Source organism: Acinetobacter sp. AM, assembly GCF_003105055.1.
Taxonomy (GTDB): Bacteria; Pseudomonadota; Gammaproteobacteria; order Pseudomonadales; family Moraxellaceae; genus Acinetobacter; species Acinetobacter tibetensis.
The window spans coordinates 1-57,671 of record NZ_QETG01000001.1 but is presented as its reverse complement, the minus strand read 5'-3'; the positions used below and the strand labels follow the sequence as shown (position 1 = coordinate 57,671).

Annotated in this window: 48 protein-coding genes (1 of these 48 running past the window's edge); 22 read left to right on the top strand and 26 right to left on the bottom strand. The window is 40.9% G+C overall.

Annotated elements, in window-relative coordinates; translation table 11 throughout:
* A protein-coding gene (locus DCO44_RS00240) for a CHAP domain-containing protein (protein ID WP_116758636.1) crosses the window boundary here: on the top strand, positions 1-455 show its 3' portion. 55 nt of this gene lie to the left of the window's left edge; 455 of the gene's 510 nt are visible here — the last part of the coding sequence; the start codon falls outside the window, past its left edge; its stop codon occupies positions 453-455.
* A gap of 97 nt (positions 456-552) precedes the next feature.
* On the opposite strand, the gene DCO44_RS00235 is transcribed toward DCO44_RS00240, so the two are convergent.
* From DCO44_RS00235 to lgt, 3 genes are all read right to left on the bottom strand, one after another.
* Positions 553-924, bottom strand: coding sequence for a hypothetical protein (locus DCO44_RS00235; protein ID WP_116758635.1), 372 nt, complete (start codon positions 922-924; stop codon positions 553-555).
* Between the two features lie 8 nt (positions 925-932).
* Positions 933-1,307, bottom strand: coding sequence for a hypothetical protein (locus DCO44_RS00230; RefSeq protein WP_116758634.1), 375 nt, complete (start codon positions 1,305-1,307; stop codon positions 933-935).
* Positions 1,308-1,400: 93 nt separating this feature from the next.
* Positions 1,401-2,213, bottom strand: a complete 813-nt coding sequence (gene lgt, locus DCO44_RS00225) for a prolipoprotein diacylglyceryl transferase (RefSeq protein ID WP_116758633.1) — start codon at positions 2,211-2,213, stop codon at positions 1,401-1,403.
* 93 nt (positions 2,214-2,306) lie between these two features.
* Here lgt and DCO44_RS00220 point away from each other — a divergent pair, with 93 nt between their 5' ends.
* Entirely contained in the window at positions 2,307-3,101 is a 795-nt protein-coding gene (locus DCO44_RS00220; protein ID WP_116758632.1) for an NRDE family protein, read from the top strand.
* A gap of 40 nt (positions 3,102-3,141) precedes the next feature.
* Here the strand turns inward: DCO44_RS00220 and DCO44_RS00215 are convergent, their stop codons facing one another.
* The 4 genes from DCO44_RS00215 to tatA all read right to left on the bottom strand — a co-directional run bounded on the left by DCO44_RS00215 (position 3,142) and on the right by tatA (position 6,953).
* A complete protein-coding gene (locus tag DCO44_RS00215; RefSeq protein WP_116758631.1) occupies positions 3,142-5,316 on the bottom strand; it encodes a PhoX family protein in 2,175 nt (724 codons plus the stop codon).
* 156 nt (positions 5,317-5,472) lie between these two features.
* Positions 5,473-6,249, bottom strand: a complete 777-nt coding sequence (gene tatC / locus DCO44_RS00210) for a twin-arginine translocase subunit TatC (RefSeq protein WP_116758819.1) — start codon at positions 6,247-6,249, stop codon at positions 5,473-5,475.
* Positions 6,250-6,251: 2 nt separating this feature from the next.
* Positions 6,252-6,716, bottom strand: coding sequence for a Sec-independent protein translocase protein TatB (gene tatB, locus DCO44_RS16970; RefSeq protein ID WP_116758630.1), 465 nt, complete (start codon positions 6,714-6,716; stop codon positions 6,252-6,254).
* 18 nt (positions 6,717-6,734) lie between these two features.
* Positions 6,735-6,953 (bottom strand): Sec-independent protein translocase subunit TatA, encoded by a 219-nt coding sequence (gene tatA, locus DCO44_RS00200; RefSeq protein ID WP_116758629.1) that lies wholly within the window; start codon positions 6,951-6,953, stop codon positions 6,735-6,737.
* 150 nt (positions 6,954-7,103) lie between these two features.
* Here tatA and DCO44_RS00195 point away from each other — a divergent pair, with 150 nt between their 5' ends.
* A complete protein-coding gene (locus DCO44_RS00195; RefSeq protein WP_116758628.1) occupies positions 7,104-7,982 on the top strand; it encodes a permease in 879 nt (292 codons plus the stop codon).
* Positions 7,983-8,026: 44 nt separating this feature from the next.
* On the opposite strand, the gene rdgB is transcribed toward DCO44_RS00195, so the two are convergent.
* On the bottom strand, positions 8,027-8,653 hold the full coding sequence (rdgB, locus tag DCO44_RS00190) for an RdgB/HAM1 family non-canonical purine NTP pyrophosphatase (RefSeq protein WP_116758627.1): 627 nt from the start codon (positions 8,651-8,653) through the stop codon (positions 8,027-8,029).
* Positions 8,654-8,775: 122 nt separating this feature from the next.
* On the opposite strand from rdgB, the gene DCO44_RS00185 reads away from it, so the two are divergent.
* Positions 8,776-9,216, top strand: a complete 441-nt coding sequence (locus DCO44_RS00185) for a GNAT family N-acetyltransferase (RefSeq protein ID WP_322873975.1) — start codon at positions 8,776-8,778, stop codon at positions 9,214-9,216.
* 43 nt (positions 9,217-9,259) lie between these two features.
* On the opposite strand, the gene DCO44_RS00180 is transcribed toward DCO44_RS00185, so the two are convergent.
* From DCO44_RS00180 to DCO44_RS00150, 7 genes are all read right to left on the bottom strand, one after another.
* On the bottom strand, positions 9,260-9,847 hold the full coding sequence (locus DCO44_RS00180; protein WP_116758626.1) for a tetratricopeptide repeat protein: 588 nt from the start codon (positions 9,845-9,847) through the stop codon (positions 9,260-9,262).
* Positions 9,844-10,437, bottom strand: coding sequence for a methionine biosynthesis protein MetW (gene metW, locus DCO44_RS00175; RefSeq protein ID WP_116758625.1), 594 nt, complete (start codon positions 10,435-10,437; stop codon positions 9,844-9,846). Before metW ends, DCO44_RS00180 begins: the two co-directional genes overlap by 4 nt.
* Positions 10,437-11,597 (bottom strand): homoserine O-succinyltransferase MetX, encoded by a 1,161-nt coding sequence (metX, locus tag DCO44_RS00170; RefSeq protein WP_116758624.1) that lies wholly within the window; start codon positions 11,595-11,597, stop codon positions 10,437-10,439. The genes metW and metX overlap by 1 nt, the downstream gene beginning before the upstream one ends.
* 101 nt (positions 11,598-11,698) lie before the next feature.
* Positions 11,699-13,396, bottom strand: coding sequence for a 2-isopropylmalate synthase (gene leuA / locus DCO44_RS00165; RefSeq protein WP_116758623.1), 1,698 nt, complete (start codon positions 13,394-13,396; stop codon positions 11,699-11,701).
* Between the two features lie 439 nt (positions 13,397-13,835).
* A complete protein-coding gene (locus DCO44_RS00160; RefSeq protein ID WP_016168233.1) occupies positions 13,836-14,519 on the bottom strand; it encodes a Fe2+-dependent dioxygenase in 684 nt (227 codons plus the stop codon).
* Positions 14,520-14,622: 103 nt separating this feature from the next.
* The gene (locus DCO44_RS00155) at positions 14,623-16,923 is read right to left on the bottom strand and encodes a TonB-dependent receptor (RefSeq protein WP_116758622.1); all 2,301 of its coding nucleotides are present in this window, start codon (positions 16,921-16,923) and stop codon (positions 14,623-14,625) included.
* A 215-nt stretch (positions 16,924-17,138) separates the two neighbouring features.
* Entirely contained in the window at positions 17,139-19,286 is a 2,148-nt protein-coding gene (locus DCO44_RS00150) for a TonB-dependent receptor domain-containing protein (RefSeq protein WP_116758621.1), read from the bottom strand.
* Positions 19,287-19,553: 267 nt separating this feature from the next.
* Between DCO44_RS00150 and tig the strand changes: the two genes are divergently transcribed.
* The 4 genes from tig to DCO44_RS00130 all read left to right on the top strand — a co-directional run bounded on the left by tig (position 19,554) and on the right by DCO44_RS00130 (position 23,902).
* A complete protein-coding gene (gene tig / locus DCO44_RS00145; protein WP_116758620.1) occupies positions 19,554-20,885 on the top strand; it encodes a trigger factor in 1,332 nt (443 codons plus the stop codon).
* Positions 20,886-21,075: 190 nt separating this feature from the next.
* Complete coding sequence (gene clpP / locus DCO44_RS00140; RefSeq protein ID WP_016168229.1) at positions 21,076-21,681, top strand: ATP-dependent Clp endopeptidase proteolytic subunit ClpP; 606 nt, start codon at positions 21,076-21,078, stop codon at positions 21,679-21,681.
* Between the two features lie 28 nt (positions 21,682-21,709).
* A complete protein-coding gene (gene clpX / locus DCO44_RS00135; RefSeq protein WP_116758619.1) occupies positions 21,710-23,020 on the top strand; it encodes an ATP-dependent protease ATP-binding subunit ClpX in 1,311 nt (436 codons plus the stop codon).
* Between the two features lie 168 nt (positions 23,021-23,188).
* A complete protein-coding gene (locus tag DCO44_RS00130; protein ID WP_116758618.1) occupies positions 23,189-23,902 on the top strand; it encodes a DUF2846 domain-containing protein in 714 nt (237 codons plus the stop codon).
* Positions 23,903-23,907: 5 nt separating this feature from the next.
* Here DCO44_RS00130 and DCO44_RS00125 read toward each other — a convergent pair whose 3' ends face one another.
* From DCO44_RS00125 to DCO44_RS00115, 3 genes are all read right to left on the bottom strand, one after another.
* A complete protein-coding gene (locus DCO44_RS00125; protein WP_116758617.1) occupies positions 23,908-24,456 on the bottom strand; it encodes a DUF2059 domain-containing protein in 549 nt (182 codons plus the stop codon).
* Between the two features lie 107 nt (positions 24,457-24,563).
* Positions 24,564-26,090, bottom strand: a complete 1,527-nt coding sequence (locus DCO44_RS00120) for a fumarate hydratase (protein ID WP_116758616.1) — start codon at positions 26,088-26,090, stop codon at positions 24,564-24,566.
* 533 nt (positions 26,091-26,623) lie between these two features.
* Positions 26,624-27,529: a helix-turn-helix transcriptional regulator gene (locus DCO44_RS00115; protein ID WP_116758615.1), complete on the bottom strand. Its 906-nt coding sequence runs from the start codon at positions 27,527-27,529 to the stop codon at positions 26,624-26,626.
* A gap of 183 nt (positions 27,530-27,712) precedes the next feature.
* Between DCO44_RS00115 and DCO44_RS00110 the strand changes: the two genes are divergently transcribed.
* Together DCO44_RS00110 and DCO44_RS00105 are read left to right on the top strand one after the other, a co-directional pair.
* Complete coding sequence (locus tag DCO44_RS00110; protein ID WP_116758614.1) at positions 27,713-28,618, top strand: DMT family transporter; 906 nt, start codon at positions 27,713-27,715, stop codon at positions 28,616-28,618.
* Between the two features lie 57 nt (positions 28,619-28,675).
* A complete protein-coding gene (locus DCO44_RS00105) occupies positions 28,676-29,284 on the top strand; it encodes a class I SAM-dependent DNA methyltransferase (RefSeq protein ID WP_116758613.1) in 609 nt (202 codons plus the stop codon).
* Between the two features lie 99 nt (positions 29,285-29,383).
* Here DCO44_RS00105 and pta read toward each other — a convergent pair whose 3' ends face one another.
* From pta to DCO44_RS00085, 4 genes are all read right to left on the bottom strand, one after another.
* Positions 29,384-31,543, bottom strand: coding sequence for a phosphate acetyltransferase (gene pta, locus DCO44_RS00100; protein ID WP_116758612.1), 2,160 nt, complete (start codon positions 31,541-31,543; stop codon positions 29,384-29,386).
* 50 nt (positions 31,544-31,593) lie between these two features.
* Positions 31,594-32,817 carry an acetate/propionate family kinase gene (locus DCO44_RS00095; protein ID WP_016168219.1) on the bottom strand — a complete coding sequence of 408 codons (1,224 nt, stop codon included), beginning with the start codon at positions 32,815-32,817 and terminating at the stop codon, positions 31,594-31,596.
* A gap of 303 nt (positions 32,818-33,120) precedes the next feature.
* Positions 33,121-33,522 (bottom strand): hypothetical protein, encoded by a 402-nt coding sequence (locus DCO44_RS00090; RefSeq protein WP_016168218.1) that lies wholly within the window; start codon positions 33,520-33,522, stop codon positions 33,121-33,123.
* Between the two features lie 128 nt (positions 33,523-33,650).
* The gene (locus DCO44_RS00085) at positions 33,651-34,916 is read right to left on the bottom strand and encodes a glutamate-5-semialdehyde dehydrogenase (RefSeq protein WP_116758611.1); all 1,266 of its coding nucleotides are present in this window, start codon (positions 34,914-34,916) and stop codon (positions 33,651-33,653) included.
* Between the two features lie 307 nt (positions 34,917-35,223).
* Here DCO44_RS00085 and DCO44_RS00080 point away from each other — a divergent pair, with 307 nt between their 5' ends.
* The gene (locus DCO44_RS00080; protein WP_116758610.1) at positions 35,224-36,549 is read left to right on the top strand and encodes an alpha/beta fold hydrolase; all 1,326 of its coding nucleotides are present in this window, start codon (positions 35,224-35,226) and stop codon (positions 36,547-36,549) included.
* A gap of 71 nt (positions 36,550-36,620) precedes the next feature.
* Here DCO44_RS00080 and DCO44_RS00075 read toward each other — a convergent pair whose 3' ends face one another.
* Together DCO44_RS00075 and nagZ are read right to left on the bottom strand one after the other, a co-directional pair.
* Positions 36,621-37,493: a class I SAM-dependent methyltransferase gene (locus tag DCO44_RS00075; RefSeq protein WP_116758609.1), complete on the bottom strand. Its 873-nt coding sequence runs from the start codon at positions 37,491-37,493 to the stop codon at positions 36,621-36,623.
* A gap of 109 nt (positions 37,494-37,602) precedes the next feature.
* The gene (nagZ, locus tag DCO44_RS00070; RefSeq protein ID WP_116758608.1) at positions 37,603-38,622 is read right to left on the bottom strand and encodes a beta-N-acetylhexosaminidase; all 1,020 of its coding nucleotides are present in this window, start codon (positions 38,620-38,622) and stop codon (positions 37,603-37,605) included.
* 225 nt (positions 38,623-38,847) lie between these two features.
* Between nagZ and DCO44_RS00065 the strand changes: the two genes are divergently transcribed.
* Positions 38,848-41,037, top strand: a complete 2,190-nt coding sequence (locus tag DCO44_RS00065) for a carboxy terminal-processing peptidase (RefSeq protein WP_116758607.1) — start codon at positions 38,848-38,850, stop codon at positions 41,035-41,037.
* A 274-nt stretch (positions 41,038-41,311) separates the two neighbouring features.
* A complete protein-coding gene (locus DCO44_RS00060) occupies positions 41,312-43,372 on the top strand; it encodes a putative bifunctional diguanylate cyclase/phosphodiesterase (RefSeq protein WP_116758606.1) in 2,061 nt (686 codons plus the stop codon).
* A gap of 84 nt (positions 43,373-43,456) precedes the next feature.
* Here the strand turns inward: DCO44_RS00060 and DCO44_RS00055 are convergent, their stop codons facing one another.
* Entirely contained in the window at positions 43,457-45,031 is a 1,575-nt protein-coding gene (locus tag DCO44_RS00055) for a sensor domain-containing diguanylate cyclase (protein ID WP_116758605.1), read from the bottom strand.
* A gap of 323 nt (positions 45,032-45,354) precedes the next feature.
* Here DCO44_RS00055 and DCO44_RS00050 point away from each other — a divergent pair, with 323 nt between their 5' ends.
* The 8 genes from DCO44_RS00050 (at position 45,355) to DCO44_RS00015 (ending at position 55,215) form a co-directional block, all read left to right on the top strand.
* The gene (locus tag DCO44_RS00050; protein WP_116758604.1) at positions 45,355-46,617 is read left to right on the top strand and encodes a sensor histidine kinase; all 1,263 of its coding nucleotides are present in this window, start codon (positions 45,355-45,357) and stop codon (positions 46,615-46,617) included.
* A 315-nt stretch (positions 46,618-46,932) separates the two neighbouring features.
* Positions 46,933-49,692: a bifunctional [glutamate--ammonia ligase]-adenylyl-L-tyrosine phosphorylase/[glutamate--ammonia-ligase] adenylyltransferase gene (glnE, locus tag DCO44_RS00045; protein ID WP_116758603.1), complete on the top strand. Its 2,760-nt coding sequence runs from the start codon at positions 46,933-46,935 to the stop codon at positions 49,690-49,692.
* Positions 49,693-49,710: 18 nt separating this feature from the next.
* Positions 49,711-50,637: a branched-chain amino acid transaminase gene (locus DCO44_RS00040; RefSeq protein ID WP_116758602.1), complete on the top strand. Its 927-nt coding sequence runs from the start codon at positions 49,711-49,713 to the stop codon at positions 50,635-50,637.
* 75 nt (positions 50,638-50,712) lie between these two features.
* A complete protein-coding gene (locus DCO44_RS00035) occupies positions 50,713-51,606 on the top strand; it encodes a mitochondrial fission ELM1 family protein (RefSeq protein ID WP_116758601.1) in 894 nt (297 codons plus the stop codon).
* Between the two features lie 22 nt (positions 51,607-51,628).
* Positions 51,629-52,657, top strand: coding sequence for a glycosyltransferase (locus DCO44_RS00030; RefSeq protein ID WP_116758600.1), 1,029 nt, complete (start codon positions 51,629-51,631; stop codon positions 52,655-52,657).
* On the top strand, positions 52,654-53,409 hold the full coding sequence (locus DCO44_RS00025; protein ID WP_116758599.1) for a polysaccharide deacetylase family protein: 756 nt from the start codon (positions 52,654-52,656) through the stop codon (positions 53,407-53,409). Before DCO44_RS00030 ends, DCO44_RS00025 begins: the two co-directional genes overlap by 4 nt.
* Positions 53,406-54,173: a glycosyltransferase family 2 protein gene (locus tag DCO44_RS00020; protein ID WP_116758598.1), complete on the top strand. Its 768-nt coding sequence runs from the start codon at positions 53,406-53,408 to the stop codon at positions 54,171-54,173. The genes DCO44_RS00025 and DCO44_RS00020 overlap by 4 nt, the downstream gene beginning before the upstream one ends.
* A gap of 7 nt (positions 54,174-54,180) precedes the next feature.
* On the top strand, positions 54,181-55,215 hold the full coding sequence (locus DCO44_RS00015; protein WP_116758597.1) for a glycosyltransferase: 1,035 nt from the start codon (positions 54,181-54,183) through the stop codon (positions 55,213-55,215).
* On the opposite strand, the gene DCO44_RS00010 is transcribed toward DCO44_RS00015, so the two are convergent.
* A complete protein-coding gene (locus tag DCO44_RS00010; protein ID WP_116758817.1) occupies positions 55,212-56,099 on the bottom strand; it encodes a hypothetical protein in 888 nt (295 codons plus the stop codon). The two genes, DCO44_RS00015 and DCO44_RS00010, sit on opposite strands and share 4 nt — an antisense overlap.
* A 206-nt stretch (positions 56,100-56,305) precedes the next feature.
* Between DCO44_RS00010 and DCO44_RS00005 the strand changes: the two genes are divergently transcribed.
* The gene (locus tag DCO44_RS00005) at positions 56,306-57,304 is read left to right on the top strand and encodes a glycosyltransferase (protein WP_116758596.1); all 999 of its coding nucleotides are present in this window, start codon (positions 56,306-56,308) and stop codon (positions 57,302-57,304) included.
* The last annotated feature ends 367 nt before the right edge of the window (positions 57,305-57,671 follow it).

Sequence of the window (57,671 nt, the reverse complement as noted above, 5' to 3'; positions counted from 1 at the left end):
AGATCATTATTCGTTCCAATGCGCAACAAAGACCTGATAACAAACGCAAGAACACAGAGCGTAGTCGTAATTATACTTCGAACAATGCACAGCGTATTGATATTGATAAATTTACCCAGAAACTCAGTGGTATTACGCGTCGTACCAGTACCCAGAAATGTGCTAAAAGCATTCGTCTTGCGCTGCAGTCTGCTGGTGCAAATGTACAAAGCCATCCAGTTGCTGCCGCAGATTGGGGCAATACGCTAGAACGACTCGGGTACCGTCGTATTAGTCCATCCTTTGACCAGCCTAAAAAAGGTGATATCTATATTATTGACCGTACTAAAGGTCATACTTATGGGCATATTGCAGGTTATTCAGGTTCAGGTTGGGTCTCTGATTTTAAACAAACGGGTTATGCCGTTTATAAAAATGCCAATGTGCAATATAGTTATTACCGCTTAGATCATTAAACCAAACTGTAATGAGCAGATAAAAAGACCGTTTATTTAATACAGATAAACGGTCTTTTTATGTAAAGGATATGCGATCCAATATTCGTGAGTAACGCTAAGTATGGCGTTTGGCACGCTTGGTATAAATTGAAACCAAAAACAATCCAAGCGCATGAAAGCCAACACATTGTAACCACAGCACCCATTTATGCTGTTCTGGTAATACGTAGCCCAAGCTTAACAGTGCAAACAGTTGGAAAATATAAATTCCATTGCGAAGCGTGATTCGATAAGGATGGGAAGTTGCTAATTTGAGATACTGTGTAAACAGGACATGAATCAGTATTCCCGACAATAGACTTAATCCTACCCAGAGTGGTGCAAGTTCAGCAATGCTGGAGCAGAAATAAATGGCACTACACACCACAATGCTGCTGAGCAATTTGATTTCACGGCTACAGCGTTCTGAATACCAAAATTCGAGCATCAGTGGGTTTAATCCTGCTGATGTTGATTGAGCAGGGATAGCGGCGAAAACAGACAGATGGACAATGCCATAAAGCCAATACCTTGCGCGCCAGGAATGAGAATGTCCCCTGATTTAAGATGCATAAAGATCAGTGCTAAAAGCAGTGCCAATGGAATCCAAGTGAATAAACGATACAGGAGCCCAGTAGGATGAGCACTAGCGAAGTGGATTTTGCAATAACGACAGATCAGAAACACAATCCCTGTTCCCATGAACATTAAAATTGCGTCGAGTGTTAAGGGTTGCATCCAATATAGCCCCGCGGTTACTAAGCCAATCAGAACAAATAGTGCCAGTTTTTTGAATACAGCGATTTTGGGATCAAACCAGAATTCGAGCATAGATTTTAAGAAGGAGGTAGCAAGAGAATTTAAACTTTAGCACATGCTAGAGCACGACGCACGGATCGTACTCTAGGGTAAAGAAGTACAGAATTAATTATTTTTAAGGGGGCCCCAATCGTAGACTTTTTTCTGGTAAGCATACCAGAGCATCCAGATACCAATCAGAATCATCGGAATAGTTAAGAATTGCCCTTTACTCATCCATGCAATAAACAATTGACCATTGTCAGGTTCGCGGAAGAACTCGACCACAAAGCGCGCAATCCCATAACCAATCAGGAACAGTGCAGATATTGCCATACGAGGGCGTGGTTTAGAGCTGAACCACCACAGGACAATAAACAGAATCAGCCCTTCACATAGTGCTTGGTAAAGCTGAGAGGGATGGCGAACCAGTTGCAAAGGGTCAGTCGGAAAAATCATTCCCAAAGCAAAGTTAGGGTCAGAGACAGGGCGACCATACAGTTCACCGCCAATGAAGTTACCAATACGACCAAACATCAAGCCTGTTGGGACACACGGTGCAATAAAGTCTAAGGTCTGGAACCATGTCATTTGGTACTTTTTACACCAAAGTAACATGGCAATCATTACCCCAAGAAAACCACCGTGGAAACTCATTCCGCCAGTCCAGACTTGGAATAACCACAATGGATTGGCAAGAAATTGTTCAAAGCCATAAAAGAACACATAACCAACACGACCACCAATCACTACCCCAAGCGCGCCGTAAAAAATCAGATCGGAGACCATGTCTGAAGTCCAGCCCGTTCTGAGTTTGGCACGATACGTGGCGAGTCCCCATGCAAAAAGGAAAGCCAATAAGTACATCAGTCCATACCAATGGACTTGTAAGGGGCCCAATGAGATCGCAATCGGGTCAATATTTGGATAGGTGAGCATTCCTGTTCCTAGTCATTATGTTTTGTAGAGATTTTAGCGGAATACAATGAAAAATGTTGTACATTCAATGTGTAAAGATATAGAGCAAAAGTTATGTGTATTGTGGCACTCGCATGGCATATTTTAGAGCAAACGCCGTTATGCCTAATTTCAAACCGAGATGAGTTCTATCATCGTCCTACACAAGCCTTGTTTCAATGGTCAGATCGTCCCGTCATCGCAGGCAAAGATCTGCAATCGGGTGGGACTTGGATGGGCGTAACACCAACAGGTCGTTGGGCCATTGTGACCAATTTTCGTGACGGCCGAGATCAGCAGAGTTATCCAACTTCACGTGGGCATTTGGTACAAGCATTTTTAGAATCAGATTTGGCACCGATTCGTTTCGCAAAACAGCTAGAACAGCAACAACGCAAATATGCAGGTTTTAATTTGTTTTTGGGAGATCGGGAGCAAGCGATTTATATGAGTAATCGTGGTGAAGCACCGCAAGTGCTCGCCAAAGGCGTGTATGTGGTGTCGAACGGCTTGATGACAGAGCATTGGGAAAAAACTCGGCATTTGCGTAAACGCTTTACCCAAGAATTATTGCCGATGCTACAACGTGGACAAAGTTCTGAAGCGGAGCTGCAATATGCCGTATGGGATATTCTGGAAGATGAACGTAAAATTATTCCTGAGCTTTTACCAGATACGGGTATTAGCCCTGAGATGGAGGCACTCTTGTCTTCCACCTTTATTCAGAGCCCTGCCTATGGTACCCGTTGCTCTAATTTCTTAAGAATGAGTAGTGACAGTTGGAACTGGCTGGAAAAGTCACAACAAGGCGAAGTGCAAGGGCAGATTGTGCAAGTGCAAGAGACTTTGGTTGTAAGTAATCAAACATAAAAAATGCCGACATGGAGTCGGCATTTTTTATTATTCTGGATTATGCACCTACGATGACACCGCCATCTTTACGGGTAATGACAACTGTTGCAGAGCGTGGACGTGCCGTGCTGTTGCTTGGGTTAGTTTGCGTTGCTGGCCAATGGCTGGTTGCCGCATTATAACTGTCCGAATCTTCACCTGGGTGCTGTACATTAATGAACATGGCCTTGTAATCCGGTGTCATGGCAATCCCTGTAATCTCACACTCTTTTGGTCCCACCAAGAAACGACGTAAGGTTTTATCTGTGACTTGAGCACCTGCAATGGTCGCTTGCCCATTCAGCACTGTCGTTGCTGCGCCATCTCCAATTTGTCCCGGCAGCGCTGCCAACATCATACAGTTGGTGACATCTGTGTAGGCACCATCATCGGTTTGAATCCACAGTACACCACGTGGGTCAAACCACATACCATCAGGTGAAGACAAATCATTATTATCCGTCAAGCCTGATAAGTTGATGTTGGCTGCCATAGCGGCTTCCGAACCAAACAGGTAGATGTCCCACGTGAAGGCTGTCGCTGTGGTTTTATTATCGGTTTCTTTAAAACGAATAATGTGACCATTGACGTTCCCTTTACCACCTTCTGGGTCGCTATAGTTACGTGGATTGGCTGCATCTGTTGGATAGTCAAGTCCACGCTTCGAGTTGTTGGTTAGGGTAACGTAAACTTCGCCATTTACAGGGTTGACCGTTGCCCACTCAGGGCGGTCCATTTTGGTTGCACCCACCGCATCGGCTGCAAGGCGCGCAAAAGTCACGACATCGGCTTGTGAACTAAATGGATAGATGCTGTTTGAGGTATCTAAACCATTCTTACCATAACTCAGTTCTAACCATTGACCAGAACCATCACTGTTGAATTTGGCGACATATAAAGTGCCGTTATTCATGTATTTGTCACCAGCGGTATAACCCCCGTTAACATCCTTGCTATCCCAGTTGGCAGCGGAAACAAATTTATAGATGTATTCGCCGCGTGAGTCGTCGCCCATATAGAAGGCTAAAGGTTCACCTTGTACAGCACGGCAAGCACTGTCTTCATGAGCAAAACGACCTAGAGAAGTACGCTTTACAGGGTTTTGACCACGGTCAAAAGGATCAATTTCGACCATCCAACCAAAAGTGTTCGGTCCATTACGATAGTCTGCTGTCGCCTGATCTGCCACGGCACTGGCATTCCAACGGTCATATAGATCTTGCGATTCAAGTTGTCCGAGTACAGTTTCCCAGCCATAACGTGAGCTTGAACCTGCTTTTAGACCATAACGTTTCAGTGCCACAATTTCGGCTGCACTACGGCTTGCATCATCCGTTGCACTGCGCGCAAAATAACCGATGAAGTTTTCTTCTGTGGTGAGGTAGGTGCCCCAAGGAGTATAGCCATTACCACAGTTGTTGTGCGTACCGCGGGTTTGCTTGCCCGTAGGGGAGAACTTGGTTTTGACCAAATCTGAATTTGCTGCGGTACCCGCAAAATCCATCACCGTTGATGCCGTAATACGACGGTTAAAGAGTGAGTTTTTCACAATCTCTACTTTTTGCGTAGCGCTATCTTTTTTAATATGCACAATGGATACGCCATGCGCATTGGTTTCCCGAATGACTTCGTCTTCTGGGCGGCGACCGTCGACTTTAGTGGCACCTGTAGGATGCAGGAAAGTTTGGTTGATATATTCGTGGTTCATCACCAGCAAACCTTCAGTCGACACCGTGTCATCAAATTTGCTGCTACTGTTTAAACCAAAATAGTGCATACCATCATGGCAGTCTCCAGAACGGAACTGGAAGCTTGGGCCTGAAGGAATATTGTTGTCATCCCAATCGGCATAGCTTGGATTAATCGAGTCACCAAGTGCATACAGTACAGTGGCTTGATAGCCTTCTGGTACAGTCACAATATCATCTAAGTTTTTATTCACCACAGAGAAGGTGAGTTCTGTTGGTTTTTTATTGGGATCAACAGGTTTACTTGGCGGTGTCGCATTATCGTTATCATCGTCACTACACGCAGTCAATGAGGATGCCAATGCGAGTGCGACAGCACCACTTGCAGTTTTACCAATAAGGCTGCGGCGTGTCATACGCTGTTCTAAAATGTCACTGAAGTGAGCATTATCAGAGGTATTATTATCTAGTTCCTGATCTTCATGATATGGCATCAAATCGGTCATGATTTTTCCTAATTCATCAATAAGTTATAAAGTTGTCATTAACTTAGGGAATTAATGTGACAAGATTTTTACCAAATAGTGAAAATCTGGTGAAAAAATGAAGTCATTTTGATGAAAAAAAGCAGACCGAAGTCTGCTGAGTTAAAGCGATTGCCTTTATGCAATACTTCTTTTCTTTTCAATGAGTTTGCCAAAAAACAAACCCAGCTCGAACAGGATCCACATGGGAACTGCCAGCATAATCATGGATAAGGCATCGGGTGGTGTGACGAACATGGAAACAAAGAAGCATCCAACCACAATAAAACGCCGTTTTTCCACCAATTGCTGTGTGGATACCAAGCCAATCAAAATCAGCAATAAAGTAATCACTGGAATTTCAAAGGTTAGACCAAAGACCAGAAACAGTTTTAGGCAAAAGGTGAGATAGCTATTAATGTCGGTCATGGGTGCAACCGTTTCAGGTGTCACACTCATAAAGAAATGCAAGATTGAGGGCAAAGCCACATAGTAGGCAAACGCAATCCCTGCATAGAATAAACCAATGCTACCGACCAATAAGGGCAGTGCGAGCGTTTTTTCTTTTTCATACAGCGCAGGTTTAATAAAGGCCCAGATTTGATAAAAAATAAACGGCATGGCCAGCATCAGCGCCACAAAAAAGTTCAGCTTAAAAGGTGCCATAAAGGTTGCTGTGACATCTGTCGCAATCATGGACGATGAAATGGGTAACTGCGCGCGCAATGGCTCGGACATAAGCTGATAGGTATGATTAGCAAAAGGCAGTAGGCAAAAAAATAGCACAAGCAATAAACCGACAACTTTGAACAAATGCTGTCTTAATGCAACCAGATGTTTGGTGATCGGCATTTCTTCTAGTGGTGCTTGTTCTTGCTGTAATGAACTTGGCAAGTGACTGGATTCTATAGGCATATTCATACCGCCACCTTTAATTCGGATAATTGTTCGAGACAATCCACTACAGAAGCCCCCATTTTATTCGTATAAGGCATGACCGAAGGCAATGGATGTCGATACAGCATTGAATATTTTTGCTGTGTGAGTGGAATATAAGTCAAAAATAAATTTTTATTTTCAGTAACGCTGTTTTGCTGTTGTTGTTCGATCGCGCTATGACTTTGTTGTTGTAATTCCTGCATCTGAGCCTGCATTTTAAGCTCAAGTTCTTGAATTCGTTTCATCTCATTTTGCATTTGTTCACGTAACTCAGACATGCGTAATTCGCGGTCTATGTCATTTTGAACATTGCTGATCATGCGTTTGAACTTGCCGTACCATTTACCTGCAAAACGTGCTGCTTCAGGCAGTTTGTCTGGCCCCAACACCAATAATGCAATGATGCCGAAGGTCAACAGTTCAGTCATTCCAATATTGAGCATTTGGTAAATACCTGTGGCTTATGATCGTGTCGACGTTTTAACTTCCGCGGTACTTTGATGTTCTAAAGTACGTGGTTCATTGAGTGTGGAGGTTGCCTCATCTTCTTTAACTGACTTTTTAAAGTCTTTGATGGCACCGCCGACATCTTTACCTAAGTTTTTCAGTTTAGATGTACCAAATAGTAAGATCACGACAATTGCAAAAATCAGCACATGCCAAATCGATAAACCTGCCATTTTGTTTTCCTCTTTTATATTTAGCCATATCTCAACAGTTCAACATGACAGGCGTGTGACGATAGGATTGCAATTTCAAGACAGTGGATTTTCTGGAAAAAAATCCGATGGGTGTTATGATATTTGGGTGAAATTTCAAGGAATATCGATGTGGCTTTGCTGTTGCCATTATTGGCATTTTTAACAGGTTTGCTTCTTGCCACAACACCAGTTGCTACGCAATTAAAAACAGTACTATCTAGTTTATTGGCGCGGTGTTTTATTCCTATTGTGATTATTTACAACATGGTGTTTTATCAGGCAGGTAGCCTTAGCTTGATGCTATTTAGCTTTGGCGTCGCTGTTCTATTGTTTTATTTTTTCCTCTATTTTTCAAAGAATAAATTGAATGCCTTGTGTTTTAGTTATGTCAATATGGCATGGTTAGGCTTTCCTTTTGCCATTGCGCTATTCGGCACAGAAATCAGCCCTGCCATGGTGGCGTTGTATGTCGGTGGTTCGATTTTTGGCAACCTCTGGGCAGTCACTGCCGTGAGTGATACACCTCAGCCATTCAGTACTATTCTGAAAAAAGTCGTGTATTCACCCCCAATCGTTGCTTTAAGTTTGGCTGTATTGTTTTGGTTGTTGGGTATACAGCACTGGCTACAACAGCACGGCATTGACTGGATGTATGCTGCTGCAAAGTTGGGCATGAGCTTTTCAGGCATGTGTGTGTTGGGCATGTGGCTCAGGCACACCAAAGTCCATGCAGAGGATTTATGGCAAAGTACGCAAACCGCAGCCTTGAAATTACTTTGTGGTTTAGTGTTATGTGGGTTGGCGTATCGCTTTTTGCCTATACCACATATTGAACAATCGATTGGGGTCATGTTCTTATTTTTTTGTTTACCGCCTGCGGCAAATATAGTGGCTTTAGAAACGCATTATCAGGGGACAGGAACCTCGGCAAAATATATCGCTTCGGGGACAATTGTCAGTTGTGTTGTGGTCAGTTTGTATGGCGTATTATTGCATTTTTTTATGTGAAAAGGCTCTAGCTCTCTCCCTAAAGAGAGAGCAGAAAGTCTCAGTTACTTTTCTAAACTGTGTTTAAAGCGCTGCATGGCTTGACCACGATGGCTGATTTTATTTTTTTCTTCTTTGCTCATTTCAGCACTAGAAATGCCCAGTTCAGGTAACCAGAATAATGGGTCGTACCCAAAACCATTTTCACCACGTGCTGCTTCCAACACTTCACCTTTCCAGATGCCTTGGAAAATTTGTGGAAGTGGATCTTCGGCATGCTGTACCAGTGCCAATACGCAAACGAACATGCCTTCAATGGTTTCACCATCTTTACGCAGTGGTTTTAATTTCTCTAACAGCTTTTGGTTATTGGCAGCATCATCGCCATGTTCACCCGCAAATCGTGCTGAATAAATGCCAGGTGCGCCATCTAAAACAGGGACACAAATACCTGAGTCATCGGCAATCGCGGGTTTTCCTGAAATACGACTGGCATGACGGGCTTTAATGATGGCATTTTCAACAAAGCTTAATCCGTCTTCCACGGCGTCTTCAATATTCAGTTGACCTTGCGGCACAACGTTGACTGGGAGTTGAAGTTCGGCAAAAAGTTTCTCAAATTCAGCAATTTTACCTTTGTTATTGCTGGCAAGGACTAATGTGCCTTGAGATAACCATGCATTTGCAGACATTGTATTGGTGCTCATAAATTGAAAATAAAGGTCTATATTTTAGCTGAATTAGATTGTATAAAAGCAGCATAATCCATGAAGATTAAAACCAACAGCTAACTTTGAATAAGAACAAGAGATAAATGAATATGATCCGCCCAGCCACCCATGCAGATTTAGAACAAATTGAGAGATTAATTCAACCTTATATTGCCGACTTTGCCATAAGCCGTGAAGGTGAAGAAAAATTTTCTTCAGCCACCATTTTAAAATTATTAAACACCCAACAAGTTCATTATTATGTCTATGAACAGAATGAATCAATTTTAGGCATGATTGCTTATAAAGAACCCGCCCATCTCGTACATTTTTTTGTAGATATTGCTGTACAGAAGCAGGGGATTGGTCGAAAGCTGTGGAATTATGTTATCGCTGAACTACAGGAAAATATCACCGTAATAAGCGTAAATTCAAGTTGTTATGCGCAGCCTATTTATCAAAAATTTGGCTTTGAGGCTATATCTGAGGTGATTGAAGCGCATGGTTTAAGGTTTGTGATGATGCAAAAAAACACAACTGCCTAAAATAAAAAAGCACCCGAAGGTGCTATTTAGAATCCGTGCAATCTTATTGCGCTTGAATCCATTTGTCTGCACGGTCACGTGCCAAACGAATCTGGTCTTGGGTCAGGTTTGCTGCCAAAGCGGTCTTTTTACCTTCAGACATGGTAATGACTTTATTGTCGAGCATGCCATCACGCGTTGAAAGTTCATACCACTGGTAAGCACCAATGTAGTTTTTCTTTTGCTCTTCCATCATGGCAAGATTGAAGCTGGCACGGTTGTCGCCATGGCTGGCTGCCTTTTCAAAGTATTGACGAGCCAAAGTTTCACTCTTGGCAACCCCAACACCATCGGCATACATGCGACCCACATTTAACTGCGCAGGCGATAAGCCCTGATCAGCCGCAGCTTTAAACCAAGCAAAAGCTTGACGGTCATCTTGCTTGACGTCTTTACCTGTTTGGTATTTGGCACCTAAGTAAAACTGTGCGGCAGGTTGTCCTGCTTTTGCAGCTTTGATTAAGTTACCAATATCCATGGTTGAATATTGGGCAGCTTGACTAGAAATGGGAGCAGATGGCGAAACATATTCAGCATGAGACTGAATGCTAAAAAGTCCAAAAACTAGTGTGCTTAATAATAATTTTTTCATAGCGCGCTCACTCGATAAATTGCGACTTCACCAAACAGATTTGGGATATGTTTGCTCAGTAAACTACCTTGCTGGTCCCCATTCACGGCGAGTCGATTAATTATTCGGATGTTATTTTCTGCACAAAGTGCTTCAAAATCTCGAAAAGTACATAAGTGGATATTTGGAGTATTATACCACATATACGGTAATGCTTCTGAAACTGGCATCATTCCTTTCAAAGCCAAGAAAGAACGGGTCTTCCAATGTGCAAAGTTTGGAAAAGTAATAATCGCCTGTTTCCCCACACGCACCATATCACGTAATAATACGTCAGGCGCATCTACAGCTTGCAAAGCTTGTGCCATGACCACATAGTCAAAAGACTGGTCGGCAAAGCGACTTAAACCTAAATTTAAGTCCTGCTGAATAATATTTAACCCTCGGCTGATCGCAATTGCAATCTTTTCCTGATCAATTTCTAAGCCATATGCACGAATATTGTGCTGTTTGCTCATGTGAGCTAACAATTCACCATCACCACAGCCCAAATCGAGGACTTTGGAGTTGGGGTTAATCCATGCTTCAGCGAGTTGATGATCGATACGCATTACACAGCCTCCTTAGCGTTAGATTTAAGCTGTTCTTCACCACCTAAAAATGCACGTAATGATTTTACATAAAGCGGAATTGGGAATAAGAACGAATCATGGCCTTGTTCAGCATCAATATCCAGATAGCTCACAGGTTTATGATTACTAATGAGTGCATCCACAATTTCTTGTGAGCGTTCAGGGGTAAAGCGCCAGTCCGTGGTAAACGACACCACCAAGAATTGACATTGGGTCTGAGACATCGCTTGGGTCAATGAATGTTCATATTCGCGCGACGGATCAAAATAGTCCAGTGCCTTGGTCATAATTAAATAGGTATTGGCATCAAAGTTTCGGCTGAACTGTTCACCTTGATAACGCAAATAACTTTCGACTTGGAACTCGACATCAAAGCCATACATAAATTTGCCTGACTTTAAGTCACGACCAAATTTTTGTTTCATGGCTTCTTCAGACAGGTAGGTAATATGACCAACCATACGGGCTAAAATTAAACCACGTTTCGGATAGCTGTCATGTTCTAAATAACGACCTTGATGAAAGTCGGGGTCAGACAAAATCGACTGACGTGCTACTTCGTTAAAGGCAATATTCTGTGCAGATAGCTTTGGTGCGCTGGCAATGATCACACATTTCTGTAAACGCTCAGGATAATCAACCGACCACTGTAAAGCCTGCATGCCTCCCAAAGAACCGCCGATTACCGCATACCAAGTCTGAATGCCTAAGCGATCAGACAGCATCGCTTGCGTTTTTACCCAGTCACGTACTGTCACTAAAGGAAAGTCTGGCCCGTAAGGACGATTGTCATTTTCAGGATTTGGTGAGGTTGGACCCGTCGAGCCACTACAGCCGCCAATGTTATTTAGGGCAACGACAAAGAACTTAGAGGTATCAATTGCTTTTCCAGGGCCAATACATGCATCCCACCAACCTGCTTTTTTATCATCTTCATGATGATAACCAGCAGCATGATGATGTCCCGATAAAGCGTGACAAATGAGAATGGCATTCGAGTGATCTGCGTTGAGCGTGCCGTAGGTTTCAACCATCATTTCGAAACGTGGTAAAACACGACCACATTCTAGTTCTAACGGCTCTTCGAATTGGAACTTTTGTGGGGTTACGAGACCCACTGAGTCAGCTGGAAAAGACACAGAAATACTTCGCCTTATATTTTTTAGAACAATAAACAAAAGGATACCACTTGAGGGTATCCTTCTAAAGTCATTTTAGTGCTAATTCTTATTGCTAATACTTATACCGCAGCAGCAATAACTTGTTCAGTGCTAAGTACACCTTGTTCAATTAAGCGGTTGGTACATGCAAGGATTGCTTCGATAGAGGCGGTCACAATATTGTCATGAACACCCGCACCAAAGGCAGATTTACCCGTACCTTTCACTTGAATTTCAATTAATGCCAAGGCTTTGGCATGTGCGCCTGAGCTAATGCTGCGCTCTTCATAGTTCAAGACATCAATAGGTAATTGAAGCGCATTTAACATCGCAGAAATTGGACCGTTGCCCTCACCGCGTAAATGCTGGATTTCACCATCAAGTTCGATATCTAACTCAATCACTTGGTTGCCATTATCGTCAGACAAGCGGTAATTTTTCGCTGAATAATGGGCATCTTTTGTACTGACATACTTGTCTTTAAACAAGCCCCAGATTTGTTGTGCTGAAACTTCAACACCCTCATCATCGGCAACTTGTTGTACCACTTGTGAGAATTCAATTTGTAAACGACGCGGCAATACCACGTTGTAGTTTGCTTCTAACAAGTATGCAATACCACCTTTACCCGATTGTGAATTGACACGAATCACAGCATCGTAGTCACGACCTAAATCTTTCGGATCGATTGGTAAGTAAGGCATGTCCCAGATTTCTTCATTTTTCTGGTATTCAAAGCCTTTTTTAATCGCATCTTGGTGTGAGCCAGAGAATGCAGTGAAGACCAAATCACCTGCATAAGGATGACGAGGATGTACAGGTAAACCTGTGCATTCTTCAACCGTAGCAATCACTTCATTAATGTTGGAAAAGTCTAAGTTTGGTGCAACACCTTGGGTGTACATGTTCAAGGCGATTGCGGCAACGTCCACGTTACCTGTACGCTCACCATTACCAAATACACAACCTTCTACACGGTCAGCACCCGCCATAATCGCCAATTCAGAAGCCGCGATACCACAGCCACGGTCATTGTGACAGTGAACTGAGATGATCACGCCATCACGACGTTGAATATTACGGTGCATCCATTCGATTTGGTCTGCATAGACATTTGGAGTTGATACTTCCACTGTTGCAGGTAAGTTCAAAATGACTTTTTGTTCTGGGCGTGCATCCCAGATTTCAGTCACAGCATCACAGACATCTTTCGCAACTTCTAATTCCGTTGCAGAGAAACATTCTGGGCTATATTGGAAGACCCATTCAGTTTCAGGTTGCTTGGCTGCATATTCTTTGACTTTTTCTGCTGCATTGATGGCTAATTGTTTTGCCCCTGCAACATCCACATTCAATACTTTTTGGCGGAATGTTGGAGAGTTTGAATTGTAGATATGCACAATTGCGCGTTTTGCACCTTGTAATGATTCAAAAGTACGTTGAATCAAGTGGTCACGTGCTTGGACTAAAACTTCAATATAGACGTCATCTGGAATATGACCTTCTTCAATCAATTTACGCGTGAAGTCAAAGTCAATTTGAGATGCAGAAGGGAAGCCGATTTCAATATGTTTAAAACCAATTTTGACCAACATTTGGAACATTTTAAACTTTTGTTCCATGTCCATCGGTTCAAAAATTGCTTGGTTACCGTCACGAAGGTCGGTACTCATCCAAATTGGAGCTTGGGTAATTTCTTTGTTTGGCCATTGACGGTCAGGCAAGTCTACACGCTGGTACATGCGACGATATTTTTTACTTGGATCAGCCAACATCATGAGGAACTCCTTGTGCAGCATGGGGTGCTTGGTCTTGTGAAATCTGCAACTTGCTACCAATATATGGTGTTTATTTAAAAATATTTAAAGGGAAAAAGTAGGAATAATTGCCAAACAGGCAAAATTTTTATACGCGCGCGTGGCGCAGCATCAGGAGATTCATTTGAGGTTGAGCGTGAGTCGGAAAAGCAAAAATATCATTCGTTTTCATCATGTAACCATCAAGATCAATAGGGTGGTTTTACTTGTGCAAGCATTCGCATAGCGTTAAATGCAGTCTAGGCGAAAATTGCATGCAGTGCAAAAAGTTCATAATTTATTCTAATGGGATTGTAAGGGAAATGTTTTTCTAATTTTGCAGTATTATTTAAATATTAGAAAAAATTTCCCAAGATAGATTTATTTTTTGAAAAATATGATAACAAAGTGTGCCAAATACTTATAATTCCGACCACATTCGTATCAAGTTGTGATAAATGTTGGTCAGTTTCATTACTTCAGGATAAGCATCATCATGATCCTTACGTAATTGACGAATACTTTCATCAAGATTGAAGAGTAGATGGCGTTTCTGGTCATCACGAATCAAACTTTGTACCCAGAAGAATGAAGCAAAACGTGTACCGCGAGTAATGCTACTGACTTCATGTAAGCTAGTTGCTGGGTAGAGTACGACATCGCCAGCGGGTAACTTCACTTCATGATAACCATAGGTGTCTTCAATCACCAAATCACCACCATCGTATTCTTCAGGCTCACTTAAAAATAATGTACAAGATAAATCTGTACGCATTTGCTGTGAAGTTCCGCGAATCAGGCGAATCGAGTTATCAACATGAAAACCAAAACTTTCATGTTCATCATAACGGTTAAACAGTGGTGGAATAATTTGATGCGGCAATGCAGCGGCTTGAAAAACTGGATTTTTCCAAATGGCTTGAATCACCAACTCACTCAAGTGATGGGTAAGGGGATCATTTTCCGAAAGTTGTTGATTTTGTTTGACTGAGGCAGAAAGGGTACCTGCTGTTACTTTCCCACCGACCCAATTTGCTGTTGCCATTAATTGGCGAAATTCAGCGACTTGTTCTTTGGATAAAACATTTGGAATGTGATGAATCACAGCCTATATCCTTCTAAATAAATGGTTATAAAAATAGCCTCTGAGCAGAGGCTATTTTATCTTAACTTAAGTTAAATCCATAATTAATTTATGGGATTAACTCTTAGTATTTAAAGTTAATTGCTAATACAGCATTGCGGCCATTGCCTTCAAATGCGTAGTGAGCTGCGTGAGCACTTGTGAAATAGCGCTTATCAGAAATATTATTCACATTGAGCTGTACATTCACATTGCGGTTGACATCATATTTAGCCATCGCGTTGTAAATGGTATAGGTTGGCAAGTATTTTGGTACAGTTGTGTTTACATAAACTTGATCACGATATTCGGCACCTGCACCCAAAGTTAACTTTGGCATAACACGATAAGTTGACCATAAAGTTGCACTGTTTTTCGCAACGAATGGCAGTGGCTTACCTTCTTGAGCAATTGCATTGTATGCCGCTTTTGTAATTTCACTGTCTAAGTAGCTATAGCCAGTTGAAACTTCCCATTTATTGGTAATTTTACCGTTTAAGCTCACTTCAAAACCATCAACACGGCTTTCACCTGCATTGGCAGAAGTGGTTGAATCAATTTGAATACGTGTATTTTGCTTTTCAGTACGGAAAATTGCAGCCGTTAGGTTCGCACGATTATTAAATAGGTCCCATTTGGTTCCAATTTCAAAAGTACGTGCTTCTTCTGGCTTGAGGGCATTGATGATATCCGTCGTACCTAAGGCGTTATCACTGCTATCACCTTCGGCGAGAACACCAACAGGGTTTGCAGAGGTTGCGAAACTGGTATAAATGCTGCCATTTTCAGTTGGCTTGTACACTAAACCAGCTTGATAAGTGAAAAAGTCTGAATCACTTTCATATTTTGTCCCTTTAGGAATAGAGACTTCAGAAGTATAAGCACCATCTTTGGTTTTATAGACATCTTGATTATATTTCTTTTCAGTTTCAAATTTATCCCAACGGATACCTAAGTTAAGCAACCATTGTGGGTTAAATTCGATGCTATCTAAAGCATACACTGACATCGTTTGACTACGCGTTGTAGACTGACCTTTAATACTGCCAATCGTATCGGTAAATGAACCGTTACTTGGGTTGTTTAAGCCAGTACACCAACCATTAAGTGCTGCAGCGCTTGCATCACATGAGTTGATATTTGAAGTTAAGATGGTAGAAGTAGTTTGACCTGCTGCATTAGTAAAGGTATGCATGCCTTGATCCGTTTCTTGCAGGCTCCATTCGGTTCCGACATTAAACGAGTGATTTAATGCACCAGTATTGAATTTACCGCGTAATGACAATTGGTCACTATAAGCATCGGTCTCTAAAATACGACTTAAAGCACGTCGTGCAACAGTACCACGGTAGATGTTTCCTTTAGAGTCATCTGCATTGGTATAGATATAATCAGATTTAGATTTGTTATATGTAGCAATGTTCGCTAAGGTCAGATTTTCATTGAAATCGTGTTCAAGCTTAAACGTACCAATTTGGTTTTCGCGTTTGTCAAAGTCACGTGCTTTCCAGCCATAGTAGGTTCCAGCTTTGACGCTTACAGGTTTACCATCGCCAGGAGTAACAGTTACACCAGGAGGAGGTGTTGTTGGCTTTGCATTATTGAATGGAATACCAGCATCTGGTTCATCATTGCTACGCAAATAATAATAACCAACAGAGCCACGTGTGTCAGAGCCTAGACCAAATGCGAGACTGGTTGCGATACCAGCACGTGCAAATTCAGCACCGTCACTTTGTCCAGCTTTTTCATTTTCGTGCCCCATCACAATGACACGGCCAGCCATACCATTACCAAAGTCTTTGTTGGCATCTAATTGAATGTGTTTATAGTTGTCGGTACCACCTTGAACGCTGCCTTGATAAGTGTCGCCTTCATGAGCAACTTTAGGAATCAGGTTAATGCTTCCGCCAACGCTACCACCACCACCAAGGGCAGAAGATGAGCCTTTAATGACTTCAACTTGTTCGATGGCAAACATATCGCGGCTTTGTGACGTGGTATTACGAACACCATCAACATAAATAGAAGATTGACCGCTATAACCACGGATATAAGGCATATCTGTAAATGGTGTACCGCCTTCACCCGCACCTAAAGTAATGCCTGGTTCATAACGTAATGCTTCTAACAGCGTATTAGAGTTGGTTTCTTTCAGTAATTTTTGTGAAAGGACAGAAACAGATTTAGGCGTATCTTTTAGTGGCGCGACAAATTTAGCATTTGCAGATTGATCAACTTTTAAAGATTCTTCTTGAGTTGCTTCCGTGCGAATGGTTGGCAACTGAGCAGTTTCTTCTTGGGCAATAGCAGTGGTCGCAACTACTGATAATGATGAGGCAATTGCTGCCGACACTAATTTTTTACGCGTTTTAATAAATGACATTTCTGAACTCACAAAGAGTAGTAAAAATTCTTATGCGAATAATAATAATTCTTATTTATTTTACCAATTATAAATGATTGGAATTGTCGATAAAGGCTTGTAAAGAAAATGTAAAAATTAATGAGATTGTGTAACAATTTGTATGTAAGTATATGATTTCTTATATAAATAGAAAAACCCTGCTAGAGCAGGGTTTTTTATTGGGATTTTGAATTTTAGAAATCGTAAGAAATAGATAACCAGTAGTTACGCCCAGAGATATAGGTTCCAGACATAGCAGATCCTATCGAAAGGTATTTATATGCTTGTTGTACATCACCATTTAGGTCGTAATAGTCCATATATTCGGTAAAGTCTTTATCTAACAAATTATTTACAGCAGCATTAATACGTACCTGATCATTGAGCTGATAACTACTACCCAAGTTAAATAAGTTATAGCCAGAGAACTCATTATCGGTTTGCTTTTGAATATTCAGCGCATCACCTGTTTGGCTTTCTAAGTAGCGGGGACGACCAGACTGATATTCATGTTGTAACCATAGATCAAATGCATCATTGATATGCCATGTCGATGTGAGGTTGAATAAATGTTTAGCTGTAGACTCGAGTGCATAACCTTTGTTTTCGCCTTTGGTAATCTCAGATTCGGTAAAGGTATAGGCAGCTTTAATATCCCACTCGGGAATGATTTGATATTTTAATGAGGTTTCGAGGCCATAAATTTCTGCTTCATCTGCATTAAAGCTATTGGAATAAGATGTTACACCGTTGCCCAAACCCGAACAGTCGCTGATACTGCAATTAAATTCTTTAGATATGGTTTTATCTTTAACAACATTGAAAAATGCAGTGGTATTAAAATCGAATCGATCCGAAGGCTGATAATTTAAGCCTACTTCATAATTAACGGAGGTTTCAGGCTTTAAATCTGGATTGCCTAGAACAGGAGTGGTTCCTTGCCCACTAAAATTGATTATTCCATTGTGTAAAGCTTTAGCCGAAGGGGCTTTATAACCCGTACTCACACCACCTTTAAGGGTTAAAGCATCTGTTGTATTCCAGACCAGATAGGCACGTGGACTAAAATGTCCACCAAAACCTGAATGGTCTTCATAGCGTCCACCAAAGGTGAAATGCAGATTATCCATCAGGTTCCACTCATCTTCTGCATAGAATGAGTAAGAGTCCTTCTCAAACTCAGCTCCTAGACCTGCAATATCATCCACACTTTCAGCTTTTTTATATTCTGTACCTAAGGTCAATTTGTGATTTCTGAGAGTTGTAATGATATGACTATCCGCAACCAAATCCGTATTCTCTAGTGTACGATCACGACCTGCGTAAGCATTATTCGGGAAGGTATTGGTCGGAATCGTACGCCCAATCGTTTCCGTTTTGGTTTGGCTGATATAGGTGTTCCATGTCCCGAAGTCATAATTACCATCATGACCAAGTGAATATTGTTCGCGGTTAAACTTTAGCTCATCTTTATAGCCACGTGCGCGCGTAAAAGTATCTTGTGTGCCTAGGCGGTTATCTGCATTGCTATAAGTCTGATTTGAATGGAAGGCATCGACCCAAAGCGAATTTTGTTCATTCAGACTCAGATTTAATTTACCGCCAACATCATAGTTATCCGCCTCACTCGGACGAGGATCGCGTGAAGTCGAGCCAGCAACGATACGTTCAGAGCTTTGACGATCTAAATAGCTGCCACGAAGTTGCAGTCCAAGGCGATTTTGAATAAGTGGACCATTAAGTAGGAAACTGGTTTTCCATGAGTCGGCTTCTGCTTTATGTTCCATCAAATTGCCACTTACTGTGACATTACCATTCCATTCATTACTGATTTTTTTGGTAATAATGTTAATGACACCACCCATCGCTTCAGAGCCGTAACGCGTTGCCATGGGACCGCGAATCACTTCAATACGTTCAATAGCAGAGAGCGGTGGAAGGAAGCTGTTTGAAGTTTCACCAAAACCGTTTGGCGTAACATCTGAGGAGGTTGTTTGGCGACGTCCATCAATCAAAATCAGGCTGTAATCATTCCCCAAACCACGCATTTTAATGTTTAAGCCCGCGGTTTTACCTACACCCGAGCGAATATCAATTCCCGGTACATCGGCCAGGAGGTCTGCAATACTTGTTGCATTTTTCTTTTCAATATCCTCTTTGGTGACCACGCTGATACTGGCAGGCGCATTTTTAATATCTTGTTCAAACCCCGCTGCGGAAACCACAATGGTTGAAAGTTGATGCGTCGAAGAGGAGCTTTCGGAGCTGCTTTCCGCAAAAGCATAACTGGTGGATAAACCCAGTATTGCAAGACTGAGTGGGCGAAGGTTGAACTTACTCATAAATAGAATTCCATAGTTGGACGAGATAAATAACTGAAAATAAATATAAATGTGATATTTTTTCACATAATAATGATAAGGCTTATCATTTGCAATAAAAGCCATTTTAAAATAAGAAAATGATCGGAAATTTAGAGAATTAACCAAAAGACAAAAAGAAATTAGATAAAATCTTGTAGTTTAAACATCCAGTTTTGTATATCTTTGAATGTTGTCATATAATGTGGCACTTTTTATAAACTGTAATTACTAAATTTCGAGGAAGCCATGCAAGTAACTTCTGAAGCGGTTTCGGGCGTTGCCCGTCGTTTAAATGTATCTGTACCGACGAGCCGTGTGAACGAGCAATTTGAAGCACGTTTAAAACGCACTGCTAAAACTGTAAAGATTAACGGCTTCCGTCAAGGTAAAGTGCCATTAAACGTAGTTCGCCGTGAATATGGCGCGGGTATTTACCAAGAAGTGGTAAATGACGTTATCCGTGACACAGTATTTGAAGCAATTCAACAAGAAAAGATCAATGCTGTTGGCATGCCAAACATTGATAAAGTGGAAAACAAAGACGACGCGCTTGTATACGAAGCGACTGTTGAAGTTTATCCAGAAGTTGACGTTAAGTTTGAAGGTTTAGAAGTTGAGCGTAAAGCGTCTACAGTTGAAGACAAAGACGTTGATCAAATGATCGAAAACCTTCAGAAGCAACGCGCTTCTTGGGCTGAAACCAAAGGCATGGCGAAAAAAGACATGCAAGTCACTTTCGACTTTGAAGGTACTGTTGATGGTGAGAAGTTTGAAGGCGGTGCTGCTGAAGACTTTAAACTGGTATTAGGTTCTGGTCGTATGATCCCTGGCTTCGAAGACGGTATCGTTGGTATGAAGAAAGGCGAAGAGAAAGTTATTGATGTAACTTTCCCTGAAGACTACCAAGCTGAAAACCTTGCTGGTAAAGCAGCGCAATTCAAAATCACAGTGAAGCTTGTTGAAAAACAAAAACTTCCAGAAGTTGATGCTGAATTCCTTAAAATCTTCGGTCTAACTGAAGAAGAAGGCGTTGAAAAATTAAAAGCTGACGTGCGTAAAAACATGGAACGCGAAGTGAAAAATGGTTTGCGTAACCAAGTAAAAGGCGCGACTTTTGATGCGCTTGTTGCTGCAAACGAAGTTGAACTTCCTGCTGCAATGGTTGCTCAAGAAGTTGACCGTCAACGTCAACAAATGATCCAACAATTCACGCAACAGTTTGGTGCTCAAGGTGCAAAAGCATTTGACAGCAGCATGCTTCCAGACGAATTGTTCAAAGAACAAGCTGAGAAATCTGTAAAACTTGGCGTATTGGTAAGCAAAGTATTAGCTGATGCTAAACTTGAAGTTGACCAAGCTCGCGTTGAAGCTTACATCGAAGACATGGCTTCTTCTTACGAAGATCCAACTGAAGTCATCGAATACTTCAAAAATGACAAACAACAACGTTCACAAATCGAAGCTGTTGTATTAGAAGATCAAGTTGTAGATCACATTTTAGCAGCTGCGAAAGTAACTGATAAAGCAGTGAGCTATGAAGAGTTGTTGAAAGAGCAACAAGCTCGTCAACAAGGCTAATTTAGCTTGAATTAAAAAAGGCGCTTTGAGCGCCTTTTTTTATCTCAACAGATCTCGGCTTGTCCCATATTCACAAAGCTTATGCAAAAAATATCTGTTATTTAATGGGGAATATTTTGCAATTTCGGTCATTATCCCTCATATTGTGGATATGGGTTAAGTCACAAAAAATCTAGGAATAAATAAACGTATGTATGTTCCAACTATTGAAAACGCGTTAGTCCCAGTTGTAGTTGAGCAATCGTCTCGTGGTGAACGTTCATTTGATATTTTTTCGCGCCTTTTGCGTGAACGCGTTATTTTTTTAACGGGTGAAGTGGAAGACAACATGGCCAATTTAATTGTGGCACAGATGTTGTTTTTGGAAGCAGAGAACCCAGATAAAGATATTCACTTATATATTAATTCACCAGGCGGTTCGGTAACAGCAGGTATGGCAATTTACGATACCATGCAGTTTATCAAGCCAGATGTTGTAACTTACTGTATGGGTCAAGCTGCATCAATGGGTGCATTCTTATTGAATGCAGGTGCGAAAGGGAAACGTTACTGTTTAGAAAATGCGCGTGTTATGATTCACCAACCACTCGGTGGTTTCCGTGGACAAGCATCGGATATTGAAATCCATGCACGTGAGATTCTTTTCATTAAAGAGCGTTTAAACCGTTTGATGGCAGAGCATAGTGGTCAAGACTATGAAACTGTGGCAAGAGATACAGACCGTGACAACTTTATGACTGCACAGGCAGCAAAAGAATACGGTCTTGTGGATGAAGTGCTTAGCAAACGTCCATAAGTTTTAAGATTTTAGTATTGGAGTAAATATGTCCGAACATCCTCAAGGACAAAAGCATTGTTCATTTTGCGGTAAAACGCAGTCTGAAGTCGGGAAACTGATTGCAGGTGAGGACGCATACATCTGTAATGAGTGTGTGGACGTATGCTTAGACTTAGTGCAAACCAGCCAACAGGTCGAATCTGGTGACTGGGCTGCGAAGCCTTTGCCGAAACCTCAAGAAATTCGTGCTGCATTAGACCAATATGTCATTGGTCAAGATATTGCCAAGAAAACGCTTTCTGTTGCAGTTTATAACCACTATAAACGTCTTAAAGCGACACATAGTGGGCATAAGCACGATGATGCAGTTGAGATTGCGAAAAGTAATATCTTGTTGGTTGGACCAACAGGTTCAGGTAAAACCTTGCTTGCTCAAACCTTAGCGCGTTTGCTTGATGTCCCATTTGCCATGGCAGATGCAACGACTTTGACCGAAGCGGGTTACGTCGGTGAAGATGTTGAAAACATCGTGCAAAAGTTATTGCAAAAAGCGGATTACGATGTAGAAAAGGCACAAAAAGGCATTATCTATATTGATGAGATTGATAAAATCACACGTAAATCTGAAAACCCATCGATCACGCGTGATGTATCAGGTGAAGGTGTTCAACAAGCTTTGCTGAAAATGATTGAAGGTACGGTTGCTTCGATTCCACCTCAAGGCGGGCGTAAACATCCACAGCAAGAATTCATTCAAATTGATACATCTAACATCTTGTTTATCTGTGGTGGTGCATTCTCTGGTCTAGAGAAAATTGTGCAGCAGCGTCAAGAGAAAGGCGGTATTGGTTTTACCGCAGATGTGAAGAAAAAAGATGAAAGCAAACAGCTTTCAGATTTGTTCCGTCAAGTTGAAGCAACAGATTTAGTGAAGTTCGGCTTAATCCCTGAATTCATTGGCCGTTTACCTGTTATTGCAACATTGGATGAACTGGATGAAGAAGCATTAATGCAAATTCTGACAGAACCAAAGAATGCATTAACACGTCAGTATCAGCATTTGTTCGATATGGAACATGTAGATCTTGTGTTTGAAGATTCGGCATTACGTGCAGTCGCGAAAAAAGCGCTTGAACGTAATACGGGTGCACGTGGTCTGCGTTCAATCTTGGAAAATGCCTTACTTGAAGTGATGTATGACTTACCAAGCCGTACAGATGTGGGTACTGTTGTGGTGAATGAAGCCGTGATTAATGGTACTGCTAAACCTGAATTACTGCCTGAACGTCAACCGAAGACAGCGACTGAAGATGCAAACAAAGTTGATTTAAAAGTGATTAACTCAAAATCTGCTTAATTTGTTATTCGTCTGAAACGTGCGGAAATTTATGATTTCCGCACGTTTTTTTATTTGCAAGCCAAAAACTGAATGTTAATCTTGGGCAAAGGCGAGGATGCCTAGAAAATGGAATATATCCAAGATCTACTCTAATAAATAAAAGAAAATACGTGGTGAGGGAAAATCATGCGTTCGCTTTATCTTATGTTATGTAGCAGTTTATTTTTATTTGGATGCCATAAGCAGGTAGTTTTGGAACAACCTGAATTAAGCTCTACGCTACACCCTGTGGATACCAGTCAAGCCCCTGGAATTGTTGAGCAGTACCGATTTGGGATGACTTCGGTGGGTAGTTGGGTCAATCAAAAATTAGGTCAACGTTACCATCCTGTGCAGGCGCAGCATGATCAGGCTGCTGTGGTGTATCTCTATCGTCCAGACAGTCGTTGGAATCGTCAAGAAATTGTGGCTTCCAGTCTTTTTATCAATAAACAGCACATTCCCAGTTTGTTGAATAATCATTATTATTGGTTGGAGCTTCCTGCAGGAACTTATCGTTTATCGAGTAGTCGACCTTTAGGTATTCAGCATTTTCAAAAACCAAAATATTTGGATTTCACTGTTGAAGCTGGTAAGAGCTATTACGTGAAATATGATGAAGAAAATCTGAGTACACGTAAGGAAGTCTCGGGTCCCTTAATTTTGGTGCCTAACTCGATTGGGCAAAATGAAATCGCATTTACCCAACTGAAATCTGCAAGTTATAACTTTGTCGCACAAGACCAGCAAACAGGCGAGTTGCGTCATAAAGCACAAAAAATTAAAGCAGCAAAATATGATGCTCAATCTGATGTACAGCTCACACAACCCTTTAAAATTTGGGATATTCGTACGTGGTAATCAGCTTATTTGCTCTTTTTTGACTGTTTGAATAATGGCTCAAGTGTTTTTGCCACTTGTTCATTGATTTCGTCTTGCGTTGTGGGATCTTGCATCATTTGAGCTGACATCTCGATACTGTTACGCATGATTTCGCTCATCATTTTACTACTTTTTTTGTTAATCGATTGTCCAATGGGTGTTTCAAGGAACTGAATATTGGCAAGTACTTCTTCTTCAGTAAAGGTCTGCATATAAACATCTTTTAGCATTTGCATAAATTTTGGATCAGAAATCAATTTGTTGCTAAAAGATGCAGTGATATCGGCAATTTGCTGTGCTGCTTTTTGTTGTTCTGTATTCAGTGTGGTTGTTTTAAACATATTTTTGAGCATTTCTTCTGCTTGTTGTTCATAAACAGGACGCATTTCTTGTTGGGATTGGGCCAAAGTGCCTTTAATGTCACCAAGTAGTAGAGCTTTTTCGACAGATGCTTCAGTTGCAGGTTTTGCGAAAGTGCTGAAACTGAGCGTGCAAAGTGTAAGTGTCGTCAGGATATGGCTTAATTTTTTCATGATATTTAGAATGAACGATAGTTGTAGAAAGAGAAATTTTGGGCAAAAAAATACCCTTAACAAGACCTTAGCATGTTAAGGGTATTGAAAAAAGCAAAACCTAGGGTTTAGCCCGCTGCAGCATCTACTACAGGAATTTTACCAATTTTCGCTTGCCAGATTTTCGGTGCTGTTGCGTGAATAGACGTACCGTTTACATCTACAGCAACTGATACAGGCATGTCTTTCACCACAAACTTGTAGATTGCTTCCATACCTAAGTCAGCAAAGGCAACGACTTCAGCTTCACGAATTGCTTTAGACACAAGGTAAGCCGCACCACCTACAGCCATAAGGTAAGTTGCTTTGTTATCTTTGATAGCTTCAACTGCCGCTGGACCACGGTCAGCTTTACCAATCATACCGAACATACCAGTCGCTTCTAAAACTTGGCGTGTAAATTTATCCATACGTGTTGCAGTTGTAGGACCAGCAGGGCCAACCACTTCATCACCTACAGGATCGACAGGGCCAACGTAGTAAATGAATTTACCTTTAAGGTCAACTGGAAGCTCTTCACCATTGTTCAACATGTCAACCATACGTTTGTGCGCAGCGTCACGACCTGTATAGATTGTACCGTTAAGCAATAATGTGTCGCCTGGTTGCCATGCGTTCATTTCTTCTTGAGTAATAGTATCAAGGTCAACACGTTTAGAACTTGAAGAATCCCAAGTAACAGAAGGGTAGTCTTCAAGTTTTGGTGCTTGAATGTGTGCAACACCTGAACCATCTAATTGGAAGTGTGCGTGACGAGTTGCTGCACAGTTTGGAATCATGCCGACTGGTTTGCCCGCAGCGTGGCAAGGGTAGTCTTTGATTTTAATATCAAGAACGGTAGTTAAACCGCCAAGACCTTGCGCACCAATACCGAGAGCATTCACTTTTTCGAAGATTTCCATACGAAGTTCTTCGATTTTATTTTCAGGCCCACGACGAAGCAGTTCGTCCATGTTGATTTCTTCCATGAGCGATTCTTTTGCAAGCATCATGGCTTTTTCAGCAGTACCGCCAATACCAATACCCAACATACCAGGAGGACACCAACCTGCACCCATAGTCGGAACAGTTTTAAGTACCCAATCTACAATCGAGTCAGATGGATTAAGCATTGCAAGCTTAGATTTGTTTTCAGAACCGCCACCTTTGGCTGCAACGGTAATGTCCACTTTGTTGCCTGGAACAAGTTTGTGGTAAATCACAGCAGGGGTGTTGTCTTTGGTATTTTTACGACCAAATGCAGGATCAGCCAAAACTGATGCACGAAGTACATTCGAGTTTTCTAAGTAACCTTGGCGTACACCTTCATTGATTGCATCATCGAGGCTCATGGTTAAATCGAATTTAACATCCATGCCCACTTCAACAAAGACGTTAACAATACCAGTATCTTGGCAGATTGGACGATGACCTTCTGCACACATACGAGAGTTAATCAAGATTTGTGCAATGGCGTCTTTCGCAGCTTTGTTTTCTTCACGGTCATACGCACGGCTCATCGCTTGGATGAAGTCTTGCGGGTGATAGTACGAAATGAATTGAAGCGCGTCCTTGACCGAAGTGATCAAGTCATCTTGCTTGATAATAGTTGTCATATCCAATATCTCTTGAGCGGGCTGTTAGCTAGCGGGCTAAATTATAAGGTATAACGTCACGGTTGTGGGTGTTTTGCTGTATTTTTGGGCTAAAGTTTAATGGATAAAATCGGTTATCAAGAACACCATATTTTAGTTGCGATATTTGAACAACTGACAACATTGATTGAAAAAGTACAAGGGTGAATGGAGGACCTAAATTTAATGTGTTGAATTAATTGACTTTACTTTGTTGGTGATTTGAGTAAATTCAAAATGATGGAATTGTCATAAATTTGTCATAAAACTTTCACATAATAAGCACATTCCAAATAGAGCATTTTGTTATGGCATCTGCAATTCTAATGGTTGTTGGTTTTAGTTGTTTTATTGCTGCAACTTGGTTTTACGGTCAAAAAGAAGATCAGGCTTAAGCTTTATCTTCTTTTTTTGTTTTAAGCTTTCTTCAAATCTTCAAATCTTCAAATCTTCAAATCTTCAAATCTTCAAATCTTCAAATCTTCAAATCTTCAAATCTTCAAATCTTCAAATCTTCAAATCTTCAAATCTTCAAATGTCTCTTTTAAAGGTTGGATTTTTCCCATTTTCAGCATTTGCGAAGGCGAATAGCCAAAGTGTTTTTTAAAGCGATGACTAAAATGGCTGCTGGAACTAAATCCATATTGCGTTGAAACTTCTGTGATCGTGGCAGTGGTTGTTTGTAATGCCTGATGTGCCAATTCCAGTCGTCGTAGCATCACATATTGATGCGGTGGCATATGCATAGACTGTTTAAACATATGGGCAAAGTGATACTCACTGAGCTGAGTTTGTTCTGCTAAATCGGACAGGGTTAAACTTAAATGTAGATGCTGATCAATCCATTGTAAAAGTTGTTTTAGGATATAAGGTGATAGCCCCCCTTTGACTTCAGGAGCTTGCCACTCAGTATGACTATAATTTTTGATTAAGTGATTGAGCAGTAAGGTCGTGGCAGTACTCATCTGCAAATGGTTTTCACGGTTTTGCCAAGCACCATTGAGTAAAAAGTGTCGATAAATCATCGCAATTTGTGGATCGGCGACAAAGCTTTGTGGATTTAACTGAATTTGGCTAGGTTCACGGTCCCAGACTTGTTCTGCTACGCGTTTTAGGTGTTGTTCAGTGTAGTACAAATGCACGAAGGTCAGCGGATCGCGTAAATCCCATGTTGAGTCAAAATCCTGTGGCAACAGACACATATGGTCGGGTCCACCACCATTCTGCCAACCGTGCGTGGTCTTTTGATAACTGTGATAGCCACCTTGAATGTACATACTTAAGGTATGGTGATTGCTACAGACCTGTACGCAGTCTTGGTTATTTTGCCACATGGCGAGCTGCATGCCTGAACCCAATTCGACCGAGTCGAGGAGTTGGGCTTTGTGTTGTTGTAATTGATCTAGAATCTGATATTTCATCTTCTACACGCAGTGCTAAATTGAGTTACTAGTGTAGGACTTCTATTTGGTCTTGTCATCTGTGAGCAAAATTCGGTAAAAAAAAATCACAAGTTGATGATAGTGACCGCAAGAAGCTGCAAGTATCGAGTGTCTTTGTTTCGAGATAATGTGCTTAAGATCATTAGCTTGGGTTGAAATTGAATGAATGCGCTGTTATATGCTTTGGTTGTGGTGATTTGGGGTACAACATGGATTGCCATTAGCCTACAACAACAAAGCGGTATATCTGCCAATGTGGCAGTGTTCTGGCGTTTTTTTATTTCAGCACTTGTCTTGTTTGCTTTTATTGCGCTGTGGCGTAAATTGCAAAAACTGACAGTGAAAGATCATTTGTTTTGCATGTTACAGGCCTGCTGTATTTTTGGTTTTAACTTTGTCTGTTTTTATTATGCAGTGCAATATGTGAGTAGTGGCTTAGAAGCGGTGATTTTCTCCATGGCGGTCATTTTTAATACCTTGAATGCCAAACTGTTCTTTGCACAGCAAATTCCATCTCGGTTCTATCCTGCGGCTTTGCTTGGGGTGCTCGGGATTGTTGCTTTGTTTTGGCAGGATGTGATTGGCACCAGATTAAACAGTCAAACCTTACTTGGAATATTACTGTGTATGGTCGGAACCTATGGCTTCTCGCTGGGTAATATGATTAGTACACGCCATCAGAAAAATGGATTGGATATTTTTACGACCAATGCCTACGGCATGTTCTATGGTGCTTTTTTAATGGCATTCATTTCATGTGTCCAACGGGATGACTTTTTTCCAACGATGCCTTTAAGTGCAATTTCGGCTTTAATTTATTTAGCAATTTTTGGTTCAGTGATTGGTTTTACGGCATATTTCTATTTGGTGGGGCGTATTGGTTCGGGCAAAGCGGCATATAGCACTTTGTTATTTCCGTTGGTGGCTTTAGTGATTTCAACAGTGTGGGAAGGTTATCAATGGCATTCGAATGCAGTGATTGGGGTGATCCTGATTTTATGTGGTAACGCGATTTTCTTTGTTAAAATACCATGGTCAAAAGGTATACAACTTTCAAAACAAAGCTGAGTTTTGGGTAGACCACTAAGCAGATCATTCATGTCTTTAACATAAATAAGTAACGTGATGCCAAACAATCATTTATCAGAAAATATTATTAAGCTTTATCAGAAGTATGCACGTGAATGGATGGCATTGCGTGGAGAGTGGCTATTTGAAAAAGTGTGGTTGGATCGCATGTTGGCTATGCTGCCAGATCAAGCAAATGTTCTGGATTTAGGCTGTGGGTCGGGGAAACCGCTTGCTACTTATTTAATTGAACAGGGCTGCGCAATTACTGGGGTAGATAGTTCCGAGCTAATGTTACAAATGGCACGAGCAAACTTTCCTGAACAAACATGGCTTCAGGCGGACATGCGCCAACTCAATCTAGAACAAAAATTTGATGCAATTTTGGCGTGGAACAGCTTTTTTCATTTGACGCAAGACGATCAACGGCACATGTTTGCGCAATTTGCACGACATGCCAAACTGGGAACAGTGCTGATGTTTACCAGCGGTCCTGCACAGGGCGAAGCGATAGGGGAGTTGTTTGGTCAAGCGTTGTATCATGCCAGTTTAGCCCCAGAAGAATACCACCATTTATTGGTTCAATATGGCTTTCAAGTGCTAAAGATGGTTGCAGAAGACCCTGAATGTACGGGGCATACCATTTGGTTGGCAAGAAAAGTTTGAACCACTGTAGATATTCTGGGGTAAATGGGTAATTGGATTGATTGATCAAAGCAAAAAAAACCACTCTCGAAAGAGTGGTTTGGAAAAACGAAAAATTGTTTAAGACGCTTTGCTGGCTTTGGCTTCAACTTGTTGTTCTGCTTGAATCGCAGTGAGCGCAATTGTGAACACAATATCATCCACCAAGGCACCACGAGACAAGTCATTCACAGGTTTGTTTAAACCTTGCAACATTGGGCCGACGCTTACGACATTGGCAGAACGTTGTACTGCTTTGTAGGTGGTATTACCTGTATTTAAATCTGGGAAGATAAATACATTGGCACGACCTGCAACTGGAGAATCTGGTGCTTTAGAGCGGCCAACACTTTCCACAGAGGCTGCATCGTACTGTAATGGACCATCAATCAAGAGGTCAGGGCGACGCTGTTTTGCAATAGCTGTCGCTTGGGCCACTTTTTCGACTTCTACACCTGCACCTGATGTACCTGTAGAGTAGGAAATCATGGCAATACGTGGGTCAATACCAAATGCTTTTGCCGAGTCTGCCGATTGAATGGCAATTTCCGCCAGTTGTTCAGCATTTGGATCTGGATTAATCGCACAGTCACCGTAAACATAGACTTCATCAGGCAACAGCATAAAAAATACTGAAGAAACCAATGAGTATTCTGGGGCAGTTTTAATTAACTGGAATGCAGGGCGAACCGTATTGGCTGTGGTATGTACTGCACCAGAAACCAAACCATCAACTTGATCAAGTGCTAGCATCATAGTGCCTAAGACCACAGTATCTTGCAGTTGCTCACGTGCCTGTAATTCGTTGATTTTGCCTTTACGTAACTCGACCATTTGCCCGACATAGTTTTCACGAATAAGGTCAGGGTCAATAATTTCAAGGTCAAATGGCAACTCGATATTGCGGGCTTTTGCCACCTCAATCACAGCTTCTGGTTTAGCCAAAAGAATACATTGGGCAATACCACGAGATTGACAGATTGCAGCGGCTTGAATGGTGCGCGGCTCGTCACCTTCAGGTAATACAATGCGCTTTTTGGCATGGATGGATTTTTGCACCAGTTCATGACGGAAAGCCGAAGGAGACAGACGAGGATGATAAGCACCCTTCAGGAGCTGAGCTAACCATTCTTCATTAATATGGCTTGAGACGAAGCGAGTGACTTGCTCGGCGCGCTCAGTATCATCCACTGGAATTTCATTGCTCAAGTTCATTAAGCTTTGCGCCGTTTCAAACGTACTCAGTGGGGTATGTAAGATTGGTAAGCCTTGCTTAATCGCAGTCTGGCAGAAATCTAGAATTTGGCTATTGGGTGCATGGTGTTCAGTTAATAGTAGACCTGCGAGTGGCGTTCCATTACTGCTGGCTAAACTGCTGGCCAACAAAACATCAATACGGTCTGAAGCACTAATGATTAACTCACCTGCAACAAACTTATCCAGTTCGTGTTCAATATTGGCTGCGATCAGGCTGCTGTGCAGAACACGGCGTTGTAAAGCTTCACCTTGGCTAATCCATTCAGCTTGTAAATTGGCTGCCAAATCAGACATGCGCGGTACACTCAGTGTATTACTGAATGGCACCAGACCAATGACGGGTAACTGTGCTGTACCAATATGGGCATGAGTTTTTTGAATATCTGCCACAAATTTATTGGTATCACTTACTAAGCGTAGGCTTGGATCAAAGGTTAATGGAATTTGAGCAGAACCTTCAGGCAAGCCTTTGGTACGCATGAATAGCACCCCAGCAGTACGGTCACTCGATGCACCACCAAAATGACGCAGTTGAGCTTCGACTTTTTCAGCTGATGCAGGGGCATTATGAATATCTGCATTGCTCACGATGATGACTTTGGCATCTAATGCTTTTGCTAACGCGGCATTCAGTTCAGAGGCAAAAGCATCACGTGCGTTGGGTAATAAACCTTCAACAATAATAATGTCATGCTTCTTTGCAATTTGACGATGTAGACGAACAGCTTCTTCCAACAGTTCATCACTTTCACCACAATTTAATTGCTGAGTGACGGTTGCATAAGGAATAGGCTCAACTGTTTCACTTTTGGTAAGATGCTGAAAAAGTGCACTGGTGCGATCAGCTTCAATTTTAGTTTCTTGAGAAAAAGGTTTAAGAAAGCCCGCTTTAACACCTTGGCATTCTAAAGCATAGCTTAAACCTAAACATGCCGATGTTAGGCCAACGCCTTCACCAGTTGGGACTAAAAGAATTGTTTTCATAGTCGTTATGTATTCATTAAAAAAAGGAAAGGCAGTCAAGGCGCGATTGCTTAAGCAATCGCGGCAGTTGATTCAGGCTTTTTTGCAGTTGTCTGATTAACCTCATTGTCGACAACAATTGCTGTCTCTTTCGCGATACGACCTTCTTCATCGGTTGGAATCACCCAAATTTGAGGGCCAGTCCCTGCATCAATGCGACCTTCAGTACCACGTTTTAGGTTGTTATTTTGTTCTTTGTTCAGGTTAAAACCAAAGTGCGGTAAGTACGCCATGGTTTTTTCACGAATATACGCAGAATTTTCACCAATACCACCTGTGAAGAACAAACCATCTAAGCGTGGTAAGCCACAGCTCAGTCCAGCTAGAGATTTTGCAAGGCGATAGCAGAAAACTTCAATCGCCAAAGTCGCATCTTCATTGCCTTGTTCAGACGCTTCAATCAAGGTGCGCATATCGTTAGACAAATTGTCAGATAAGCCAAGTAAGCCACTTTCTTTGTTGAGCATCTTGTCAATTTTATAGACATCCCAACCAAGGTTGGCTGCCAAGAAGCTGTGTAAACTTGGGTCTACATCGCCACTGCGAGTCCCCATCACAATACCTTCAAGTGGCGTTAAGCCCATAGAAGTGTCAACACTTTGACCATTCCAGATGGCACAAGTCGAGCTACCGTTACCTAAGTGAGCTGTCAACCAGCCGCCTTGTTTTAAGCTGCCTGCCAATTCTGAACCACGTTCAGACACATAAGCGTGGCTAGTGCCGTGGAAGCCGTAGCGACGGACATTGTGTTCAGTGTAAAGGAATTTAGGCACTGCATAGCGGTAAGCATGTGCAGGCATGGTTTGGTGGAATGCAGTATCAAATACCGCAACTTGTGGCAATTCAGGGAATAAACGCATGGTCGCGTCAATGCCAACAAGGTGTGCAGGGTTGTGAAGCGGTGCAAGCGGCGTCGCTTCACGAATACGTTCAATAATTTCTGGTGTCAATAATTCAGCTTTGGTCAATGTACCACCATGTACAACGCGATGACCAATGGCTTGAGGGTTATAGTGAGAAAGACGCTCTAAAATTGTTTCTAATGCTTTTTCATGATCCGCATGGGGAATAGACAGTTCTAGTGGTGCGCCACCAACAGTGACACCTTTAATGCGGGCTTCAGCAGAGCCTAAGTTTTCTGCCAAACCAAAAATACGATCTTCACGGCGTTCTGAAACAAGTGCATATTTAATTGAAGATGAACCGCAGTTAATTACTAATACTGATGTAGACACGTTTATATACCCGAATTTTAATTGAAATAAGTCGTCCCTAAAGTGATCTTTATGCAGTACTTATCAATGCAATCCAGATCAGTAATGATGTTTTATCATGTGTTGATTTTCTGTCCTAGATAGACTTTAGGAGATTAGACTTAAGCACTATCGACCAGTGAAATAATAATAAATAGAATTTATTGGTTGATGGTTTTCATTTATTAATGAAATAGTACTCAAGCATAAATTCTCCTGCCTGTACGTCTTTAACCCTAGCATGAGAAATGAATTTTGAGCAGGTGCTAAATGTTGTTTTTATGCTTAGTTTTGATACTTGATTTCTGACCAGCGTACAATCACATAAGCAATTAATGCCACCATAAAAAAGACCAGCATCATCCAAGCCAGACCTTGTAAGGTTTCAATAATCGTCCGATAAATTTCCAGTACCCAGCGCTCTTGAGTCAGTTCAATCACAATTTTTTTGTCATTTTCGGTGTAAGTCAGCGGCGTGATGTATTTTTCCATATCGTAAATACGAATGCCTGAAGATGTTCCGACCACCATACCGGCAAATTTGGTGTATTTTGCCCAAGCTTCATGAATCGGGTCGTGAATAATGCGCGCCAGAATAGCATTAATCGAATTGGAAAAAATTTTCATTACCGTGAAAGAAACCAGTAATGCCAGTAAAAAGGTACAAATGATCAAATAGTAGAACATGCGATTTCCCTTTTATCTTTTTCAATTTTTTTATCATGTTACAAGATTTAGGGTAGGGAGAGTGTAGTCGCTGTGTTCAGCTTCATGGTTGAAACTGAACACTTAAAGATACTTTAGTTAGAGCTGAATTATTGACGAATTTGTCCGTCGCCTAACACAATCCATTTTTGCGAAGTCAAACCTTCTAAGCCGACTGGGCCACGCGCATGAATCTTGTCGGTAGAGATGCCAATTTCAGCACCTAGACCATATTCAAAGCCATCAGCAAAACGGGTAGAGGCATTCACCATGACTGAGCTTGAGTCGACTCGCGCAAGGAATTGACGCGCTAAACTGAAGTTTTCAGTAATAATCGAATCGGTATGATGCGAACCATATTTATTAATATGTTCAATGGCTTCATCCATTCCTGATACGACTTTAACTGCCAAAATTGGACCTAAATATTCAGTGTACCAATCTTCTTCACTTGCAGGTTTAACGGCACTGCCTAAAATCCGTTGTGTTTCAAGGCAACCACGCAGTTCAACATTTTTCTCTGCATATAGCTCTGCAATGCGTGGTAAAAACGCTTCGGCAACGTTCTCATCCACCAAGAGTGTTTCCATAGCATTACACACGCCATAACGATGGGTTTTGGCATTCAGTGCAATCGGTAGCGCCTTGTGTAAATCTGCCTGCGCTTCCACAAAGACATGGCAGTTGCCATCTAAATGTTTAATCACAGGAATACGGGCTTCATTGCTAATACGCTCAATTAAACCTTTGCCTCCACGTGGAACAATCACATCCACATATTCCGACATGGTAATAAGCTGACCTACTGCTGCACGATCCACTGTATTAATCACTTGAACTGAAGTTTCAGGTAAACCTGATGCTTTGAGGCCATGCTGAATAGCTGCCGCAATGGCTTTATTCGATTCCAATGCTTCAGAACCACCACGTAAAATAATGGCATTACCAGACTTCAACGCCAGAGAAGCGGCTTCTAAGGTTACATTTGGGCGTGATTCATAAATCATACCGACTACACCCAGTGGCACGCGCATTTTTCCAATTTGGATGCCAGAAGGACGGTAGGCTAAATCCGTGATTTCACCAATCGGATCGACCAGACTGATGACATCTTTCAGACCTTGTAGCATCGCTTTAAAGCGTGTGGGGGTAAGTTCTAAGCGATCAAGCAAGGCACTGTCTAATTGATTGTTACGGCCTTTATCCATGTCTATTTGGTTGGCCGCTAAAATCGTAGACTCATTGTTCTGTAATGCTGTGTAAATTGCTGACAAAGCATTGTTTTTCATTTGGGTAGAAGCGCTGGCTAACACGCGCGAAGCTTGGCGTGCTTGTTGTCCTACCGTTTGCATATATTGTTCAATCGACTCTTGCATGGCGGTTTGATCACTTAGAAATTTCAGTTCCGATAGTAACAGCCTGTGTACTGACAATGAAGTATCTCGGTAAAAATAGGCAAAAATTTAGTATGCGGTATGTCTTACATCGCTTTTACCGTAAAAAAAGATAAGCGGTCATGGAATGAGTTGCGCCTAAAAACAACCTTTGTATATTATGACAAGCGATAATGACATTGACGTCTTACACAAAAATAGAATGAGTTTGTGCTTAAAAATAGGCACATACGTTGCTTAAAGTAGTGTCTTGCAAAATAAAAATAAGACAAGGATGGAGGTAAGGAATATGAATTCCATTATCCAATTGGACGCGGAATTACAGTCATCAATAAATCGTCATGGTTTTTTTGATTTATATAATAAGCACAGCTTTAAACAGCCAGCTCGAACCACTTGGATAGATGGGTGGAAAATCGAGTATATGGCAATTGCTGAACCTGAAACGCTTCACCGTACGCCCATTGTGATTATTGGTGGGGCATTCCAAAATTTTAACTCCTATAAATATTGTGTAGAGCAACTGTTTGCCGCAGGCCCCGTCATTTTAATTGATTTACCATCTATGGGTGCAAATCAGCAAATTAGCAATGTCGATACAGGGCTTTCGGCAGGGACATTAGAGTTAAGTGATCTTGCCGTCATGTTAGGGCAGTGGTTGGATATTGTCGGGCTGAAGCGAGTTTCGGTCATGGGAATGTCTTTAGGTTCCGTGCTGGCATCGGGTTTGGCAGATTTACGTCCAGAATTGATTGATCGCATGATTCTGATGGGCGTAATGCAAAAAACACGCAAAAGCTGGCGCATGTTACTCGAAGAATCCTTATTTCTCATGCAAGAACAGCGTATGGAGGAATTTGGGCAGGCGGTCATTTTGTATTTGGTGAATCATGCCAAACTGGATGTGACTCGAATGTCGCCAACAGCAAAGCGTTTGTTCTTTCGACAGATGGCAGAATTTACTGCAACCGAGCAAGAACGCTATGAGATTAACTGTAATCGCTTGCTCCGTTTAACCGATGTGCCGATTCCATGCTGTAAGGTTTTAGTGGCTTGCGGTCAATATGACAGTTTCACCTTGCCTTATGAAAATGCCAATTTTGCCTTGCAATGTCCTGAGATGGAATTTGCCATGATTGCCAATGCGGATCATGTGCCACAATTACAACGCCGTAAAGAAACCATGCATTTATTCGCAACTTATTTACGTGGCGAGTCTATTCAGCAGTTAGATGGCATTCTGAATATGACGCGGGCGCAGCTATTAACCATGGAGCGGCGTGGCGAAGCAAGAATTCAGGTGAGTCAACCATTTACGCATTTAACTCATCGCCATTCAGATTTACAGCTAGCAACTGAAATTGAAGATATGAATTTCTTTGGTTTAAAACTCAATTTTACCCAAGGTGACAGTCAGATTGCTGCACGATATCCACGTGATTTAGCTTTACATCTGCACGATGAGGAAGGTTCTTTTGCGATTGAATGTTTGATCTTCGAAATAGGCGAAACGCATGTTCGTGCCCTATTTAAACACGGCAGTTTTGACGTGGCAGAACGGTTACTTCGTTATATTCAACGCCAGCAAGCCTTGATGATGTCGGCAAGTGCTTAAAAATCCAGTGACCAGAAATTTGCAATGAAGTGTCAATCAAAGGGAGCTATAGATCGCTCCCTTTTTTTATTTTAGTACTTTAAAGTGGGCTGTGAGGCAGGTTTACTTGAGGCGTGTAGCATCCAGACCAAATCGCCCAGATGTTCTTCAGAGGTGTTTTCATCTGTTTGTGCTTGGAAATAGAGTTTGGGTTGAATGATGGATGAGGTTTGAAAACCTGCATCTTGCAAAAAATGCTGAAGCTCATTTGGTTGAGTAAAGTGAAAACTAAAGGCACTACGGGACATCATTTTTAACAGTTTGCTGCTACTCCAAATGATATGTGCCAATTTATTTTTGACGGGTTCAGGGTAAATATCACTGAGATAATGAATTTCAGGGAAATGCTGCCCATTGTGATTAATTGCTTGGAATAATTGTGCCAATAGGGTTTTATCAAAGTAGTTAATCAGTCCTTCACTAATCACCACCAGTGGAAATCGCGTGTCAAATTTTTGAAAAACCTGAGTAAATTCATCGCTAAAAATATCAGCGCTGAATACCTGAGTGCTATTGGATTCAAGTTGTTGCAGTGCTTGAGTTTTGACGTGTGCCATTTCGGGCAAGTCTAATTCTCGATAGACCAAGTTTGGAAACTTGCGACGGAAACTCCAACCGCGCGGTGAAAGCCCACATGCAATTTCTAAGACTTGTAGCTGCGGGTGTTGTGCAATCAATTGATAGAGATGTTCATCAATCATACGGTGGCGTTGCTTTAAGGTACTGCGCATACTGCCCCCCACATAGCGCTCTGCCCAAGATTCTAAAGGATGCACCAGTTTTGCTAAAAATTTACCTTTGGCTGTGGCAAAAACGGCATTTGAAATCCCCATTTGATACCAAATATAACCTGTGTAATGGGCTGTAAAAGAGATATGGCGATGTTGTGAAAGTCCTTCTGTCATGTCTTCCTGACCTACTTTTTTGTTTTGATTTTAGTACAGCAATCGTTGCTGAAAGTGCTTACATCATAAAGAAAAAGGAGCACTTTGTGGTGCTCCTTCCGTCGAATAGTTAGTTGGCATTTCTAAAGGCGGTAATGTTGTCTCTTACACGTTGCCACTCAGCACCGAGCGCTAAAGTTTCACCAATTTGAATATTCGGGATTTTACCGCGCATGCGTTTTAAACGTTGCTGATTTGGTAGGGGAAGTTCAGTCATGCCTGCCAAAGCGATACATTGCGCAGCACGATCATTACATACCAGCCCCATATCACAGCCCGCTTTCAGTGCAGCTTGAATGCGAGCATCGGCACCGCCCGCAACACAGGCCGCTTGCATGCTTAAGTCATCAGAGAACAGTACGCCATCAAATTTCAATTCTTGACGAAGAATGTTTTGAATCCAGAACTCAGAGAAACCTGCTGGGTTCGGATCGACCTGCTCATAAATCACGTGCGCGGGCATTAAGGCATCAAGCTGAGGCATCAGTTGGATAAAACTTTGCATGTCTTTGGCAAAGATTTCCGCATAAGGACGTGAATCAATGGCAGCCGCGACATGTGAGTCTGCCTTCACTGAACCATGCCCAGGGAAGTGTTTGCCTGTTGAAGCCATACCTGCACGTTTCATACCGTTCAGAAAAGCACTGGCAAGCGGCACAATGTCTTGCATGTTTTTGGCAAAACCACGGTCACCAATCACATCGCTAATGTCATTTAAGTCGAGCACAGGGGCAAAGCTAAAATCAATCCCAACAGCCAAAACTTCTGTTGCCATGAGCCAACCACATTGTTCAGCAAGGTCTAATGCCTGCTCAGCATCTTTTTGGTATAACTCACCAAAGCGACCCATGGCAGGAAGTAGGGTAAAGCCTTGTCTTAAACGTTGTACACGGCCACCTTCCTGATCGACCGCAATTAAAATTTCAGGACGAATTTGACGCATATGATCGGTCAGTGCACGGACTTGTTGTGGGGACTGAATATTTCGTGCAAATAAAATCACGCCACCGACTTGCGGAGCTTGCAATAGTTCAATATCTTCTTGGGTAAGTTCTGTGCCAGCGATGTCTAGCATCAATGCGCCAATCATATCGGTGTCCGTGTTTGAATTATTTAAATAAAGAAGCTGAAGGGATCAGCTTCCGCGAAACAATACCCGAATTCTGCAATGATTTGCTACATTTTGTCAGCACAGATTATGATAAAACTACACGACATAAACATATTTAGTTGTTTAAGATGTTGAATCTGCACCATTCATGTTGAATAACGACGCAGTAATTTTGGTCAAAAACCAAGGAAGTACAAATTATTTATGAAACTTCAAACAATAGCTTGTGCAGTTGCCATTGCGACTGGTGGTTTGTTTTTCACACACGCAATCAATCAAGCAATTGCAGCCAACGATACCGCTGTAGTCTCAAAATCTGTCGTGCCAACAAAAGAACAAGCGCTAGTTTCACGACAATTGGCAACCTTAGTTGACCGTCAACATTATTTAAATATGCGTTTGGATGCAGATACTTCGAACCGCATTCTCGATTTTTATCTGGACAGTTTAGATCCAGACCATACAATTTTTCTGAACTCAGAAGTTGAGCAATATAAGAAACAATATGGTGCGACCTTTGGCGCAGCATTAAAAGCAGGGGATTTAACTGGTCCTTATGCCATTCATGCCCAATATCGTGAACGTTTGACACAGTTTTATGCGTTTATGTTGGCAGAGCTGAAAAAAACGCAAAATTTGAATCAGCCAAATGTTTATATTGATGTTGATCGCGAAAAAGCAGCTTATTTTAAAAATACTCAAGAGCAGCGTGTCTATTGGCAAAAAATGCTGGTGTCACAACTCATCAATTTGAACATTAGCAAACAAGAAGAGCAAGCCAAGCAAAAAGTTCTGAAAGATAATCCAGAACTCGCCAATGGACAGGATCTAACCAGTCCAGAAGACCTGACTCCAGTACAAACCCTGACTAAACGCTATACCCGTCAATTGGAACGTATTAGCCGTACCAAGAGTGATGATGTTCTGGATAAAACCTTAAATGCGATGATGCTGACCTATGATCCGCACAGCAACTATTTCCCACCTGTTGATGCGATGGAATTGAACCGTCAAACGACCTTACAGTTAGAAGGAATTGGGGTATCCATTCGCCCAGAACGTGGTAATGAAGACTACACCAAGATTGAAACCATTGTGGATGGTGGTCCTGCAAGTAAAACAGGGCAAGTGAAGTCAGGTGACCGCATTATTGGTGTGGCGCAAGATGGCGAAAAAATGATTGATGTTGTCGGTTGGCCAAGCAATGAAATTGTGGGGTTGATTCGTGGTAAACGTGGCACCAAAGTGACGGTACGTCTATTGGCAGCGGGTGCTTCAATGAACCAAGCACGTAATGTCATCATCGTACGTGATGTGATTCAGGAAGAAGATGCTGGAGTACGTTCACGTGTGGTTGAAGTGAAACGTGATGGTAAAGTGCACCGGATGGGTGTCATTGAAATCCCATCTTTTTACTTGAACTATCGCGCGCGTCGTGCGGGCAATGAATATCGTTCGGTGTCAGAAGATACCAACAATGCCTTGAAAGATCTGCAAACGAAAAATGTAGAAGGCATCATTATTGATTTACGGAATAACCCTGGTGGTTCTTTAGAAGAAGTGGCGCGTATGCTAGGGCAGGTGATTAAGTCTGGTCCAGTGGTACAAATTCGAGATGGCAATGGCAATGTCAGCGTGTTTGAAGATGATGACGGTGGCGCGCAGACCTATGCGGGTCCGTTGGCAATCTTGATTAATTTGGCTTCAGCTTCGGCCAGTGAAATTTATTCTGCTGCCATTCAAGATTATGAGCGTGGCATTGTCATTGGGAGTACCACTACAGGTAAGGGTACGGCACAGGTCCAATTAGACAGTTTGGCTTATGGACAGGCGACCCTAACTCAGCGTAAGTTCTACCGTGTCACAGGCGGAAGCACACAAAACAAGGGTGTCATTCCAGATGTAACGTTGGTGGATATCTATAATGAAGAGTTTGGTGAACGTAAAGCGAAGAATGCCTTGAAATGGGATACCATTCCGACAGCACCATTTAAGAGAGAAGGCTCCGTTAAACCTTATGTACAACAACTTGATCAAGCTTCTGAACAACGCGTGAGTGTTGAGCCACAGTTCAAATATTTGGAACAGCGCAAAGCGATTGCGAAAAAATCGGATGAACAAAAACGTATTGTTCTCGATATGGATCAACGTAAAGCGGAGTTGACAGCACTAGAGCAAGAAACTTTACAGGCGGAAAACCAACGTCGTCAGGCGACAGGACAAAAGCCATATGCAAATTGGGAGAGTTACCAAGCATCTCTAGATGCATTGGCGGAGTCTCGTGCCAAAATGAAAGCAACGCAACGCCCTGCATTACCTGAAGAGGAAGCATTTGTGACCGAAGCGGCGAATGTATTGCTGGATTATGCGAAAATACCGAAAGTGAAGTCCTAATTCTTTAGCAGGATAGACCTGATTTAAAGCCAGTCCCATCGGACTGGCTTTATTGTATTCTGAGTGTTAAAAAAGGCATAAAAAATAAATGGATAACAGTCAATTATGATAATATTTTTTCAAAATAATCAAGAATAAACACTTGACCAAAAGGATAGAGTATTAGATTCTAAACAGGATTATAAAATTTGAAAAAACTTACCGTTTTTTATCGCTTGAGAGCTCGACTTTGAATGTATTGATAAAAAAAAGATGACCTAAACGGAAGCTTTATATGGTTCATATACATTATGATTTAAGCCTAGTTATAGGTTCTATTTTATTTGCTTTGTTGGCATGTTTAATGGTCGTGTCACTCGAGCAATTATTATTTCGTGAGCCACAGCAGAAGCTTCACAACGTAATTTTGGTGACCAGTGGATTGGTGCTTGGGGTTGCCATTTGGTGTATGCATTTTATTGCTATTTTCGCCTACCATTTCCCAGAATCATTTACTGTAGATTTGGGGCTAACTTTAACATCTTATTTAATTGCATTTATTGCTTCGACATTTGCCATATGGCTGATTACCCGTCCAACCTTATCATTTGCACGTCTCATTATGGGGGCGGTATTAATGGGATTGGGTATCTCTGGCATGCACTATACAGGGATGCTTGCATTAGAATTGCCGTCTTATCATATTCAATACGATGCCATGTTGGTGGTATTTTCAATTATTTTTGCAATCTGTGGTTCAGGCTTAACCTTCTGGTTAACATTTAAATATAAAGCTGCAATCAAATATAAATTCTGGTTAAAACTAGGTATTGCATTAATGATGTCGACGACCATTGTCGGTATGCATTTTAGTGGTATGGCTGCTACCAAGTTTGTGAAATATGCCACCGATTTGATCATCTTAAACCAATCGGGGTATAGCTTAATTTTATTCACCGTATTATTGGTGACTTCTCTGATTTTTATTGCCGCTTTTTTTGTCGCGGTGTTAGAGCAACGCTTAGAAGAGCGCAACTTACAATTATATACGGCAAACCAAGAGCTGGCGAAACAAGCGGTTCGGGATAATCTGACCAAATTACCTAACCGGTTGTATTTAGCTGAATATGCGCACTTTCTATTTACCAATCACCGTTATAATGACCAAAAAATTGCTTTTCTTTTTATTGATTTAGATCGATTTAAGGGGGTGAATGATGTCTTCGGTCATCATGTTGGCGACCAATTGTTGGTACAGCTTTCAAGCCGTATTCATGCCCAATTGAATGAACATCAAAAATTACTCCGTATTGGTGGTGATGAGTTCTTGATGGTGATTGAAGATGCAAGTTTAGAACAAGCCGAACATATGGCAAATGTTGCACTTGAGCAAATTCAAAATAGCTTTTTGATTGCAGGGAAGGAAATTAATATCTCGGCAAGCGTTGGTATCGCGATGTTTCCTGAACATGGCAATAATTTGCAAGATTTACTAATCAATGCAGATGCGGCCATGCTTTCCTCGAAATATCAGGGTCGCAATACCTATTCGGTGTTTAACTATACGGTAGATCAGCAGGAAACAAAAAGTTTAACTAAATTAATCAATGATTTATATAAGGCTGTGGAAGAGCAGCAATTTATCTTGTTTTACCAACCTAAATTTACTACTCGCGATCATCAAATTTGTGGTGTAGAAGCATTAATTCGTTGGCAGCATCCAACTTTGGGGCTATTAACCCCAAATATGTTTATTCGGGGTGCTGAAAAGACCGGACTGATTATTGAAGTGGGCTATTGGGTACTGGAACAAGCGTGCCGTCAGATTCAAATTTGGGAAAAAAATAATGCACCGTTTTTCCCTGTTGCTGTAAACCTTTCTGCTGTGCAATTTGAACACAAGCATTTATTCACCAACCTAGAACAGTTATTTGAAAAATATCAAATTGATCCAAGTCATTTGATGATTGAAATTACAGAAACGACAGCGATGCATCATATTGAATCCAGTATTTTGAGTTTTGAGCGTTTGCGTCAAATGGGCATTAAGTTGGCAATTGATGATTTTGGTACAGGCCATTCGAGTTTTCTGTATTTAAAAAATCTTCCAGTGGATGAGCTGAAAATAGATCGTGAGTTTATTTATGATTTAGAAGTTGATTCTAAAGAAGAAATGATTCTAGAAAGTATTATTCAACTGGCGATTAAACTCGGTTTGGTGGTGACAGCTGAAGGGGTGGAATGTGCCTCACAAGCAGAAATTTTATCGCGTTTAGGTTGTCAACAATTACAAGGCTATTTACTCGCTATGCCCATGGAAGTCGAGCAACTCGAGCTTTTAACCATCAAATCGTGAAACGTGGGGATGGAGGTAATCTGATTTTGATTGCTTAAGATGACGTTTATTCGGCGCGATTCAATTCTCAAGCACCAGTTTACGTTACATACAGATGCGATTGCGCCCATTCGCTTTGGCTTGATACATGTTTTCATCAGCCAGTTTCATGACGGCTTTAATATGAATGGAAGTGTCAGGCCAATGTGCAAGACCAATGGAAATGGTGATTGGACCAATCCCTTCAATTAAAGTCGATTCTAATTTTAGTCTTAGGCGTTCTGCGAGTTTATAACCAATATTCAAATCGGTACTTGGTGTTAAAACAATAAATTCTTCACCACCGAAACGGCAACACACATCATTATCGCGGAAGTTGGCTTGAATCAGTTCAGCTACTTTTTGTAAGACCAAATCGCCTTTGTCATGTCCATAGGTATCATTGACTTGTTTAAAGTGATCAATATCAATGGCGATCACACAAAATTGGGTTTTGGCATTGATCAATTCTTGAGTAAATACATCCATGCCACGACGGTTATAAAAGCCTGTCAATGGGTCAGTATTGACATGGTAATTTAGCTCATTAATCCGCTTTTTAAAGTTTTGAGCACTCAGCAGTAAAGACAGGCGGAATTTTAAAACTTCAAAATACCAGGGTTCAATGCTTTTAATTTTTTGATCGATATCTGGGGTATTCAATACACTGGCCATTTTTGCAAGCTGTTCTAGTGGATTGGAAATGAGATAGGCAATACGCCACACAATAAAGAAAATAACTAAATAAAAGATCGACATACCGAACAAAATTTTATAAACAATACTGGTGGCTTGTTTTAAGAGTACCGCAGTGGGTTGTTGGGAAACGATGATCCATTTGGTTGACGGTACATAGGCAAAACCCGCGAGATTTTCATGCCCTTGGCTATTTACCAATTCCATTTTTCCATACTTGGTCGCTTGAATGTGGGCAAGCCCTGAGTTGTGCGTGACTGTTTCACCAATACGTTTAGGATCAGGATGAAAAATAATGCGATTGTATTGATCAAGCACATACATATAACTGTTTTGATAATTATATTTGATACTGAGCAATTCGCGGATTAGATTATTATTCTTTAAATACAATGCTCCGCCAATAAAACCGAGATATTGGTGGTTTTGGTCAAAAATTGGTTGTGAGATAAAGACGATTAAATTATGTCGAATTGAATAATAAGGTGGTGTGATAACAGGGGCTTTTTTTTCTAATGACAGTTGAATGCCGTAGGTTTTATTGACTTGCTGTTTATTAAATGCCAAATGCTCTGGTGCATAACTGACAAAGCGTCCATGTTTATTGATGATGACGACACTGTCAAAAAAATCGGATTGATAACGTAAGCGATTGACTTCATTTTGCAGTGTGTTGGAATCATCAAAAGAATGACCCAGAATGTCTGCACTATATGCCAGTTGCTTGACTAAACTTTTAAATTGTAAGTCCGTTCCTTGGGCAATTTTTGAAGCATAATCAAAATTGACAGACAATGAATTTTCAATCAGTTGTTGACGCTGAATGTAGTAGCTGACGGCCAGTGAAATCACAAATAGGCTAAACACACTAAACATCGCAAGAAAAAGAATTAACTTTCTCAAATCTAGATTGAGTTTTGAAAGTAGCCTTTGCAGAATGGTCATCACAATATGGGTCAAGTGCTGTTGAAAATGTCGTGTGTGCTAAATGCTGTCGAGTGACGATATTGGATTGAAAGTCAGTCTGAATAAAACTTGTTTTACATTGAACAATGTATAGAGAAACGAGATAAAAATCTAGTTTTGATGAAATTTATCTATGCGTTTAACACATGTATGACTGGTCAACTCAGAGATTAAGTATTATATTGTTTTTGTAAATATATTTTAATTTTTTGTATCATAATTAAAAAATCTGTTCTTAATTAAAGGTTTAACTGAATCTGCATAATCGACTGTCGCAATGTTTGATTTTCTCCGAGGCAATTATGAACATACAACTCTTAGGGATTGGCTCAGAAACCGAGCAGTTAAGCGCTTGTAGACTTTCATTGCTGTTAGGGATCACATCACCACAGAATCAAATTTCGAGTTTTCTCAAATTGGCGCGGCAACTGCTTGCTGTGGATTATGCTGTTTTACAATTTTATAATGAGCCTTATGCATGGGTGTCAATGCAGTCGGGTTTAAAAGCCTATGCCAGTTCCCCATTGTTTCCCAGTTTGGTCAGACAAGCGTATATCGATGAGCGACATCCTGATTATTCAATTTTCTTAACAGCAATTTCAACTTTAGGCTTGGTATCACAGCCTCGTTTAGTGGTTTTGAATTTACAAAATAGCGAAGGTGATTCGGTCGGTCACGTGGCTTTGTTTGACCATCAAACACAGGCATTTATGCAAGATCAAATTCAAATGCTGCAAGAGTTATTTGCCAGTTTAATGCAGCATATTGAACTTAAAATTGATCATGCAGAACTGAAAGAAATGTATGAGCAGCAGTCTGCATTAAATTTTAGTAAAACCAAATTCTTCCAAATTATTGCACATGATTTACGTGCCCCATTTCATGGCTTGCTTGGATTTTCAGAGGTTTTAGCCCAAGAGCGGAGCAGTTTGGATGAAGACAGTATTCAGAATATTGCAGACTATTTGCATGACACGACGCAATCGACATATAGCTTATTAGAAAGTTTACTCAATTGGGCAATGGCAGAAGGTGGGCGTTTTGTCTTCCATCCGATTAATTTCCAGTTAAAACAGGCTTCAAAAATTGTTTTTGATGTGCTGAATGGCTTAGCCGTTAAAAAGAAGATCCAATTGATTAATGCTGTACCCGAAGAAATCAAAGTCTTTGCCGATATTAATATGGTCACTTCGGTGATTCAGAATTTAGTTTCCAATGCGTTAAAGTTTACGCATATGGATGGCTCTGGCGTAGTCAAAATTTCTGCTGAAGTCACAAGCAAAGGGGTTGAGATTGCGATTCAAGACACAGGTTTGGGTATGACTGCACAACAAATTGAACAGCTATTTCAACCACGGTTAACGGTCAGTTTTAAAGGCACGGATGGCGAAAAGGGCATGGGGCTTGGTTTAGTACTGTGTAAACGCTTTGTAGAAATTAATCAGGGCGAAATTCAAGTGCAATCCAAAGAGGGGGAAGGTACTTTATTTAAAGTGACTTTACCGCAAGCAGAATCTTATTTAGCCCTAGGTCAAAACCAAAAGAAAAAAGAAACTTCGTCTTAATCACATCTCTTTTCCAGATGATTCATATTGTTCAAAAAAAACCTTCAAAACTATACGCATTCGGTAGTATCCCCGCATTTGATTGAGTACACTCGAGCTGGAGTCGACGTCATACTTATGCCCAATATCAGCTCAGATTATTTCGAAATATGCTTATTGTTCAATCAGAACTTTGCTGATCAAAAGAGCCATTGATGGTCGAATCAGGATTAAAACAGCAATGATGAGTCCAGATATTAAAATTAAGATGTCATGAAGCTCGATGGCTTAAAAAAGTTGAATCAGGCATGTGCCAAAGAAGGAGAGTAGCTCTTGATGAACGCTGAACAATTGCAAAAAACGTTGTGTGCGAGCCAGTATGCAGAACAGGTCTTGGCAATCCATACAACCTTATTAGAACAAGATTATGGCGTTGATCAGTTTCAGACTTCATTAACCACCCCACAAATTTTTGCACAAGTTCACCAAGAATTAGACAACGTAGAAGATGAAACCACATGGCTACGCTTAAGTCGAATTTTGCGGGCACGCCTTATGTTTCGCTGGATTTGGCAAGATGCGAACCAATTGACCGATGTTGTAACCTTAACGCGGGAGTTATCTGATTTTGCGGATGCGATGGTTTGTGCAGCGAAAGATTTTGCGCGTAAACCTCTGGTTGCTAAGCATGGCGAGCCAATAGGTTATAGCGGTAAAGTCCAAGATTTGATCGTGATTGCCATGGGAAAACATGGTGCACAAGAGTTAAACCTATCGAGTGACATCGATCTGATTTTTGCCTTCGATGAGCAAGGCGAAACCAATGGACGTAAATGCATTGATGTTCAGCAGTTTTGTATTCTTTGGGGGCAAAAGCTGATTTATTTACTGGATCACATGACTGCCGATGGTTTTGTGTTCCGTGTGGATATGCGTCTGCGTCCGTGGGGAGATGGGTCTGCGCTCGCAATTAGCCATGTGGCTTTGGAAAAATATTTGAGCCAGCACGGACGTGAATGGGAACGTTATGCTTGGATTAAAGCGCGTATTGTGACGGGTGGCAAGGAAGGTGATGAGCTACTTGCCATGACGCGCCCATTTGTATTCCGACGCTACGTTGATTACACCGCATTTGAAGCCATGCGCGAAATGAAAGCCATGATCGAGCGAGAAGTGGCGCGTCGTAATATTGAAGATGACATTAAACTGGGTGCAGGCGGGATTCGCGAAGTTGAATTTATCGTACAAGTTTTCCAATTAATTTATGGCGGTTCAAAACTCGAGTTGCAAGATCGTCAATGTTTGGTGAGTTTGCATCATTTGGGTGAGGTCGGATTACTTGACCCACAAGTGGTGGTTGAACTGGAAGATGCCTATTTATTTCTGCGTCGAGTAGAACATGCCATTCAGGCCTTAAATGATCAACAGACGCAATCTTTACCCTATGAGCCTGAACTGCGCCAACGTATGGTAGAAACTTTGGGCTATGCTGACTGGCAAGCATTTCTGGATGTGCTCGACCAAAAGCGCGCTAAAGTCATTTATCAATTCGAGCATTTGATTAAAGAAAAAGAACCTGATCCATTAATCGAGAGTTTTGGTCAGCTAGAACAACGTTTACAAGCCGTACTGGATGATGATGCCAAAAATTTAGTGCATGAATTTTGGTATGGCAATGCTTTGAAAAAACTGCCTGCAAAAGCTGTACAACGTTTGAAAATGTTCTGGCCGCATTTGATTGAGGCAATTTTAGAGTCGGATAAACCACAAACGGCTTTATTGCGTTTAATGCCTTTGGTCGAATCGGTAATGCGTCGTACTGTGTATCTGGTGATGTTGATCGAAAGTAAAGGTGCGCTACAGCGTTTAGTCAAAATGGCCACTGTGAGTCCGTGGATTTGTGAAGAATTGACGCATTATCCCGTATTGCTAGATGAATTTTTATCGATGGATTTTGAATTGCCCCGCCGTCAGGATTTACAAGATTCATTACGTCAGCAATTACTGCGCATTGAACTGGATGAAGTCGAAGACCTGATGCGAGTGTTGCGTCTATTTAAAAAATCTAATGTTTTGGCAGTAGCAGCCAGCGATGTTTTAGCTGAAAGTCCACTCATGAAAGTCTCTGATGCCTTAACCGATATTGCTGAAGTGTCTGTGAATGCAACTTTGAACATGGCATATCAAATGGTTGCGAAAAGACATGGTTTTCCACTCGATAATGAAGGGCAGCGCTGTGCCATTGACCATATGGCTTTTGCCGTTGTGGGCTATGGTAAGCTTGGTGGCATTGAGTTGGGCTATGGTTCAGACTTGGATCTGGTGTTTATTCACTATATGGATGAACAGTCAGATACCGACGGACCAAAATCTATCAGTGGTTTTGAATTTGCCATGCGTGTGGCGCAAAAGTTTATCTCATTGATGACGACACAAACTTTAGATGGTCGGGTCTATGAAATTGATACCCGCTTGCGTCCTTCGGGGGAAGCAGGTGTGCTTGTCACTAGCTTAAAAGCATTTGAACAATACCAGCTTAAAAATGCGTGGTTGTGGGAACATCAGGCATTGGTACGCGCACGCTCGATTGCAGGTGAAGAAACGTTGCGAGATAAGTTCGAGCAACTGCGCTGTCGCATCTTAACGCAACCAAGAGATGAGGCAAATGTGCGCGAAGAAGTACTCAAAATGCGCCAAAAAATGAAAGACCATTTAGGCTCTTCTAAAGAACAGCAAAAAGATGGAATTTTTCATTTAAAACAGGATGCAGGTGGTATCGTTGATATTGAATTTATGGCACAGTATGCTGTGTTAGCCTGGAGTGGGTCGAATTCCGATCTCGCCCACTACTCCGACAATGTACGAATCCTTGAAGACGCTGCAAAAGCAGGTTGCTTATCCAGTAACGATGCAACAGCATTGATTCAAGCTTATCTCAGTGAACGAGCCGAGAGCCACCGTTTAGCGCTTGCGAATCAATCCATGCAAGTCAATGCTGCGGACTGGCACAATACCCGCGTGATCGTTTGCAAGTTATGGCAAAGATTAATAGATCCAACCGCTACGGCTATGTTGGATAAAAATGACAGTATATAAAAATTTGGAGTGTGTGCCATGAATTTGGCTGATCGTGATGGTTTTATTTGGCAAGATGGACAATTGGTTGATTGGCGTGAAGCGAAAGTTCACGTTTTAACGCATACTTTGCACTACAGTATGGGTGTCTTTGAAGGTGTGCGTGCTTACGAGACACCAAAAGGTACAGCGATTTTCCGTTTAAAAGACCACACTAAGCGTTTGCTTAATTCTGCAAAAATTTATCAAATGAAAGTTCCATTTGATCAAGCGACGCTAGAACAAGCTCAAATTGATGTGGTTCGTGAAAATAAATTAGCATCTTGCTATTTACGTCCGTTAATCTGGATTGGTTCTGAAAAACTAGGTATTGCAGCGACCAACAACACCATTCATGCAGCAGTTGCAGCATGGGGTTGGGGTGCATATTTGGGTGAAGAAGCTATGGCGAAAGGGATTCGCGTAAAAACTTCTTCTTTTACGCATCACCATCCAAACGTGACGATGTGTAAAGCAAAAGCATCTGGTAACTACACCTTGTCAATTCTTGCTCACCAAGAAGTTGCACATTCTGGTTATGATGAAGCAATGTTAATGGATCCTCAAGGTTATGTATGCCAAGGTTCTGGCGAAAACGTATTCTTGATTAAAGATGGCGTGTTACATACCCCAGATATCTCTGGTGGTGCGCTTGACGGTATTACACGTCAAACCGTAATGACGATTGCTAGAGATCTTGGTTATCAAGTTGTTGAGCGTCGTATTACACGTGACGAATTCTACATTGCCGATGAAGCATTCTTTACGGGTACTGCTGCGGAAGTAACGCCAATTCGTGAATATGATGACCGTCAAATTGGTTGCGGTGCACGTGGTCCGATTACGACTGAAATTCAAAAAACCTATTTTGATGCAGTTCAAGGTCGTAACGACAAATATGCACATTGGTTGACTTACGTAAACTAAGTTGATCGGTTAAGATCAAAAGGCGAGACTTCGGTTTCGCCTTTTTTTATTGAAATTTTATCATGGTTTAAGTTTATGCATATTGTCTATGTTAGTGATGGAAAGGCGGGACACCGTTCACAAGCACTCGGCTTGTTTAAAGCTATACAAAGACAATCCTCAGAAACCGTGAGTTTTGAAGAGATTTCGATCGATGGCTTAGCCATATTCCCTTTGTTGGCAGGGCTCTTTCGCAGATCGATTTCGCAGTTTAAAACACCCCCCGATTTAATTATTGGAGTCGGTAGTCACACGCAATTACGTGTACTGCTACTTGGGAAAATTTATGCACAAGCCAAAACTGTGATTTTAATGAAACCGAATTATCCATTCGCTTGGTTCAATTACAGTGTGATTCCAGCACATGATGATGTTCAAGCATCTGATCATGTGATTGTGACCCAAGGGGCACTGAATCCAATTGTGAATGAACAGCGCCACCAATCGGGGCGGATTTTAATTGCTTTGGGTGGTTCATCTAAACGCCATCAATGGCATGAGGATAAAGTCTTTGCATCGCTTGAACACATTGTGAAGCAACATCCGAATAATGAAATCATTATTACAACCTCGCGTCGAACACCTGAGCAGTTTGTTGAACGCTTGAATACATATCCTTTTTCATCCCATGTACGCTTTTTCCCAGTAGAACAGACGCCGCAAGGCTGGATTTTTGAAGAAATGCAAAAGGCAGAGGCGGTTTGGGTTACGGAAGATAGCGTTTCGATGATTTATGAGGCATTGACCGCCGGTTGTCGAGTTGGGGTCATTGCTATGGATCGGATGAAACAAGATCGTATTACGACTTCGGTAGATGGATTATTGGCGAAAGGAATTGTCTCGAAATCGCTCTTGTTAGCCCAGTTACCTGAACCAAATGCTTTTAAAGAAGCAGAGCGTGTGGCAACATATCTTTTAGCAAAAAATTAAATTTTTTATTTTGAGTAAATAAATGAAAATATTGCATATTGCGAATTTTGGCTTTAATAAACAAGGCGCGCATTTTTACTGCACAGACCGTAAAATTTCTGCCGGATTAATTGAAAATGGCCATTTCGTCTATGACTTTAGTTTTCGTGACATGGCTCGCATGGGAACCATTTTTAAAACAAAAAAACTGGGTGCCAATTGGGCGAATAAAGAAGTACTAAAAGTTGTTAATAATATTGAACCTGATCTGGTACTCATTGGGCATAGTGATTTAATGAGTCCTAATGTTTTAAAACAGATTAAAGAATCTTATCCAAATACTAAACTTGCATTTTGGTATGTTGACCCGCTTTATCTCGAAAGCAAACTCGATTTCGTAAAAGCATTTTCGCCTTATCTGGACGCTATTTTCTGTACAACAGGTGGCGAATATCTACAAAAATTAAAGCAGCCTCATTTAAGCGTCGCCTATTTGCCAAATGTGGGTCACCGTAATGTAGAAACGCTACAACAATTTTCAAACGCTAACACAGACAAGACTGTTATTTTCTGTGGCGTGGTTTATAAAGAACCTGAGCGTGAGAAGTTCTTAAAAGATTTGGCAGATGCATTGAAACAAGGCCATGTGAACTATCAATATTATGGTTGCTTTGAACAGCCAGGTGTTTACGGTAAAGGTTATTATAAAGTTCTATCTGAGACAAAAATGGGACTCAATTACTCACGCCGTAATGATGTAACCTTGTATAGTTCTGACCGTATTGTACAACTGACCGGTAATGGTTTACTCACCTTTAGCCCAAGAATTCCTGGCTTTGAAAAACTCTACACTGAGCAGGAAGTGGTTTACTTTGATGATCAGTTCGACTTGGCCAAAAAGATACAATTCTTTGATCAGAATCCAGAGCAAGCTAAAAAAATAGCGAAAGAGGGATGGGAGAAAACACGCAAATCTTTCAATGCTAAGCGCATCACCCAATTTATGGTTGAAGTGACATTTAAGCAGCCCCTTTCAGAAAATTATGAATGGTCACATGAGGTTTATGCATGATGTGGTTTTTGTACGTTGCGGTAGGCCTACTAGCACTTGCTGCACTGTTATATGTGCTGGGTAATTATACATTTTGGCTTCCGTTTCGTTCGAGCAAACTACCTCGTATTGTCATGTTGCATCAGGTGACCCCTAAAGATGCGGCCTCTGGCATGAATATGCCTCCTGAAAAGTTTGAACAACTCTTACAGTTGTTGACGCGTAAAGGGGCTACTTTTTGCTTTGTCTCTGAGCTTGAACAATATCGTGGTCAAAAGAACGTTGTTGCTTTAAGTTTCGATGATGGGTTTATGGATAATTATCTATATGCCTATCCATTACTCAAAAAATATAATGCAAAGGCAACCATTTATTTGGCTACGCAAATTGAAGGAATCGAAAAGCTAACTCATGAGCAAATCCATGAAATGGCAAGTTCTGGCTTCATAGAGTTTGGTGCGCATACACAACATCATGTGAATTTACTTAAGCTTGATGATCAAACCGCTTATGATGAAATGCTTCAATCTAAAAAAGATGTTGAAGCTTTGGTTGGAAAATGTCCTAGCTTTGCCTATCCATTTGGTCGATTTAACGAAAAGCACCAGAAAATGGCGCAAGAGATTGGCTTTAAAAACGCCGTATCAACTCGTAAAAAAATCGAAGCGTACGAAGCAATTAATCAATTTAATATTCCACGTGTCAGCACGCATGGTGCCATGAATGCTTTACAGATGCGTATCGCCCTTGCTAAAGGACGTTATAAGTTATGAATAAAATTCCATGTAGTGTCTATATTGTCACTTTAAATTGTGGCGCTTGGTTAGAGCGAACTTTGCAAAGTGTCAGTGATTTTGATGAAGTTATTATTTTAGACTCAGGCAGTACTGACAATACTTATGAAATTGCACAGCACTTTGAAAATACGCAAATTTCTCATCAAGACTGGCAAGGCTATGCTGGGCAAAAAAGTTTGGCTCTAGCAAAATGCCGAAATGATTGGGTACTCAATTTAGATGGTGATGAAGTCTTATCTAAGGAGTTAAAACAAGAAATTGTTGAAACGATTCAACAGAATAAGCTTGATGCATTAATCACGCCGATTAATGATGTTTTTTTAGGTGTCCCAAACAGTAAGCATACTAAAAAACATGCGAAAGTACGTTTTTTTCGCAAGTCTAAAGGACATTATGACCTTGCCAATAAAGTCCATGAAAATGTAATTGTGGATGGTGAATCTCAGCGCGCTCAACATGATATTTATCATTATGGCGAGTCGAGCATTTTCGTTAAAGTCGAAAAAAATAACCAATATTCCAACTTAAAAGCGTTAGAGAAATACCAAAAAGGAAAGTCTCCAAGCGTTGCTAAATTGGTTTTGGTGATGCCTGTGACTTTTATGAAGTCTTATTTTATTCGCCGTAGTTTCTTAAATGGTTGGCGTGGTTTCGTAAATAGTATGATTAACGCATTTTATGCATTTCTAAAAGAAGCCAAACTATTTGAACAGACGATGAATAAAGATAAAAATAAGTAGGCAAGCTATGAAAATTGTTCAGGTATTGGCAACTAGTGGTGGAGTTGGTGGCTTAGAGCAGCACACTTTTAATCTTGTTAATGAACTCGCTTTAAACCATGAAGTACATGTGATTGCACATCCTTGCTATGTAGATAAATTTAGCCAACAGGTACATTTTCATGCGGTTGATTTTGCTCGTAGCCGTTGGAATATCTTTTTACTTTGGCAACTTAAAAATCTGATCCAGCAAATTCAACCTGCCATTGTTCATGCACAAGCAGGAAAGGCGGCTGAGCTGATTGCCCGCATTAAGCCATTTTTATCTGGCCCCAAAATTGTAACGACGGTACATGGCACTAAAAAGAATAAATCCGCTTATTTAGCTGGTGATGCGGTTATTGCAGTGAGTCAAGCACTCACACAAGGGATTCCTGAGTCTAAAGCACATGTGGTTTACAATGGGGTTTATCCTCAACCCGCCCTTACAGTTGAAAATCAAGAAAAATTACTTCAATCGATTCAAAAAGATTTTGCTGAGCTAGACCCTAGCAAAAAAGTTGTCATGTGTATTGGACGTCTAGAACCAGTAAAAAATATCAGTTTATTGATTGAGTCGATGCAACATATCGATGCCAATTTATGGATTGTAGGCGATGGTTCACTTCGATCAAGTTTAGAGAAACAAGTCAGTGAACTGAATATGCAAAATCGGGTTGCTTTTCTCGGCTTTAGAACTGATGCGCGTGATCTGATTCAGTTGGCAGATGTTGTAGTTTTATCTTCTGACCGTGAAGGTTTTCCGCTCGTGATGGTAGAAGCTTTACAGGCCGATAAAGCTATGGCTTCAACTAAAGTGAATGGTGTGATCGAGTGGCTGCCAGAACAATATCTAGCAGAAATTGGAGATGCTCAAGGTTTAGCAAAAGCGATTAAATGTGCGCTTCAACCTGAGGCTCAAAACGACTTTGCCCCTTTGTATGCAAAAGCCAAGGCTGAATTGACTGTACCAGCCATGGCTGAGCAGACGTTTAATATTTATAAAGGCCTGCTGAAAACTTAATTATTTTTTGGTGTAAGGCGGATGGCATCAAGTACCACGAAGTTATCTTCGACATTAATGGTATGGCAACCGTCATCTGCCTGATTCCAGTCTGGTAAAACCACTTCTAGTAATTTTTCTTCATAGGCTGTTGGGCTAAGCTGAGTAATCGCTTTTAATTCGATATTGCCGCCATAACGTTTTAAAGAATCTTGGCTTGGTCGAACCAGTTGTCCTTTATAAACAAAAGGTTTGCCTGCCATACGGAATTGCTGACTACCTCGGCACACTGGATTCATTGGGTGCTCTTGCCACTTGGGATTCAAAATATCTTCGGTAAAGAAAAGGTCTAAGCGGTCACCGAACTTCTTACAATCACGACGCGTTGAGGTAAAAAGATACCATAAGCCTTCATGATAAAAAGGTGTACTGTCGACTGCTTCGATATTCTCGATCAGATTAGAATGCTTTTCCCATTTCAGTGGAAACTCAGTACATTTCCAAAGCTCAATAGTTTTATTAGCCGAAGTCTCAGGAATCATGTACCAAGTGTCTTCTACTTTAAATACACAAGGATAAGAAAGGTGATAGTCGAGTTTTAAAATAGTCTCAGGTGGGGTGTAGGTTCCATCTTTAAAAACTTCTAAAACAGAAAGAAAGCCTACTGGATGCTGATCATCAACTTCTTCAAAAAAAATGAAATGACGGCCATTTTCATAAGCATAAAAGCTATCTGCAAATGTAAACTTTTTAGGGGAGTGGATCTCAAAGAGTGAATCTAATTGCTCAAGTGTTGTAAAAGGTTGTTCTAACCAGCCGAAACGCATATACCAATGAGAGTCAAAAGATTTTGCTTTTTTTGCTTGTTGGTATTTGTACCATTTTTTTAATAATGTACGTTTCATATAGTTAAGTAAAGACATAAGGCTATCTATCTAATTTTATATCAGTTATTATACTAGATTAGTAGAATATTGGTCTATATCTATTATATTAGCTAGTAAGTCTACTTTTGCCCAGTTTATGTTGGGGGCTTAACTTGAGTTATTATATTTTTTCGCTCGAGTAACTTTTTAGAGTTATTTTAATATATAACAGCTATGGTGGGAAAATGAAAATTCTTCATACTTTACATTGGATTCAATTTGCTGGTACAGAAAAAGTATGTGTTGATTTATGCAATGAGATGAGTAAAGAGCACCAAGTTTATCTTTTAAGTAATGAAAAAATTCTCCCTTACCTAAATAATGAAATACAGTTAATCGACTTTGATTTTGAAAAAAATCGTTATAATCCGCTATTCTTATATCAAACTGCCAAGCTATTAGATAAAATTTCTCCAGATATCATTCATTGTCATAATACTAAAGAAATTGAGATTATGAAGTATGCTCAATTTTTTTTGACAAAAAAAATCCCAATTATTGCCACTAAACATACGTTGCAATATAAAAAGAAATATAATCTTGCAGATTTATGTGTCGCTATTTTGGAAGATACTAAACAACTGTTAAAACAAGAATCGATCATTATTAAAAATGGTATGGCATATCAACCTCCAACTAAAATTGCTCGTCCTAATAAATTTTATATTGTGCTATCGGGTCGTTTAGACAAGATGAAAGGCTTTGATATTGCAATAGAAGCTCTTTCATTACTTAATTTTGATTTTGAATGCCATATTTTTGGTCAGGGCGAGGAGCAGGCTAATTTACAACAACAGATAAACGCCCTTAAATTGCAGGATAAAGTCTTATTAAAGGGTTTTAGTAATCATATTAACGATGTGCTATATAGTTGTGATTTACAAATTATTCCATCACGTTTTGAACCCTATGGACTTGTCGCGATCGATGCTATTTATTATGCTCCCTTAATGATTTCCTCTCATACAGGGATTAGCGAGCAAATTTTGTCAGAGATATTAAAATTTGATAGCAACCCTCAAGCTTTATCAGCAAAAATAACTGAAGTTTATAGCAATTATTCTAATTTTGTTGCTATATTTGAACAAATAAAAGCTACTAAAGATATATTTAGTATTGAAAAAATGACCACTAGTTATTTAGAGTCATATCAAAATTTAATCGCTAGTTATGGCTCCAATTGATTCGGTCAAGTACTCTCTAATAACACAAATAGTAAGTAACCTTTGTTTTGAGAGTACTTTGAAAAAGGATATACCTGCAATTACCTGTCATAATATTATACTACATGTGGTGTTATTAGGGTAAGAGATCTTTCTTGAAAAACTAACCATATTTCTAGACTATATATTTAATTAATTATATTGAAGGTATTAATGATCAGACATTGAATTATATTGGAAGTTTGTGATTAAAATAAACCAAAATATATGTAAAGATGGTTAGGGCGTGTCCTCATTTGAAAAATAGATTTTAAAGACTTAATATAATCTTTCAAATTCCTTATATTTCTATATATTTCAATGGCACGTACCCTTTTAACAGATGATA

Coding starts and splice junctions, on each gene's coding strand:
- DCO44_RS00220 (WP_116758632.1), top strand. CDS start 2,307: ATGTGTATTGTGGCACTCGCATGGCATATTTTAGAGCAAACGCCGTTA.
- tatA (WP_116758629.1), bottom strand. CDS start 6,953: ATGGCAGGTTTATCGATTTGGCATGTGCTGATTTTTGCAATTGTCGTG.
- DCO44_RS00050 (WP_116758604.1), top strand. CDS start 45,355: ATGAACATACAACTCTTAGGGATTGGCTCAGAAACCGAGCAGTTAAGC.
- DCO44_RS00010 (WP_116758817.1), bottom strand. CDS start 56,099: ATGAAACGTACATTATTAAAAAAATGGTACAAATACCAACAAGCAAAA.
- DCO44_RS00125 (WP_116758617.1), bottom strand. CDS start 24,456: ATGAAAAAATTAAGCCATATCCTGACGACACTTACACTTTGCACGCTC.
- DCO44_RS00085 (WP_116758611.1), bottom strand. CDS start 34,916: ATGCAAGAGTCGATTGAACAATATATGCAAACGGTAGGACAACAAGCA.
- clpP (WP_016168229.1), top strand. CDS start 21,076: ATGTATGTTCCAACTATTGAAAACGCGTTAGTCCCAGTTGTAGTTGAG.
- DCO44_RS00230 (WP_116758634.1), bottom strand. CDS start 1,307: ATGCTCGAATTCTGGTTTGATCCCAAAATCGCTGTATTCAAAAAACTG.
- DCO44_RS00055 (WP_116758605.1), bottom strand. CDS start 45,031: ATGACCATTCTGCAAAGGCTACTTTCAAAACTCAATCTAGATTTGAGA.
- DCO44_RS00215 (WP_116758631.1), bottom strand. CDS start 5,316: ATGACCGATTTGATGCCATATCATGAAGATCAGGAACTAGATAATAAT.
- tig (WP_116758620.1), top strand. CDS start 19,554: ATGCAAGTAACTTCTGAAGCGGTTTCGGGCGTTGCCCGTCGTTTAAAT.
- DCO44_RS00235 (WP_116758635.1), bottom strand. CDS start 924: ATGCTCGAATTTTGGTATTCAGAACGCTGTAGCCGTGAAATCAAATTG.
- DCO44_RS00110 (WP_116758614.1), top strand. CDS start 27,713: ATGAATGCGCTGTTATATGCTTTGGTTGTGGTGATTTGGGGTACAACA.
- DCO44_RS00015 (WP_116758597.1), top strand. CDS start 54,181: ATGAAAATTGTTCAGGTATTGGCAACTAGTGGTGGAGTTGGTGGCTTA.
- DCO44_RS00180 (WP_116758626.1), bottom strand. CDS start 9,847: ATGAAAAAATTATTATTAAGCACACTAGTTTTTGGACTTTTTAGCATT.
- DCO44_RS00040 (WP_116758602.1), top strand. CDS start 49,711: ATGAATTTGGCTGATCGTGATGGTTTTATTTGGCAAGATGGACAATTG.
- glnE (WP_116758603.1), top strand. CDS start 46,933: ATGAACGCTGAACAATTGCAAAAAACGTTGTGTGCGAGCCAGTATGCA.
- DCO44_RS00065 (WP_116758607.1), top strand. CDS start 38,848: ATGAAACTTCAAACAATAGCTTGTGCAGTTGCCATTGCGACTGGTGGT.
- DCO44_RS00155 (WP_116758622.1), bottom strand. CDS start 16,923: ATGTCATTTATTAAAACGCGTAAAAAATTAGTGTCGGCAGCAATTGCC.
- DCO44_RS00115 (WP_116758615.1), bottom strand. CDS start 27,529: ATGAAATATCAGATTCTAGATCAATTACAACAACACAAAGCCCAACTC.
- DCO44_RS00030 (WP_116758600.1), top strand. CDS start 51,629: ATGAAAATATTGCATATTGCGAATTTTGGCTTTAATAAACAAGGCGCG.
- DCO44_RS00005 (WP_116758596.1), top strand. CDS start 56,306: ATGAAAATTCTTCATACTTTACATTGGATTCAATTTGCTGGTACAGAA.
- DCO44_RS00080 (WP_116758610.1), top strand. CDS start 35,224: ATGAATTCCATTATCCAATTGGACGCGGAATTACAGTCATCAATAAAT.
- DCO44_RS00060 (WP_116758606.1), top strand. CDS start 41,312: ATGGTTCATATACATTATGATTTAAGCCTAGTTATAGGTTCTATTTTA.
- DCO44_RS00120 (WP_116758616.1), bottom strand. CDS start 26,090: ATGACAACTATTATCAAGCAAGATGACTTGATCACTTCGGTCAAGGAC.
- DCO44_RS00130 (WP_116758618.1), top strand. CDS start 23,189: ATGCGTTCGCTTTATCTTATGTTATGTAGCAGTTTATTTTTATTTGGA.
- DCO44_RS00075 (WP_116758609.1), bottom strand. CDS start 37,493: ATGACAGAAGGACTTTCACAACATCGCCATATCTCTTTTACAGCCCAT.
- DCO44_RS00025 (WP_116758599.1), top strand. CDS start 52,654: ATGATGTGGTTTTTGTACGTTGCGGTAGGCCTACTAGCACTTGCTGCA.
- DCO44_RS00150 (WP_116758621.1), bottom strand. CDS start 19,286: ATGAGTAAGTTCAACCTTCGCCCACTCAGTCTTGCAATACTGGGTTTA.
- DCO44_RS00090 (WP_016168218.1), bottom strand. CDS start 33,522: ATGTTCTACTATTTGATCATTTGTACCTTTTTACTGGCATTACTGGTT.
- leuA (WP_116758623.1), bottom strand. CDS start 13,396: ATGATGTTGGCTGATCCAAGTAAAAAATATCGTCGCATGTACCAGCGT.
- pta (WP_116758612.1), bottom strand. CDS start 31,543: ATGAAAACAATTCTTTTAGTCCCAACTGGTGAAGGCGTTGGCCTAACA.
- metW (WP_116758625.1), bottom strand. CDS start 10,437: ATGCGTATCGATCATCAACTCGCTGAAGCATGGATTAACCCCAACTCC.
- DCO44_RS00020 (WP_116758598.1), top strand. CDS start 53,406: ATGAATAAAATTCCATGTAGTGTCTATATTGTCACTTTAAATTGTGGC.
- DCO44_RS00105 (WP_116758613.1), top strand. CDS start 28,676: ATGCCAAACAATCATTTATCAGAAAATATTATTAAGCTTTATCAGAAG.
- tatC (WP_116758819.1), bottom strand. CDS start 6,249: ATGCCTATAGAATCCAGTCACTTGCCAAGTTCATTACAGCAAGAACAA.
- tatB (WP_116758630.1), bottom strand. CDS start 6,716: ATGCTCAATATTGGAATGACTGAACTGTTGACCTTCGGCATCATTGCA.
- nagZ (WP_116758608.1), bottom strand. CDS start 38,622: ATGATTGGCGCATTGATGCTAGACATCGCTGGCACAGAACTTACCCAA.
- DCO44_RS00035 (WP_116758601.1), top strand. CDS start 50,713: ATGCATATTGTCTATGTTAGTGATGGAAAGGCGGGACACCGTTCACAA.
- lgt (WP_116758633.1), bottom strand. CDS start 2,213: ATGCTCACCTATCCAAATATTGACCCGATTGCGATCTCATTGGGCCCC.
- rdgB (WP_116758627.1), bottom strand. CDS start 8,653: ATGTCTGCAAATGCATGGTTATCTCAAGGCACATTAGTCCTTGCCAGC.
- DCO44_RS00185 (WP_322873975.1), top strand. CDS start 8,776: ATGAATATGATCCGCCCAGCCACCCATGCAGATTTAGAACAAATTGAG.
- clpX (WP_116758619.1), top strand. CDS start 21,710: ATGTCCGAACATCCTCAAGGACAAAAGCATTGTTCATTTTGCGGTAAA.